The following is a 55873-nucleotide window of genomic DNA, read 5'->3' as shown; positions in this document are numbered from 1 at the left end:
CCCCCGCACCCCGACCATGGGCGGCATGCCACCCACGGTGATGGTGCACGTGAACGCGGCCGACCTGCAGGCCGGCGTCGGGGTCGGTTGGATCGACGGCGTCGAGGGGCCCATCTCGATGCGCACCATCAACCAGATGGTCGACAACGGCGGCTTCCGGCCGGTCTTCTTCGGCGGCACCGGCGCCGTCCTCGCCCTGGGCGACAAGGTCCGTTGCTTCACCCCGATGCAACGCAAGGCGATCACCGCCCGCGACGGCGGCTGCATCATCCCGGGCTGCACCTGCCCACCACAGTGGACCGAGGTGCACCATGTGGTGCCGTGGCAGCACGGCGGCCCCACGAACGTCTCGAACGGGGTGCTGCTGTGCTGGCGCCACCACCACGGCATCGACGACGCCGGCGGCTGGAAAATCCGGATGGTCCTGGGCCTGCCCGAAGTCAAAGCCCCGCACTGGATCGACCCCACCGGCACCTGGCGGAAACCACCCCAGCACCGAGCCCACGACCCGAAGACCCGACGACAAGACGAGTAGCCACGGCACGAGGGTGCCCGAGTCCGGATTCTGGGTCACCGGGCTCGACAGGCTCAACCGACGGTGATTTCTTGCCGGGCACTGCCATCGGGGCGAGCTGCGACGTACTATCACCTTGGGCGTCAGCCGGCGCCCGGTTACGGCTACGGAGGTATCCAGTGGGCATCAACGACGACGACATCACGACATCCGGCGCGGATCCGAACGAAGGCACGGCCGATGGCGGCGCCAACCCGGCGGGCCATGACGGCGGTGCCGACGGAACCGCGGACGCCGGAGAAGGCACCGCGGACGGCGGCGCCAACCCGGCGGGCCACGACGGTGGGGCCGACGGCTCCGCCTCGAGCGAGGGCATCGCGGACGGCGGCGCCAATCCAGAAGGTCACGACGGCGGCGCCGACGGAACCGCCTGATGACGAGCGAGGGGCGCGGGGCGAGCGATCGTCCCGCGCTCGCGCGCTTGCTCCCGGTATCGCCGGATGTCTTCGCCACCGACTACTGGGACCGCCGGCCGCTCTTCACCCGCGCCGCCGCACTGCCGGGCAGGTTCGATGACCTCTTCTCGGCAGACGCCGTCGACGAGCTGGTCGCCCACCGGGGCCTGCGCACCCCGTTTGTGCGCATGGCGCGGGAGGGCACAGTGCTCGACCCCGGCCGGTTCACCGCACCGGGCGGCCTGGGTGCCGAGGTCGCCGATCAGGTCAGCGCCGACAAGGTGCTCGACGAGTTCACCGACGGAGCCACCCTGGTGCTCCAGGGGCTGCATCGCACCTGGCCTCCGCTGGCCGAATTCACCCGGCGGCTGGCGAGCGACCTCGGGCACCCTGTCCAGGTGAACGCCTACGTCACCCCGGCCTCCGAGCGCGGGTTCGATGCGCACTACGACGTGCACGATGTCTTCGTTCTTCAGATCACGGGGGAGAAGCGCTGGCTCATCCACCCGCCGGTGCACTCGCGACCACTCCGCGACCAGCCGTGGACCGATCATCGCCGTGTCGTGGAGCTGCAGGCCCAGAACGATCCGGCCATCGACGAGGTCTTCCGGCCCAACGACGTGCTCTATTTGCCCCGGGGCTGGATCCACTCGGCGACGGCGCTGCGCGGCACCTCGATCCACCTGACCATCGGCGTCGCCGCCCTCACCCGCCACGACGTGCTGCGCGAGGCGGTCGCGCACGCGGCGGCCGCCGAGAGCCTGCGCGCCGCCCTTCCCCTGGGCATCGACCTCACGGATGCCCAGGCCGTCGGCGCCCTGCTGGCCGACACCGTCGACGACTTCGCCCGGTTCACCGGCGCGGACCCGGCCCCGGCGGACCCCACGCCGGCCCAGGCGGTGTCCCGGCGACTGGCCCGCCGCGTGCGAGCCTCCACCCGAGCCGAGCCGATCGCACCCCTGGCGACCACAGCGGCAGCAACAGCCCTGCACGAGGCCACCACCGTGAGTCTGCGACAGGGGCTCGGCGCCCGGTCCCGGCCGGGCCCGAACCCCGGTGAGGTGTCCCTCGCACTGCCGGACAAGACGGTGACGCTCCCGGCGGAGGCCGCCGACGCCCTGACGCAGATCCTCACCGGGCAGACCGTGCAGGCCGGCGGCCTGGACGGACTGGATGCGGCGTCCTCGCTCGTGGTGGCCCGCCGCCTGGTGCGCGAGGGTGTCCTGGTGGTGCGATGAGCCTCCCCTCCGCCCCCGGCTGGTTGCCGTGCAGCGATCGCTCGCTGGAGCGCGGCGATCCGCTCCCCGGCACGGCCGGCTACGGCGAACGCTGGTTCCTCGTCGAGGTCGACGGGGCCTGGGGCGCACACGCGTTCCTGCAGTCGCCGCTTGACCCCGCACTCGCCCGGGCCCTGGTGACCCGCGTCGAATCCGCGGGCATCCGCCCGCTGGCCATCCGTCGCACCGGCCGTAGTGCGCACCAACGGCGAGCCCAGACCGAGTGGCGGTGGGCGGCCGTTGACGCCAGGGTCGGCCACGAACGGGTGCACTGGGGGATGGTGTCCGATCCCGCCGAGCTGTTGCAGGTTCCGTTGGACGGGGCGAGCGGCACGCCGTCGACCGAGCCGCTCATCTGCGTGTGCACCCATGCCCGGCACGACCAGTGCTGCGCCGTGAAGGGGCGGCCGGTGGTCACCGCGCTCGCCCAGGCCTACCCGGCCGCCACCTGGGAATGCTCGCACCTGGGCGGAGACAGGTTCGCGGCCACCCTGATCCTGTTCCCACACGGCCTGTACTACGGCCGGGTGACCGGCGCCGAAGCCCCAGACCTGGTCGACGCCTACCTCGACGGCCGCATCGAACCGCGCTGGTTCCGGGGCCGCAGCTCGCTGCCCAATGTGGTGCAAGCGGCAGCGGCGTTCGCCCGGGCGAACCGGGGCGACGACCGAATCGACGCCTTCGACTACAAGTCCTGGACGGAATCAGGGGGAGTGCACACCGTGAGCTTCAACCACGGCGGAAAACAGCTCGCGGTGCGGCTCGCCGAGAGCCTGTCGGCGCCGCTGCTCAGCACCTGCGCGGCCAGCTCCGCTCAGCCGGTGCGGGAGTTCGAACTGCGCTCGATCACCCCCGGATGACACCCCCCAACTGGAGGTGAATACGGGACCAAGGTCCCGGTTGACGGGCCTTCTCGGAGGGTAGTGTTCCAAATAGAGGGCGAACCACCGGCACCGTGGCAACAGCTGGGACCTCGTGGTCCTGCTCTCAAGGCCCGCACCGTGGGATAAACACCCCCGTCAGCGGGAAAGCCTCGATCCTACAAGGAGAGCACACCATATGACCGTCACAGATGGCATCCGAAGCGACCAGCAGGGTCTTGCAGAAACCGGCCCCGCCGAATTCGTCAGCGGCCCGTGGCAGGACTCGATCAACCTGCGCGACTTCATCCAGCGCAACTACACGCCGTACCTCGGCGACGCGAGCTTCCTCGCCGGCGTCACCGAGCGCACCACCGGCATCTGGGCAAAGCTGTCCGCGATGTTCCCGGTCGAGCGCGAAAAGGGCGTCTACGACATCGACGCGACCACCCCGTCGTCCATCACCGCGCACAAGCCCGGCTACATCGACGAGGCCAACGAGGTCATCGTCGGACTCCAGACGGATGCGCCGCTCAAGCGTGCGATCATGCCGTTCGGCGGCTGGCGCATGGTCGCCACCTCCCTCGAGACCTACGGCTACCCCGTGTCGCCCGAGCTCGAGACGATCTTCACCGACTACCGCAAGACCCACAACACCGCGGTCTTCGACGTCTACCCTCCCGGTGTGCGTCGTGCGCGCAGCAGCCACCTGATCACGGGACTCCCGGATGCCTACGGCCGCGGCCGCATCATCGGTGACTACCGCCGCGTCGCCCTCTACGGCGTCGACGCCCTCATCGCCGGCAAGAAGAACGACCGCGCCGAGCTGGACATGGAGCCCTCGACCGAGGACATCATCCGTGCCCGCGAAGAGAACTCGGAGCAGATCCGGGCCCTCAAGGAACTGGTGCAGATGGCGGCCAGCTATGGTTCCGACATCTCCAAGCCCGCCACCACCGCCAAGGAAGCCGTTCAGTGGCTGTACTTCGCGTACCTCGGTGCGGTCAAGGAGCAGAACGGTGCGGCAATGTCGTTCGGCCGCAACGCGGCCTTCCTCGACGCCTACATCGAGCGCGACCTCAAGGCCGGCACCCTGACCGAATCCGGCGCCCAGGAGCTCATCGACGACCTCGTCATCAAGCTGCGCATCGTCCGGTTCCTCCGCACCCCGGAGTACGACGACATCTTCGCCGGCGACCCCACCTGGGTCACCGAGTCGCTCGCCGGCATCGGTGAAGACGGTCGCCCGCTCGTAACCAAGACCGCGTTCCGCTTCCTGCAGACCCTGTACAACGTGGGCCCCGCACCGGAGCCGAACCTGACCGTGCTCTGGAGCGACAAGCTGCCCGAGGGCTTCAAGCGCTTCTGCGCCCAGGTCTCGATCGACACGTCGGCCATCCAGTACGAGTCCGACGAACTCATCCGCAACGAGATGGGTGACGACGCCGCGATCGCATGTTGCGTCTCGCCGATGCGCGTCGGCAAGCAGATGCAGTTCTTCGGAGCCCGCGTCAACGCCGTCAAGGCGCTGCTGTACTCGATCAACGGCGGCCGCGACGAGGTGTCCGGCAAGCAGATCGCACCGGCCACCCAGCCCAACGCCGACGAGGTCCTCGACTACGACACCGTCTTCCCGGCCTACCTCGAGACCCTCGAGTGGCTCGCCGAGACCTACGTCACCGCGCTGAACTGCATCCACTACATGCACGACAAGTACGCGTACGAGCGCCTCGAGATGGCACTGCACGACAAGGAGATCATCCGCACCCTGGCCTGCGGCATCGCCGGCCTGAGCGTGGTTGCCGACTCGCTGTCCGCCATCAAGTACGCCACGGTCCGCCCGGTGCGCGACGAGACCGGCCTGGTTGTCGACTACACCGTCGAGGGCGACTACCCCGCCTTCGGCAACGACGACGACAGGGTCGACGCCATCGCGATCGACGTCATGGAACGCTTCATGACGATGATCCGCAAGCACCCGACCTACCGCGACGCCATCCACACCCAGTCGATCCTGACGATCACGTCCAACGTGGTCTACGGCAAGGCCACCGGCAACACGCCGGACGGCCGTCGTAAGGGTGAGCCGTTCGCTCCGGGTGCCAACCCGATGAACGGCCGCGACACACACGGCATGCTCGCATCGGCGCTCAGCGTCGCCAAGCTCCCGTACAGTGAAGCGCAGGACGGCATCTCGCTGACCAACACCGTTGTTCCCAGCGGTCTCGGCCACACCAAGGATGAGCAGATCACCAGCCTGGTCGGACTGCTCGACGCGTTCACCTCGGCCAGCGGGTACCACCTGAACGTCAACGTGCTCAACAAAGAGACTCTCGAAGACGCCATGGAGCACCCGGAAAACTACCCGCAGCTGACGATTCGCGTCTCCGGCTACGCGGTGAACTTCGTCCGGCTCACCCGCGAGCAGCAGATGGATGTCATCAGCCGCACGTTCCACTCGCACTAAAAGAACACCCTTAACAGATGACCGGCAACGCTAGGTAGGACGAGACCATGACCGCAATCAACCTCGGCTTCCCTAGCGTTGCCTGTCCTGTTGTCGTCGAGCACGTTGACCTCTCGGTCGACGTGGCCGACGAGATCAGTGCCCTGAACGACGTCGACCGCAAGGCCGAACTGCACACCCTCGAAATGAAGGCAATCCGCGAAGGCACCGTCGCCAGCGTGCATTCCTGGGAGCTCGTGACGGCCGTTGACGGCCCCGGCACCCGCATGACCCTGTTCCTTTCCGGCTGCCTGCTGCGCTGCCAGTACTGCCACAACCCCGACACCTGGAAGATGCGCGACGGCCTGGTCACGCCCATCGAGGACCTCGTCGCCCGCATGACCCGCTACCTGGGGGTCTTCAAGGCCACCAACGGTGGCCTCACCATCTCCGGCGGCGAACCGCTGATGCAGCCCGCGTTCGTGAAACGGATGTTCAAGGAGGCGCACGCCCTGGGCGTGCACACCACCCTGGACACCTCCGGCTACCTCGGCAAGAGCGCCTCCGACGAACTCCTCGACAACGTCGACCTGGTGCTGCTCGACGTCAAGTCGGGCCTGCCGGAGACCTACAAAAAGGTCACCGGCCGCGAACTCGCACCGACGATCGCGTTCGGCGACAGGCTCGCCGAGCGCAACATCCCGGTCTGGGCGCGTTTCGTTCTGGTACCCGGGCTCACAGACGCCGTCGACAACGTCGAAGCCGTCGTCGACATCATCGCGAACTGGCCCAACGTTCAGCGCGTCGAGGTCCTGCCCTTCCACCAGATGGGCGAAGACAAGTGGGACCGCCTGAGCATCCCGTACCCGCTGCATGGCGTGCACCCGCCGGAGAACGATGTGCTCAACAGGGTGCGCGGGCAGTTCGAGGCGCGGGGACTTACGGTCTTCTAGGGCTCCGACATCTGACACACCGACGAATATCGGCCTTACGCATATAAATGTGTGAGGCCGTTTTCGCGCTGATCAGCACCTTAAGTGTTCCGAATTTGAAGCCAGGGACTTTGTACCCTGACTGGGAAAACCGGATGCTGCCAGACTGTGAGTATCTTCAGAATCGCAACGAAAGGCAACATCGTGTCAACAGCAACCGTTCCGGCCACCACCCTGGGAGCCACCAAGGTCAAGGTCCTCAAGCTCATCGGCTGGGCCGGAATTCTCGGCGCCGTCGTCATGATCATCGGTGGAGGTGTGGTCTGGGGCGTTGTCAGCTCGCAGCTCTCCGCCGAAAAGATCACCGTCTCCGAGGACGCCGCGTTCCTCGCCGGCGCCCCGGTCGTCGGACCGTTCTCCGCCTTCGCGCAGGCCGACATCATCAACCACCACGCGCTGGACATGGCCGAGGGCAAGACCTACGCCGAACTCGACAAGGAAGACCCGCTGCGCGCGACGGTCATGAACGCGTCGTTCCTGCGCACCTCGCTCTTCACCTCTGTGGTGTCGTTCGGTGTCTCGGCCTTCGCCATCGGCATGGGCGTCCTGTCCGGCCTGTTCGGCTGGGCCATCCTGACCCTCGCTCCGGCCTGGCCCAAGAAGACCACGGCCACGGGCGTTCGCGCGTAGTCGTCCCCGCTTCACGAACGACCCGGCAGCATGCGCTGCCGGGTCGTTTCGCGGTTAAGGGGCTTCAGTACTCGGTCGCGCCTTCGGTGTCCTCGCCCCAACTCACGATCCGCGGCGGCAGCGGGTACTCGTGGGTGCCGCTCGCGGCCAACACCTCAACGCTCACGACGCGGGGAGCCGTGGTGCCGGCCCGGCTGACGAACCAGCCGCCGACGAGCACCACATCGCTCACCGTCGACGCGACACCCACCCCGGTGACGGTGAACGGCCCGTAGGCCGGGTCGACGAAGAGCACCGAGATGAGGTCGCCGTGCGCCACGGCGGGTGTGCCGGCATCCTGCGCGACGCCCTGGGCCTCGTCTGTCGTGTCATCCTCGCTCGGTTCAAGCGTGCGCAGAGCCTGCAGCGACTTGTGTGGCTTGAGGTTCTGCTCGATGGAGCGACCGCCGACGGTGAGCGTCTTGACCGACGCGGAGATGAATGCGGTGCCGTCGATCGTGAAGGCGCCGTAGCGCTTGGTCAGGAACATCGCGGACACGCCGGTTCCGGATTCCAGGGCGGTGATCGCATCCGTGAGCACCTTGACGTTGCGCCTGCTGGGCACATTGGGCATTGCCGGTCCGGCCATCTTTCCTCCAGAGAACGTGACACGCAACTCTAACGCCGCGCGAAACCCGCGCCGTCCGTGCGGCGGTGCACTGCCCCTGTTCGAGGGGTTCGGCAAGCCCCTAGCGAACCGTTCCCGAGCGGCATTGAGTAGACGACTACTGGCGCGATTGGGCGTGCCTGGTGTGGAGGGGCGGACGTCGGAACCATGGTGAACTCAGAATGGTGAGCAACGGCACCAACGGCATGAACGGAACCGGAGTCACGCCACCGCGATCCTTCGGTGGTGTCGTCGGCGGCCTGATCGGCCTGGTCGCAACGAGCGCCATCGCCGGACTGCTGGTCACCGTGAGCCTGACACCGGTCCTGGCGCTCACCGGTGTGGCGGCGACCAGCACGATCAACGTCTTCGAGACCCTGCCGGACTACCTGGAGATCGAGCCGCTCGCCCAACGCAGCAACATCTACGCCACCGGCACGGATGGAGCGCCGATCCTGCTCGCGACCCTGTACGACCAGAACCGGGTCGAGGTCGGCTGGGACGATATCGGCCAGAACGTGAAGGACGCAGCGATCGCCGGAGAAGACCCCCGGTTCTACGACCACGGCGGCGTCGACCTGCAGGGAACCATGCGCGGTGCGTTGACGACGGCATTCCGGGGCAGCGTGCAGGGCGGGTCGTCGATCACCCAGCAATACGTCAAGAACGTGCTGGTGCAGAAGTGCGAGATGCTGCCCAGCCAGGAAGAGATCTCGGACTGCTACGCGGCGGCCACGGTGACGACGGCGTCACGCAAGCTCAAGGAGATGCGACTGGCGATCGGCGTGGAGAAGAAGTACGCAAAAAACGACATCCTGCGCCAGTACCTCAACATCGCCGGCTTCGGTGGCCGCGTGTACGGCATCGAGGCCGCGGCCGCCTACTACTACGGGAGCACGGCGTCCGGCCTCACGGTGGCACAGGCGGCCAGCCTCGTCGCCATCGTGAACAACCCGGGCAAGTTCAGGCTCGACCGGCCGGCCAGCGAGACCAATGGCGCGGCCAATGGTTACCAGGACAACCGGCAGCGCCGCGACTACATCCTCGGGGAGATGCTCAGATACGGCAAGATCACCCAGGCCGAGTTCGATGAGGCCATGGCGGCCCCCATCGAGCCGATCATCCATGAGCCCAGTACCGGATGCCAGACCGCCGGGGCAAACGCGTACTTCTGTGACTACGTGATCCATGTCCTGGCGAACGACCCCGTTTTCGGCGCCGACGAGGATGCCCGGATCAAGAACATCCGCCGCGGCGGCTTCGACGTGTACACCACCCTCGACCTCGACCTTCAGAACGCGGCGATCTCGACGATGAACGAAAACGTGCCGAAGATCCGCGCCGGCTGGGACGTGGGCGCCGTCATCTCGAGCGTCGAGGTCGGCAGCGGCCGGGTCCTCGCCATGACGCAGAACAAGGACTACAGCCAGGACCCCGAGGTGCAGGCCACCGGGAGCAACTGGAGCAGCGTGAACTACAACACCGACTTTGTCGCCGGGGGGTCCAGCGGGTTCCAGCCCGGCTCCACCTACAAGGTCTTCACCCTCGCGGACTGGCTGAACACCGGCCACAGCCTGGACGAGCGTGTCGACTCCGCGCCCAGATCCGCGTGGGGCACCTTCAACGACAGTTGCCTCGGCCCACAGAATTACGATTCGGAGGGCTGGAGCCCCAAGAACGACGCCAACGAATCCGGTGGCAACTACAGCGCGCTGGAGGCCACCATCGGCTCGATCAACACGGGGTTCATCGCCATGGCCAAGCGGCTCGACCTCTGCGGGATCCGGAAGATGGCCGAGGCCTTCGGAGTGCACCGCGCCGACGGCGAACCGCTGAGCCAGAGCGCGGCGTCCGTGATCGGCACGAACGAGATCGCCCCGCTGAGCATGGCCGTCGCCTTCGCCGGCATCGCCAACAACGGTGCCACCTGCACACCGATCGTGATCGACCGCATGATCGGCGCCGACGGCACCGAGGTGCCGATCCCGATCTCGCGGTGCGAGCAGTCCATGCTGTCGGACGCCAACCATCAGCTGGTGTGGGCTCTCAGCCAGGTGATGGCGAGGGGCACCGCGGTGCAGTCGAACACCAGCACGGTGCCGTGGGTGCCGATGTTCGGCAAGACCGGAACCACCGACGGCGCCAAGGACACCTGGATGAGCGGAGCGAGCAGCAAGGTCGCCACCGTCGTCGGCGTCGTCACCGTCACCGGGAACGCCAATCAGCGCGCAATCAACTTCGAGAGCGGGCCCGCCGCCACCGCGCGGCACCGGATGTGGCCGGCCGTGATGTCGGTGGCGAACGCGAAGTACGGTGGCGATCCGTTCCCCGGGGTGTTCATCACGCCTCCGGCGGTAGCGGAGGACGAAGACGCGGATGCAGATGCGGATGAGGATGTCGGGGGAGACGACACCGGGCAGGACGAACCGGAACCGGACGTTCCCGAGGGGAATGACTAGGCACTCTGCCACAGGTCGAATTCAGTCGTTCCGGAGCCGGCAGCCCGCCGTATCGGCTGCCGGGCCGCCGCGGTGGCCGCCGCCCCCTCGGCGACGGCTGGTTCGGTGTCCAGCAACGCCGCCGCCCTGGCCGCTTTGAGGGCTTTGGCCTGTTCCCTGGCCCGGTCCCTGGCGACTGTGACCAGGTCCCACATGCCCTCACCCGTCACCGAGACCCCGCGGGCGCCGGAGCGGCGGGTGCGACCACGCACCAGCATCAGCTCGGTCTGGAAGACGCCGCCGCCGATGCGCTCCTGGGCGTCGTGGAAGAACACCACGTTGGCCACCGGCCCGGTGCCGTCGTCGAGGCTGACGAACACCACCCGGCGCCCGTCCCGCATCGGCGGAGTGTTCGTGGCCCGGCGCACGCCGGCCAGGAGCACGTCGGTGCCGCCGGGCAGGGTGGCCAGTTGGGCGGCCGGGGTGACGCCGAGCTCGGCGAACAGCGGGTAGTACTTGCGCATCCGGTGGCCGGCGACGGCCAGCCCGGTGTCGAGCAGCTCGAGGTCGGACTGGGTGCGCCCGCGCAGCTGCAGCGAGGTGACGGTGTCGAAGCGCGGACCCTCGTAGTCCAGCACCGGCAACGGCACTTCGAAGGCGAGCTGGTCGTCGGCGATGGTGATGGCGGTGCCCCGCAGCGACTGGATGTGCGCGAGCAGCTCGTGCCGGCGGGTGCGATCGTGATCGATGAAGCTGTCCAACGCGCCGACGCGGGCGAGGGCCTCGAAGGTGCGCCGACGCGGGTGCACCCGGTCCCGAAAGTCCTGCAGTGACGTGAACGGCTGGTGCCGCACGATGCGGGCGCGCTCGGCGTCGCTCGATCCGCTCAGCTCGGGCAGCGGCATCCGGATGCCCTGGCCGGCGCCGACGGACTCCACCCTGTAGTCCAGGGCGCTGTGCTGCACGTCGAGGCCGAGAACCGGCACGCCGAGCACCCGTGCTTCGGCCACGAGCAGGTCTTTGGGCCACATGCCCGGATCGTGGGTGAGCAATCCGGCCAGGAACGCCGCCGGATGATGGGTCTTCAGCCAGGCTGACTGGTAGGTGGGCAGGGCGAACGCCGCTCCGTGCGCCTTGGCGAAGCCGAAGCTGCCGAATCCGGCCAGCACCGTCCAGACCCGGTCGATGGTGCGGGCGTCGAACCCGCGGCCGAGGGCGTTCTCGCGCACGTACGCCTCGATGACGCTCAGCTGCTCCGGCTTGCCCAGGTGCCGGCGCAGCACGTCGGCGTGGCCGAGCCCGCATCCGGTGAGCTCGTCGAAGAGGCGCATCACCTGTTCGTGGAAGATGACCACGCCGTTGGTCTCGCGCAGGATGGGTTCGAAACGGGGATGGATGTAGTCCGGGGCGACCTCGCCGTGCCGGGCCTCGAGGTAGCGCAACGGCATGTTGTTCTGCATCGGGCCGGGGCGGAACAGCGAGATCTCCACGGTGAGGTCGTTGAACACCTCCGGCTGCAGCTTGCCCACCAGCTCCATCTGACCGGGGGACTCGATCTGGAAGATGCCCAGGGTGCGGATGGAGCGGATGAGTTCGAAGGTGGCCGGGTCGTCCAGCGGCACCCGGTCCAGGTCGATGTGCTCGCCGGTGAGCCGATGGTGTTCCTCCACGGCGTGCGCCATGGCCGACTGCATGCGGACGCCGAGGATGTCGAGCTTGATCAGGCCCATCGGGTCCATGTCGTGCTTGTCGAACTGCGACATCGGCAGGCCCATCCCGCTCGCCTGCACCGGGGTGCGATCCAGCAGCGAGGCGTCGGAGAGGATGACACCGCAGGGATGCACCGAGATGTGCCTGGGCAGCCTGTCGAGCCGGGCCGTGAGGTCCACCAGCAGATCGAGCTGCGCCGACTCCCGAACCTCGGCGGCCAGCTCCTCCAGCTCCGGCTTCTCGGCCAGGGCCGCACGGAAATCGCGGGCGTTGAACCGCCACATCTGCTTGGCGATCGTGGCGACCTGGGTGTCCGGCATGCCCAGGGCCAGACCCGCGTCCCGCACGGCGCCGCGACCGCGGTAGGCGTTGGTCATCGACATCAGCGAGACCCTGCTGGCGCCGAAGGTCTCGAAGACCTTCCGGTAGATGTCGTGCCGCCTGGCCGATTCCACATCGAGGTCGATGTCTGGCAGCGTCTGCCGTTCGGGGGAGAGGAAGCGTTCCCAGAGCAGGCCGTTGCCGATCGGTTCCACCGATGAGGTGTGCAGGGCGTAGTTGAGCACCGAACCGACCCCGGAGCCGCGGGCCTGGATGCGGATGCCCATGTCGCGCACGATGTCGGCGACTGTGGCCACCGTGAGGAAATAGCTGGCGAAGCCGAGCGATTCCACCGTCGCCATCTCGTGGGCGAGCCTGTCGTGGGCCGCCGTGAGTCCGCGGCCCCCGGCGTCGGCGTAACGTTCGTCGATGCCGTGGCGGGCGCGGGCCCACAGCTCGGCGAGCGGGTCGCGGGTGACCCCGATCACGCTGGCCTCCGGCATCCGCGGCCGGCCGAGCCCGATGTCGCCGACGGGGTCGAGCGCACAGCGCTCCGCGAGGTCGTGGGTGTCGCGCAGCAGCCGGGCCAGCGCTCCGTCGCTGTGCTGCCCGGCGTCGACCACCATGCGGGCCACCTGCCGCATGGCGGCCGCCGGCTTCAACCAGGCCTGGCCGTTGACCTGCAGGCTCGTGACCTCCTGCAGCTGGGCGAGCGGCGTGAGGTGCCTGGCCGCATCGGCGAGGTCGGCGGTCACCGCCTCATCGGCGGTGCCATAGCGCACCGCGTTGCTGAGCACGGCGGGCAGCCTGGCGTACTCGGCGAGGGCGAGCATGCGCGTGGCCGGTGCGACGCTGCCCGGCATACCCGGTTCGGCGAGATGGCAGACGACCTCGATGGCGAGCGACTGGGGTGGCATGATCCGTTGCCACTGAACAAGGTTCGCCCGGGCTCCCGGGTTGTCCCGGCGCTCGACGGCCTCGCCGACATCGGAGGCCGGGCCGAGCAGCACCGTCAACGAGTTCAGGCCGGCCAGCTCGGCGAGGCGGCCGCGTGGGATGCTCGGCGGGTGGCCGGGCCGGGCCACCGTGGTCTCGTGGGCGCTGGAGACGGCCCGGCAGAGCGCCGCGTAGCCGCGACCGGCACTGCTCTGACCGGTGCTGCTCGGCTCAGTACTGCCGCCGTGCGCCAGCACCACCACCCGGCCGAGTGGTGCCAGGGTGTCGTCGTCGTGCACCTCGAGGTCGGCACCGAGCCCCGGGCGGATGCCGGCGGCCACGCAGGCGCGCACGTGCTTGACGGCCCCGTACAGTCCGTCCCGGTCGGTGACGGCCAGGAAGGTCGCCCCGTCGGCGGCCGCCTGCCCGGCGAGGGCCTCCGGCAGGGTCACGCCATAGTGCGTCGAGTAGGCGCTGGCGACGTGCAGGTGCGGAAAACTCATCGTGGCGTCACCCCCAGTCGAGCGCGAGCACCCAGGTGCCGTCGGCATCGTGGCGCAGGTCGTACCGGTGCTGGTCCTCGCCGCCCTTGGCGGCATCCAGCCGCCACAGTTCGGTATCGATGCGGGTGGGCGTACCGGTGTTCTCCCACCACCGGGTGCGCGTGAAGACGGCCTGGGGCTGCCCGATGACGGTGTGTTCGAATCGGTCCCAGACGAAGGCCCGGGGGTCGCCGTCGGCGGAGAGCTCGACCTGCACCGGGGCATCGATAATCTGGGGCATGGGCTCGCCTTCCACGGGTAACTTCGAACAAATGTTCGACATTTGGAGTGTACGTCACTCCTCGGACAGGCGCCAGCGGCGGGGCCCCGCCACCGGTGCGGCGGCGGGCAGGGGTAGCCCACAGAACCGTGCGGGGGCACTCTGGTGTTCCATGTCGACGAATCCGGAATTCACGCAGATCAATCCGCTCTTCGCCCGGCCCGGTGAAGACTCCCGCGCCCCCCGCCACACGCTGGCGGCCGGTCCGATGGGGCCCGAAACGGCCTACCAGATCATTCACGATGAAATCATGCTCGACGGGAATTCCCGGCTCAACCTGGCGACCTTCGTGGGCACCTGGATGGACGACTATGCCCGCAGGCTCTACGCCGAGTCGTTCGACAAGAACATGATCGACAAGGACGAGTACCCGCAGACCGCGGCCATCGAGGACTACTGCTGGCACATCATCGCCGACCTCTGGCACGCGCCGGAACCGCGGACGACCATCGGCACGTCGACCATCGGGTCGTCCGAAGCCTGCATGCTCGGCGGGTTGGCCTTCAAGCGTCGCTGGCAGCAGGCCCGTCGCGCGGCCGGGCTGCCCACCGACAAACCCAATCTGGTGATGAGCAGCGCCGTGCAGGTCTGCTGGGAGAAGTTCTGCAATTACTGGGAGGTCGAAGCGCGTCTGGTGCCGGTGACCGATGAGCATCCGTGCCTGGACGGGCACGACCTGGCCGACTACGTCGACGAGAACACCATCGGCGTCGTGGCGATCATGGGCGTCACCTACACGGGAATCTACGAGCCGGTACAGGAGATTGCGGCCGCGCTGGACGCGATCCAGGCCGCGACCGGGTTGGACATACCGATCCACGTCGATGCCGCGTCGGGCGGCATGGTCGCGCCGTTCCTGCAGCCCGAGGTGATCTGGGACTTCAGGTTGAAGCGGGTGCACTCGATCAGCACCTCGGCGCACAAGTACGGCCTGGTCTACCCCGGGCTGGGCTGGGTGGTCTGGCGCAGCCGCGACCTGATGCCGGAGGAGCTGATCTTCAACGTGAGCTATCTCGGCGGAGACATGCCGACCCTGGCCCTGAACTTCTCCAGGCCGGGCGCCCAGGTGCTGCTGCAGTACTTCCTGTTTCTGCGGCTCGGCTTCGAGGGCTACCGGCTCGTGCAACAGACCTCACAGAACGTTGCGCTGTACCTGTCCAACGGCATCGCGGAGCACGGCGCCTTCACCCTCGTCAGCGACGGATCCGACATCCCGGTGTTTGCCTGGAGCCTCAAGGCCGGGCACACCGACAAATGGAATCTGTACCACCTGTCCGATCGCCTCCGCGCCAGGGGCTGGCTGGTACCGGCGTATCCGATGCCGGACAACCTGTCCGACCGCACCGTGCAGCGGATCGTGGTGCGAAACGGATTGAGCCTGGACCTCGCCTCGCGGCTGTTGACCGCGATCGATGAGGAGACCGCCTACCTCGACAGGCTGGAGAGTCCGATGCCGGTGGAGAAGCACCATCCGGGCTTCACCCACTGATCTGAGTGCCCGGTTGGAATGACCGGCAATTCTCCCAATTCCGAGCCGGCCGAGCGTAGCATTTGCTTGGGGCGTATTGATCCAAGCGCCCACGTTAGAAGGTACTCATGGCACTCAAAGTGGAGTCTCAAGAAGCAGTGGGGGTTCGGCGGGCGCAGTCCCTGAAACCAGCACCGCTGGAAGCGGAGGCTCTCAGAACGGAGGCTCCCAGAACGGAGTCTCCGCAAACGGAGTCCCGGAAAACCCGGCCACGCGCACCGGGATCTCACGACATGAGGCCCCAGACGACTGCGTCCCCGGAGGCGGAGGTCATCAAGGCCCCGAGCCCGGTTGCGCTGGTGACCGGAGCCGGCTCGCCGATGGGGCGTGCGGTCGTCCTCAAGCTCCTGGAGAACGGCTATGCGGTCGCCGGGATCGACGACAAACCGACCGACCTGGTCGGCGAAAAGCACCTGGTGCTGGTGGGCGACATGAGCACCGAGCAGGACTCCCGGTTGGCGGTCTCGCAGACCATCGACACCTTCGGCAGGCTTGACGCCGCCGTGCTCCTGGCGGATCTCGGCGGATCCAGCACCGTGCACATGCCCGGAACCGTGGCCGAGGGGGAGCACCTCCTCGCCCGCAACCTGAGCAGCATCGCCCTGGGCATCCAGGCCGCGGTCGAGGGGCTGTCGATCGACGGGCACCGGAGCATCGTGGCGACGGCATCCGTAGCGGGGCTGCTCGCCGATCCGGGAAACTGGGCCTATCACGCGTCGAAGATCGCCATGATCGACCTCGTGCGTTCCTCCGCGCTGACCTACGCGGCGAGGGGAATCAGGGTGAACAATGTGGCATCCGGTCTGGTGCGGGCGGACGACCCGAATGAGAACCCGGCCGCCCAGACCTTCGGTCGGGACTTCTCCCGTCGGATCCCGCTCTTCAGGCTGGCCCAACCGTCGGAGATCGCGGCCGTGATAGCCTTCCTGATCTCTCCGGCTGCGTCGTATGTGACGGGCACCACGCTCGCCGTCGACGGCGGGTTGACGGCATCCGCCGGGCTTGTGTTCTGATCCTGGGTTCCCGTCGACCAACCTGCGAATGCCCTGACCAAATACCCGCGACCCCCGGAGTGAAAGATCCGCATGGCAGACTGACGCTCCGGGGCAAACCCTTTCGGGATCGGCTCCGAAGTACCAGCGCGGAGCCCGCTCCGCCAGAGCACAGGCGGACGCATCCGCCGCGAGGGAGACACCGTGGGGACTCACACGACGCTGGACGAGTTGCGCCAGGCCGACAGCATTCTGGCCGGCATCCGATGCGCAGACGACCTGACCATCGCCGCCAGCCGGGACGGCGGCAACCGAGCCGTTCGCCTGCTCACCCAGGCCGCGCTCGACCCAGCCGACCAGCTCACCGCCATTGCGGCCGTTCACTCGCTAGCCCAGGTGTTCGACGAGTCCGCCGACGAGGTGCTGGTGTCGCTGCTCGAGCACGACTCGGCCTTCCTGCGCGAGCACGCCGCCTGGGCGTTCGGCACCAGGCTCCCGCGTTTCGACGCCATCGCCGGACTGCTGCGCATGGTCGTCGCCGGCGGATTCTCGGGCATGATCGCGCAGCGCACCCTCGAGCAGTGGGCGGCATCGGCCCCCGAACACGTGGCGCTGGCCACCGAAGGCGTCATGCTCGGCGTCGCCGACCCGGCCGCCCGCGCCCGCCTCGTCGAAACCCTCGGCCTGATCTCCGGGCGCATCCCGGAGCGGATGCTGCGACGCATCGCCGGGGACGCCGGCGAAGGCCTCGACCCCCGGGCGGCGGCCGTGGCCGCCCTCGGTGACCGACCGGCCACCGAGGCCGCCATCACCCTGGTGAGTGATCTCGCCCGCGGGGATGACGACCTGGCCGACGTGGCCAGGCTCGCCCTGCTCGATCTGACGGTGCCCGCCTACCCGCGTGCGCCGTGGAGCCGAGGCCAGACCGTGGCCCAGCTGTTCCTGCACGCCGACATCGATCGCGAGCTCAGCCAGGTGGGGTCCGGGGACAACGGCGGCATCGCCACCCTGTTGGTGCGGCTGGGCGACGCCCTGGTGGCCGGTGACGACGGCTCAATGGATGCTCTCGCGCCGGCCGTCGACCGGGTCCTCACGCTGTCACGCGGCGGACCCGACGCCGCCCTGGCCTGCCTGCCTGAGGTCAGCTCCACCCTCTCCGGACACGCCTTCGCAACGGTGCCGTTCCTGGGTGCCCCGATCTCCTCCGCCGACTCCTGGCCCCGCCGGGTGGCCGTGCAGCGCGGCATCCGCCGGATTCTGCGCGCCGCGGGCACCGTCGACGTCATGCACCTGCGGATGGCCGATGTCGGTACCCTCGCGGCATCGTCGGTCGCCCGCGAGCTCGAGATTCCCATCGTTTTCACCGTTGCTCCCGACCCGCACAGCGTCATCAACGCCATGGACGCCTCCGGAGCCCTCACCCGGGCCAACTTCGGCGCCGTCGACGAGGTCGAACACTTCTGGTTTCGGGCCCGGCTCGTTCAGCGGATCGCGGCAGACGCCGCGCACACCGTGCTCTTTCCCCGCCCCGAGCTGGAGAGGGACATGCGCGACCTCGTCGGTATCGACATCACCGCGCACCCCGAGCGCCACTCGGTCGTCGCGGAGGGCATCGACCTGACGGTGATCGAACGCTCCGTGGAGGCCGCCCTGCAGGCCGACCCCGCCGACTTCACCGACCTCGACGCCCTGCTTGAGACCCTGCCGGCATCCCGGCGGAACCTGCCGCTCGCGGTGACGGTGGGCCGGCTGCACAGGGTGAAGGGCATGGCAACGCTCGTGCACGCCTGGGCCGACGACGCCGCCCTGCGGGAGCGTTGCAATCTGCTGATCGTCGGGGGAGACCTCCTCACCCCGTCGGTCGACGAACGCGGCCAGCTCGATCTGATCGGCACCGCGGTCCCGCTGGATTCCGCCGCCGAACACGGCCTGCTACTGGCCGGACACCGCGCCAACGATGCGGTTGCCCGGTGGCTGGCCGCCGCCCGGCACGGCCGTCCGGGCCTGGCCGCAGCACGCGGCGTGTACGTCTGCGCGAGCATGAAGGAAGAATTCGGCATCGCCCTGCTCGAGGCCATGGCGACCGGGCTCACCGTGGTGGCCCCCGACGCCGGCGGCCCGGCGACCTACGTCGAAGACGGCACCACAGGCTTCCTGGTGAACACGGCGGATGCCCGCAGCCTCGGCGGCGGGATCATTGCGGCCCTCGACCTGGCCTCCGGCCCGTTCGGCGACGAGTTCGCCCAACGCGCCGCCGACATGGTCACCTCCACCTTCGCCATCCAGGCCATGGCCGGCACCCTCGGTGGCGTCTACGCCTCCGTCGCCGAGGCCCAGGAAGCGCTCAACTGGGCGTTGAGCACCTCATGACCCTCCTGATCATCAGCCCGGACTACGCCTCCCACCTGTTCCCGCTCGCGACCCTCGGCACCGCCTGGCAGGCCGCCGGCGAGCGGGTCGTCGTCGCCAGCGGACCGGCCACGGCCGGTATCGTCGCCGACTTCGGCTTCGAACGGGTGAACCTGCAGCTCGGCCGCGGGTCCAACCCCGGCACCATTCGCGCCGAGGACCAACCCACCGGCGAAGACGACGCCCTGCGCGGCTTCTTCGACGCCACCAGGGTCGGTCTCGTCGAGACGCTGAGGTTTCAGGCCGACGCGCGCAGCACCGACCTGCTCTGGAACCCCGTGGTCGTGGCCCGCGAGGTGCAGCGCATCGTCGCCGAGATCCGGCCCGACCAGGTGATCGTCGACCACCTCGCCTTCAGCGCACGCCTGGCCCTGATCAGCGCCGGGGTGCGGCACGCCGACGTGGTGCTGGGGCATCCGACTGCCCTGCCCGTCGGTGACGAGGTCTACGGCTACCCGGGCGCCTGGCCCGCCGCCTTCACGCCCGACCCGCTCGAGCTGGTGCAGCTGCGGCTGCTCTGCGAGCGGGTGCGGGATGACTTCACCCTGCAATGGAACGACGCGTTGCTGCAGCTGGACCCGACCGCGCCGCCCAGCGGCGACGCGTTCACCGAGACCGGCGACGTATTGTTGCTCAACTACCCGGCCGAGCTGCACCCGGCGGCGCGCACCGCGCTGCTGCCCGAGCACGCCTTTCTCGGCTCGGCGGTGCGCACCGAGGCCCACGACCCCCAGGTGGCCCACTGGCTGGCCGCCGCCGACGAGCGCCCCATCGTCTACGTGAGCTTCGGCAGTTTCCTGTCGGTGCGCGGCGACGTGCTCGCCCGGGTGGCCGAGGCGCTGCGGGGCCTCGACGTGCGGGTGGCGATCGCAGCCGGGTCCACCGACGCCGCCGAGCTCGGGCCCATCCCGGAGTCCTGGCTGGTGCGGTCGTTCCTGCCGCAGGTGACGGTGCTGGGCCACGCGGCCCTGGCCGTCACCCACGGCGGTAACAACTCGGTCACCGAGGCCATGACGGCCGGGGTTCCGCTGCTGGTGCTGCCGTTCTCGACGGACCAGTTCGCCGGTGCCGCGGCACTCGACGAGGTCGGCTTCGGGATCTCCCTGGACCCCAACACCGCGGGTGCGGATGAGCTGCGGCAGGCCGCCGCGACGCTGCTCGGGCTGAGCGACGAGCCGCGGCACCGGCTGCGGGCGCTGAGCGCGTCACTCGCCGACGGCGCGGGACCGCAGCGGGCCTACGCGGCGCTGCAGGAGGAGCCCAGCGACGCCCGACCGGCGGCCTGACCGGCTTTTTTACGCGGCGGTGCTTTACGCGTCGATCGCGTAAACGAGTGACTCCTGCACCATGCCTAGCCAGTTGTAGATGTCGTTGACCACGTGAGACTGCTCGTCGTCGAGCTGTGGAGTGCCGTGCGGGTCGATCTGCAGGCGGTCCGCCAAGACGAGGCGGAGGTCCGTGAGAGTGCGGAGCCACGACTGCACCTGCGGCTCGGTGAGCACGATCGGCACCGGCAGCGGGTCGTGCGCCGGAGCATCCGTGGAGTAGTCCGCTGAGGCATCCGCCCGCTCATCGTCGCCGAGCGCGGCGAGCACCGTGGTGGCGTTGGAGAGCTTGCCCTCGAGCAGTCCGTCGGCCGTGAAGCGCCGGAACTCGTCAGCGGCCTCCGGATCGTTCGGATAGGCGTCGGGCAGCAGCCGCCGGATCGCGGGTTGGGCGAGCATGGCGGCGTCGTCGGCGTCGACGGAGCCGAGCATCTGCAGCAGCTGGGACGTGACGTTGCGCAGCAGATCGACCTCGATGGGTTCGAACATCGCCGAGACCGTGCCGGAGTCTTCACGGCGGAATTCCATCACGCTTCGGCCGTCATTCTTCGGCCCGGTCCAGGGTGGCCCAAAGCCCGTAGCCGTGCATCGCCTCGACGTGCCGTTCCATCGACTCCCGGTCGCCCGTCGCCACGATCGCGCGGCCGTTGTTGTGCACCTGCAACATGAGGCGCTCGGCCTCCGCCGGGGTCACCCCGAAGTAGCTGCGGAACACGTAGGCGACATAGGACATCAGGTTCACCGGGTCGTCCCACACCACGGTCACCCAGGGGCGGTCGAGGGAGACCGACTCTCGGACTCGGGTGGATTTCTCGATCTGGGGCACCGGTTAAGCCTCACACGCCCGGGCCGATCCTGCCACCACCGGCTGGGAAGCGGCGCATGGCAAGATGGGGAGCTCGTGAGACACCAGCACCCTGAGAGACCAGCATGAGCCGCCGCAAGCCCTATCGATACCGTTCCTCCAGCCGGAAGGGCCCCCGCTCACTTCTCCTGTTGGTGGTGGTTGTCGCCATCGTGTGGGGCATCGGATACTTCTCCGCCGGCCAGGGCGATGTCCCGCCGACCGCCCAGCTCCCCGCCTCGCCGAGCGCCGTCCCGGCCGTCCCGGTCCCGGCATCCGGGCTCAGCAGCGCAGAGGCGCTCGCGCTGGTCGCCGCACTGCCGGATGCCGTCTACACCGACAACGGCAGCTACGCCGGAAACCGCGAGGAGCTGTTCGGCGACGCCTGGGCCTTCGACTTCGACCAGAACGGCTGCGATACCCGCAACGACATCCTCACCAGAGACCTCACCGGCACCGAGATCGATGCGGCAACCTGTCGGGTGTACACGGGCATCCTCGCCGACCCGTACACGGGCGAGACCATCGATTTTGTGCGCGGGCAGGACACCTCGGCCGACGTGCAGATCGACCACCTGCTGCCGCTGAAGGCCGTGTACGCCACCGGGGGAGAGGCCTGGCCGGCCGAGAAGCGTGAGGCGCTGGCCAACGATCCGGTCAACCTGCTGGCGGTGAAGGGCACCGAGAACTCGTCCAAGTCCGATTCGCTGCCGAGCGACTGGCTGCCGGGCTTCTACCCCGATGTCTCTGACCGGCACGACCTGGGCCAGCGTGTGGCCTGGGACGACCTGCCCGAGGACACCAGCCTGCAGTGCTGGTACGTCGACAAGCTGGTGCCGGTCTTCGTGGCCTACGACCTCGGGCTCACCCCGGAGGATCGCGCGGCGATGACGGCCGTGCTCGTCACCTGCGACGCCTGACCTGACCCGCAATTCGCTTGCCTCTGGTGCCCCGCCCGGGGCGGGGGCAGACTGCCGGTATGCCAGCGAGGTCGCCCCGGGGCTCAGCGCCCCCCACCACCGGCAACCCATGATTCCGGCCCTGCACCTGATCATGATCGTGGCGGCGGCGTCGAGCCTGTGCTGCGTGCTGGGCAACCGGCGGACCCGGTCGGTCACGGCCGTGGGCGGGACGGTGCTCATGGCCGCGGCCATGGCCGACCTGGCCCTCGGGGTGGTCGGCCTGGCGCCGCTGCTCTGGACGCTGATCCTGGCCGGCTGGGCTCTGGTGGCCGCCGGTGCCGCGCGGTGGCGGCAGGGCCGGGCAGCAGTTGTGCACGTCGACGCCCTGCATCTGCTGCACCAGCTCGGGCTGGTGGTGGTGGCCGGGCAGATCGCCCTGTGCTCCGCCATGGCGGGTGGAGCCGGTTCGTCGACGGGTGCGCGTGCCGGCCTGACGCATCCGCATGCGATGACGGTCTTCGTCGCCGTGGTGTGCGTCGCCGGGGCGCTGTTCGTGCTCGCCGCCGCCGTTATGGTCCTGGCCGGCCAGCGCAGCCGGCCGGAGCGCGGCAACCTGCTGAGCATGTCGGTCATGACGGCCGCGATGGCCCTGATGCCCTTCGGCTGACCGCGGGACTCGGTGCCAAGCGCACGTTGACCTGTTCGGAGCCCAGTCGTTCCGCGGCGGGACGGGCGTGGTGGGGGGACTAGGGCTGGGGCACCGGGGCGTGGTGCGGGCGGCCCGCGGCGTGGCCGATGGCGGTCACGGTGAGGGTGATGACGGCGGTGAGGGCGATGCCCCAGCCGATGTGCACCATGAGCAGCAGGGCGCCGACGCCGGCTCCGGCCAGGATCAGCACGATCGCGGCCAGCCGGCGGAACCAGGGCTGGTTCTTGGCGCCGCCGAAGCGGGAATCCGCCGCGAAGCCCGTGATGGTGGAGGTGACGACGACGGTGGTGACGTCTTTCACGGCGATGTGCCTGGCCACGGCGGCCTGCAGGCCCATCACGGCGGCCAGGAGTCCGGTGACGATCAGGTCGAACGGCGCAGGAGGCGTGCCGTCGACCGCGAACAGGACGATCGCCAGGGCAGCCATGACCAGGCCGACCGCGCCGAACAGCACCGTCGACTCCGTGGTCCAACCCGACTTCACCCTGCGCAGCACCCGGCCGCCGATCGCGGCACCGACCATGAAGGTGAACAGGGCGATCAGCGGGCCCACCACGGGCAGGTCGTCGGCGCCGGCGATGGCCATACCGAGGATGACGACGTTGCCGGTCATGTTGCCGGTGAACACCTTGTCGAGGCCGAGGTAACCCACCGCATCCGCCACACCAGTGGAGAACGTGAGGGCCAGCATCAGGCCGAGGTGCAGGTGGTCGGGCTTGCTGCGCAGACGGTGGATGACGGGGGTGGAGGGCACTGGCGGTCCTATCGGCTTGGAATTGTCACGGTAGTGGCTGGTCGTCCCGGTCGCAAAACTGGCGCTACTCTCGACCAACGGGGAAGCGCCGGCGGCGCAGAGCCGGCTCCCGACCCACAACGGAAAAGGCGCATCCATGCCATTCGACGTCATGCCATTCGACATCCTGCAGCCCGGCACCGGGCCCATCCGCGCCGCGCAGTATCTGCCCGCCACCCCGGCCACCGTGCTCTGGGGCCGGCTGCCCTGTGCCACGGATGCGCCGGCGCTCGTGATCGACGCCGGCACCGAGGTCACCATCGACACGATCAGCCACGAGGGCGTGCTCGAAGACCAGGGCCGCGACCCGGTGGCCTTCTTCGCCGGCCACGGTGTCGACCGGGCCGCGGTGCTCGACGACGCGGTGCTGCTGGCCGCCTCGAACCCGTCCCGGGACCCCGGCGTGGACGGCCCGCACCTGGTCACCGGGCCGATCCATGTGCGGGGCGCCCGGCCGGGCGACCTGCTCAAAATGACCGTGCTCGAGGCCACCCCCCGGGTGCCGTACGGCGTGATCTCCAACCGGCACGGCCGCGGCGCCCTGCCCGGGGAGTACCCGCTCGGCGAGGGCAATGTGAGCGTCTTCGCCGCCCTCGAAGACACCGAGACCGGCCGGGTCGGCACCCTGCCGCTGGTGCCTGGCGGGGCGCGGAGTGTGCACTTCCCGCTCCGGCCGTTCCTGGGCATCATGGGCGTCGCCGTCGCCGGTGAGAGTCGCCCGCACTCGGTTCCGCCCGGCGCGCACGGCGGCAACATCGACATCAACCTGCTCACCGTGGGCTCGGCCCTCTACCTGCCGGTGCAGGTGGACGGCGCGCTGGCCTACGTGGGCGACCCGCACTTCGCCCAGGGCGACGGCGAGGTGGCGCTCACGGCCATGGAAGCGTCGCTGCGGGTGACCATCCGCTTCGACGTGGTTAGCCGGGCCGACGCGATCGCGGCCTTCGGCGAACTGGCCGGCCCTCTCGCCGAGACGACCGAATTCCTGGTGCCGACCGGAATGGACGCCGACCTCGACGAGGCCGTGCGCAAATGTGTGCGCGCCGCCATCGACCTGCTCGCCGCGCGCTACGGCATGGACCGTACCCTCGCGTACGCGTACCTGAGCGCCGCGACCGACTTCAACATCTCGCAGGTGGTCGACCTCGTCGCCGGCGTGCACGCCCGCATCCGGGTGGCGGACTTCGATGCCTGAGCCGCTGATTGTCCCGACCCCCACCACCCTCACCGGCGAACTGCCCGACGGGCTGCTGGCCGCCTTCGCCGGCTACGAAGATGCCCTCGCTCACAACGACCTGACCGCGCTCGACGCCTTCTTCGCGCCCGGCGAGAACACCCTGCGCGGCGACGCCACCGGCCTGCTGGTGGGCCACGACGCGATCAGCGGCTTCCGCGGCGCCCGCACCGGCACCGTCGCCCGGGGCATCCGCGCCCTGCACGTGCGCGTGATCGACCCCGGGCACGCCCTGATTCTGTCGGTGAACGCCCCGGATGCCGGCGGCGCCGGGCTGGTGACCCAGCTCTGGTCACGGAGCGCCGCGGGCGCCTGGCAGGTGGAGGTGGCCCAGGTGGCCGCGCCACCGGCCGCGATCAATCCCACGGTGTGGCGCCTGGTAGGCACCCCGCTGGTGGCCGCCCCCGACGACGCCTCGGACGCCCTGGCCGGCGAGACCATCGCCGTGAAAGACCTCTACGACATTGCCGGCTTCACCGTGGGCGCCGGCAACCCGGTTTATCTGCGCGAAGCCGTTCCCGCCACCGACACCGCCCCGGCTGTCGCGGCGCTGCTCGGCGCCGGCGCGAGCGTGCGCGGCATCGCCCAAACCGACGAGTTCGCGTACAGCATCGCCGGCGACAACGAGCACTACGGCACCCCGCCCAACGTGCGGGTGCCCGGCGCCCTGCCCGGCGGCTCGTCGAGCGGACCGGCCGCTGCCGTGGCGCTGGGGCAGGCGGGCATCGGCCTGGCCACCGACACCGCGGGATCGATCCGGGTGCCCGCCTCGTACCAGGGACTCTGGGGGCTCCGCAGCACGCACGGCGCCGTCGACCGGTCCGGACTGCTGCCGCTGGCGCCCTCGTTCGACACCGTCGGCTGGCTCACCCGCACCGCCGGCGTGCTCCGGGCCGCGGCCGCGGCATCCCTCGACCCCTCGCGTCAGATCAGCGCTGCCCAGGTAGACGCCCCGGCCCGCTTCGCAGTGTCCAGGGCGCTGCTCTTCGCCGCGGACGACGACGTGCAGGACGTGTTCGTGGCCGGCCTCGACAGGCTCACCCGGGCCGGACTGTTGCCCGCACCCGACCTCGTCGACGTGGGCGACCTCGCCGAGGCGCTGCGCATCTTCCGCACCGTGCAGGCCATCGAGGCCTGGCGGGCCAACGGGGAGTGGGTGCGCACGCATCCGGGCGCCCTCGGCACCGCCGTCGCCAGCCGCTTCGAGGCCGCCTCCCGCATCGACCCGACCCACGAGGCCGAGGCGCGCACCGCCCTGGCCGCCGCCCGGGCGCGGTTGGACGCGGTGCTGGACGGACGCATCCTGCTGCTGCCCTCGGCGTCGTCGACCGCCCCGTCCCGGCACGCGAACCCCGCCGAGATCGATGCGACGCGCACGAATACCCTCACCCTGACCTGCCTGGCCGGGATCGGCGGCTATCCGGCGCTCTCGGTGCCTGGGTTCGAGGTTCCACTGTCCAAGACGCAGGGAGCGCCCGTGGGGCTCTGCCTGATGGGCCGGCGCCACACCGACCTCGCCCTGATCGACATCGGGGCGGAGCTTGCCGCCGGAATGCAGGAGTGAACCGCACGAAACACGACTGAAACACCTGTTGCGTAAACTGGGCATCTGAAACAGATGGTTCAGAATTGCCGAAGGGTGAAACACTCATTTCCAGTCTGCCGATCAATCCGCCGTCCCGCCTGCTGATGGGCCCCGGCCCGGTGAACGCCGACCCCCGGGTGCTGCGCGCCATGTCCGCCCAGCTTGTCGGCCAGTACGACCCGTCCATGACGGCGTACATGAACGAGACCATGGAGCTCTACCGCGGCGTCTTCAAGACCACGAACGAGCAGACCCTGCTCATCGACGGCACCTCCCGCGCCGGCATCGAGGCGGCGCTGGTCTCCCTGATCAGCCCCGGCGACCGGGTGCTCGTGCCCATCTTCGGCCGGTTCGGCCACCTGCTGCGCGAGATCGCCGAACGCGCCGGCGCCGAGGTGCACGTGCGGGAGATCGAGTGGGGCACCGTGTTCACCCCCGCCCAGATCGAGCAGGCCATCCGCGAGACCAAGCCGGCACTGCTGGCGATCGTGCACGGCGACACGTCCACCACCGTGGCCCAGCCGCTCGACGAACTCGGCGACATCTGTGCCAGGCACGGCGTGCTGTTCTACACCGACGTGACCGCGTCGCTGGCCGGCAACACCTTCGAGGCGGATGCCTGGGGCCTGGACGCCGTCACCGCCGGCCTGCAGAAATGCCTGGGCGGCCCCTCCGGCTCGGCGCCGGCCACCTTCTCGCCCCGTGCTGTCGAGGTGATCAATGCCCGCAAGAGCATCGAAGCGGGCATCCGCGAGGCCGGCGACGCCGTGAGCGCCCACCCGATCCGCTCCAACTACTTCGACCTGTCGATGATCTTCGACTACTGGGGCCCCAAACGGCTCAACCACCACACCGAGGCCACCACCATGCTCTACGGCGCCCGGGAGTGCGCCCGGTTGCTGGTGGACGAGGGCATGGAGCTGGCCGTGGAACGGCATCGGCTGCACGGCGCCGCCATGCTCGCCGGCGTGCAGGGCCTGGGCCTGGCCGTCTTCGGCGATCTGGACCACCGGATGAACAACGTCGTGGCCGTGCACATCCCCGACGGAGTGACCGGTGACGCAGTGCGCGGAGAGCTGCTGAACGACTTCGGCATCGAAATCGGCACCTCGTTCGGTCCGCTGCGCGGCTTGGTCTGGCGCATCGGCACCATGGGCTACAACGCTCGCAAGGACACCGTGCTCACCACCCTCGCCGCGCTCGAACAGGTGCTGCGCCGCTCCGGCGCGAGCGTGACCGGCGGGGGCGGCGTGGGCGCCGCCTACGAGGTCTACCAGGATGCCGCGGGCTCATGACGCCGCCGGCTGACGACACCATGCGGAACGACGGCGCACGCACCGCCGCTGTCGTGCTGGAACGCTGCGACGAGCTCGCCCGCCACTCCAGCCTGCCCGACGGCCTGATCGAACGGGTCTACCTCTCGCCCGAGCACGCGGCGGTGAACGCCCTCGCCGCCGGCTGGATGCAGGGCGCCGGCATGGACACCTGGCAGGACGCCGCCGGCAACCAGTGCGGCCGCCTCGAAGGCGCCACCCCCGGCCTGCCCGCGCTGCTGCTGGGCTCGCACCTGGACACCGTGCCCTCGGCCGGCCGGTACGACGGCATCCTCGGGGTGCTCACCGCCATCGCCGTGGTCGAGCGCATCACGACCAGCGGCCGCAGCCTGCCGTTCGCCCTGGAGGTCGTGGCCTTCGGCGACGAGGAGGGCACCAGGTTCGGCACCGCGCTGCTCGGCAGCCGCGCGCTGGCCGGCACCTGGCTGGATGCCTGGTGGGAGCTGACCGACGAGGCGGGCATCACCCTGCACGAAGCGTTCGTGGCCTTCGGCCTCGACCCGGCTGCCGTCACGGCCGCCGCCCGCACCTCCAACGACTTCGTCGGCTACCTCGAGACGCACATCGAACAGGGTCCGGTGCTCGAGGAGAACGACCTGCCCCTGGGCATCGTCTCCTCGATCGCCGGGGCGCGGCGCTTCCAGATCACCATCACCGGCAAGGCCGGTCACTCCGGCACCCCGTGGACCCACCGCCGCGATGCCCTCGCCGGGGCCAGCGAGGCCATCGTCGCCATCGAGCGGCTCGCCCGCGACGCCGACCTGATCGCCACGGTCGGGCACCTCGAAGTGTTCCCCGACGCCGTCAACGTGATCGCCGGCCGGGCCGAGTTCAGCCTCGACCTGCGCGGCCGGTTCGATGCGGACCGCGACAGCGTCTGGCAGCAGATCGAGACCCTGCTCGACGAGATCTGCGCCACGCGCGGCCTGCACGTCGCGGTGCACCAGACGCACGCGGCACCGGCGGCGCACTGCAGCGACCGGTTGCGCGGCGTGATCGCCGCGGGCATCCGTGCCGCCGACCTTCGTGCCGCCGACGGCGCCGACGACGCGCCGGCGCCGCTGGAGCTGCTCTCGATGGCCGGACACGACGCGATGGCCGTGGCGCACCTCACCGAGATCGGCATGCTCTTCGTGCGCTGCGCCGGGGGAGTGAGCCACCACCCCGACGAGTCGGTCACCGAGGCCGATGTGGCCCGGGCGCTGGATGCCTTCGAGGCCGCGGTGCTCGCCCTGGCCGATGGCCACCAGGCAGGCTCGCAGGACCCGGCATGACCCTGAACATCGGGCAGCGCATCGACGGCCGGTACGGCGAGCTCTCCCCGCAGGAGCAGCGTGCCGCCGACTTCATCCTCGACCACCTGAGCGACCTCGCCGTCTACAACGCGTCGGAGCTGGCCCGGCTCAGCGGCGTGTCGAAGGCCACGGTGTCCAGGTTGTTCCGCCGGCTCGGCTTCCAGGACTCGGCCGAGGTGCGCGAGCACGCCAGGGCCCTGCGCAGCCTGGGCGCACCGCTCGGCGGCCCCGGCGCATCCGCCGGCACGCCCTCACGGCTGGCCGCGCACGCCGAAGCCGAACAGGACAACCTGCGCCGGCTGCTGGTCACCCTCTCCGACGGGCGGCTGGATGCCGCGGCCCGGCTGGTGCGATCGGCCCAGAACGTCGTGATCGTGGGGCTGCGCAACAGTTACCCGCTGGCGCTGCACCTGCGCCAGCAGCTTGTTCAGGCACGCGACCAGGTGCGCCTGGCACCGCTGCCGGGCCAGTCGCTCGGCGAAGAGCTGGCCGGCCTCGGCCCGCGCGACGTGGTGGTGCTGATGGGCTTCCGCCGGCGGGTCTCCGGCTTCGGGGACATCGTCGCGGCCATCCGGAGCCGCGAGGTGCCGCTGGTGCTGATCGCCGATTCCTCGGCCCGCAAGTACTCCGACCAGGCCACCCACTGGCTCGAATGCCCGGTGGACTCGGTGTCGGCATTCGACAGCTACGCCGCGGCCATGAGCCTGGTCAACCTGCTCGCCACCGGAGCGATGGGCGCGCAGGTGCGCGAGAGCCGCACCCGGATCGCGGCGATCACCAGCGTGTACGAGGACCTCGACGAGCTCGAAGCGCCGTGGTGAGCGCCCCCGGTTCCGCAGTGGGTGTGGACTATTCCGTGCTCGGCTCGTCGACGTCCAGGCCCGAGCCCAGATCGTCGCAGGCCACCGCGGTCACGTCGTGCGCCACCAGGTACGGTCGTGCACCGGTGTCGCCGGCCAGGCTCGCTCGCAGCGGCGCCCAGTGCTCGCGGCCGATGACCACCGGATGTCCGGGCCGGCCGCCGAAGTGCGCCTGCCGAAGGGTGTGCGGGGCCGCTCCGTCGACCAGCCGCCGCACGATGGCGGCATCGAGGTCGGGCACATCCACCGGAACCAGGGCCACGGCGGTGACGGTGGTGTACTCGCGCCCCTGCAGCCCCGCGAGGCCGGCGTCGAGGGACGCCGACAGTCCCTCCGCCCAATTCTCGGCGTGCACCACCCGCAGCCGGTCCGGCCTGTCGAACCCGGCCGCGGCCGCGCGCAGCAGGCTCTCGGCCTGGGCGCCGCCCGCGCCGAGCACCACCAGCACGGGATCGCAACCGCCGGCCTCCAGGGCCAGGCCGGCGTGCACCAGCCAGGGCTCGCCGGATCCGTCCACGACCAACGCCTTCGGCGTGCCGTACCGGTTGCCCGCGCCGGCGGCCAGGACCAGGCCGGCCACCCGGGGAGCATCAGCGGAGTGCATGCCTGTCATCGTACGGGCCGCGGTCCGGGCTGTTACGTCTATCCGGAGGACCCCATGACCACGATTCCCGTCGGCGACGACCTGCGCACCGCACTCCTGGCCTGCCTGGCCGTTCCGCGCTGGGCCGACGAGGTGGCCGCCAGGGCGCCCTTCGCCTCGGTCGCCGACCTCACCGAGGCGGCCAGGGCCGCCGCGACGCCGCTGCCCCGGAGCGAGATCGACCAAGCCATGGCCGAGCATCCGCGCATCGGCGAGAAACCGCGCGGCACCTCGCAGGCCGCGGGCTTCTCCCGCGCCGAACAGGCCGCGGTGGATGCCGACGACGCCGACCTCGCGGCGGCCATCGCCGACGGCAACCGGGTCTACGAGGAGCGCTTCGACAGGGTGTTCCTCATCCGCGCCGCGGGCCGCAGCCGCCGGGAGATCCTCACCGAGCTGCAGCGCCGGCTCACCCTCGACGAGACCACCGAGGCCGCCATCGTCGGCTCGGAGCTGCGCGACATCGCCCTGCTCCGGTTAGGGGTTCTCGCCCGGCAGTGGCAGGATGACTCGGTGCAGGAAACCGAAGCCACCGACTCACCAGCCCCGCGGGACACCCGGGGATGAGCGCGCGCAGCCACATCACCACGCACGTGCTCGACGCCGTGTCCGGCAGCCCCGCGGCCTCCGTGGGCGTGGTCCTGGAGCAGCAGCTCGACGGCGGTTGGCGCGAACTCGCCACGGCGCAGACGGATGCCGACGGCCGGGTCGCCGACCTCGGCCCCGAGGCCGTATCCGCGGGCCGCTACCGCATCACCTTCGAGACCGGCAGCTACTTCTCGGCCCGCGGCCAGAGCACGTTCTACCCCTACGTCACCATCATCTTCGAGCTGGACGACGAGTCAGCGCACTATCACGTGCCGCTGCTGCTCAGCCCGTTCGCCTACTCCACGTATCGGGGCAGCTGAGCCGTCCGGCTGCGACCCTCGAGCTTCTTCATCAGCACGGAGGCCGGCAGAAGCGCGAGGCCAAGCGGAATCACGACGTTTCGCAGCGGACTGACGACGATGTTGAGAGCGTCCAGGGCGATGCTCGGGCGCCCCTGCGCGACGAGCGTGCCCATCCAGCTTTCCAACGAGGCGCCCACCAGGAGGCCGAGCAGGGTGAGGACGATGCCCGTCCAGAACACCCCGGCGGCAGTGACGCGGTCGGCGGGCCGCGCGGCACTTTCCGGGCCGCGCTCGATGAGTCGTGCGACGAAGAATGTCGCGATCAGCATCGCGCCGAGGGGGACGAGCAAGGTCAGGGCGAGGTAGACGGAGTCGAACAGCCAGCTGTCGGCCAGGTCTTGGAGCGAGTCCTGATCCACGAGCCGGAAGGTGATGTCGCGGACGAGTTGGAGGAGGACGCTGGCGGCCACCAGGCCGATACCGATCCAGAGGATGGCGCGGGCGGAGAGATTCGCGGGCATGGTGTCCTATCTGTGAGTGCAACAGCAGGTCAGCGGCAATATCACTGGTTGTGCTGCCCAACCTAGCGGTGTCCGGCAGCACAGGTGCAGGATTTCTCATCAACTTTGGTTGACCGAGCGAGTGATATCAACTAAAGTTGATGCATGTTCGAGACCAGCGAGATTCCCACCCCGGACCACCCGGACGAAGCCTTCGCGGCCGTTGTCGCCTTGCGCCGGCTGTCGGCTCGGCTGGAGCGTTCGGCGGTGGACCATGCCCTCGAGCAGGGCTGGACCTGGAACCAGATCGGCCAGGCGCTCGGCATGACGGCGCAGGCGGCGCACAAGCGGCTCTCGCCGCAGCGTCGCGCGCCCCTGGACTAGTACGGCAACGACGACGCGCACCACCGACAACGCGCACCACCGACAACGAAGGGCTTCTGACATGGGAATTCGACAGGCGATCGCAGACATCCGGATCATGAACGCGCTGTTCACGGCGGCCGAACAGGAGGCCGCGGCACTGGGCGACGAGGTGCCGGGGGCCGAGCATCTGCTGTTGGCGGTGCTGGCGTTGCCCGATGACTCCGCACGACGCGCGTTCGCCACCTTCGATGTGACGGCGGCGGATGTGCGGACCGCCATCACCCAGACGCACACGCTGGCCCTCCGGTCGGTGGGAATCGAGGCAGAGGCCGAGCCAACCCAGCCGTCGCCACCAACAGGGCCGGCGCCCACCCGCACGGGCCCGTACCGGAGTACCGGCAGCCTGCAGGAGGTCTTCCAGCGAGCCGTCGCCCTGTCGAAGGAGGGCGCGGGCCGAGGCCACGAACTCCGCTCGGCCCACGTCGTGTGGGCGGCCGCCGAGGCCGAGCACGGCACCGTGAGCCGGGCCCTGCGCCAGTTGGGGGTCGACGGGAGTGACCTGCAGCGGGCCGCCCGGCAGGCCATCGCCGCCGGTTAGGTGCCGCCGCCGGTTAGGTTTCGAGCGCCGCCACCAGGGTGGCATCCTGCGGGTCGATGGCCCGCACACTGTTGACGCGGCGGTCCACCAGACGGGTGCGCATGGTGGCGGCCACCGAGGTGGACGTTCGATCCAACAGGTCGATCATGGCCGCGCGGTTCTTCGCCGATTCGGTGGGGTTCGCCTCGGTGATCGACTGCGGGTTCAGCCAGGTCGGCCAGGTGTCGGGTTCGAGGAAGGCCGGCATCCGGTCATGCACCTCGCCGGACGCATCCCTGGCCTCCCGGGTGATCACGGCGAAGACGCGGGACCATTCGCCGTCGGCATCCTTGGCTGCCCAGCTGACCCCGGCCGCCGCGAGCAGGCCGTCACCGTGGATGAAGTGCGGCTGCTTGGCGCCCTTCTCGCCGGTCCACTCGTAGTAGCCGAGCATGGGAACGATGCAGCGGGCGTTGGAGAACGCGCCGACCCAGAAGCGTTGGTCGAGTTTTTCCAGCCTGGCGTTGATGATCGGCCCGCGGCGCGGCGCCCCGGCCGGTTGCGGCCAGTCCCAGGTGGCCAGCGTCACCTCCCGGGTGGGGGAGTCGGCGCCCTCCGGCTGCCACTCGCGCACGATGGGGGCCGGGTCGGTCGGCGCGATGCTGTAGCTGGGCCGCCAGTCCCCGGCACGGCCGCCGGCCGCGACGAAGTCCCGGATCAGGTCGTCGACGTCTTCGTTCATTGCAAATCTGCCGCACATGAAGGTGAGATTACTCCCGTGCGGGCGACCGAGCCACGCGGATGCCGTGATCGCGAAACCCCGCCGGACGGTGACGACAGATTCAGCTGCCGGTTCAGTCCTCAGCCGTGACCCGTGACGAAAACCGCACGAGGTAGCCATCCGGGTCCTGCACCAGGAACTGGGCGACGCCGGCCCGGGTCTCGCCGGTGTCGTACCACTTGGTTTCGGCGGCCATGAAGAGCGGCCACTCGGCCGCGGCGAGGTTCTCGAGCAGCGGTGCGATGTCCGGCACCATGATCTGGAAGTTGATGCCGCGGCCCAGCGGGCGCTCCAGGGCGCCGGGGATCCAGTTGCGTCCGACGCCGACCTGCTCGAGCATCAGGTGCGCGGTGCCGGCGTGCAGGTAGGCGAAGCCGTCGTCTGGCCGGTCGTAGAGCACCTCGAAGCCGCAGAGCCCGACCCAGAAGCCCAGGCTGGCAGGGAGATCCTCGATCAGGAGCTCGGGCACGAGATCCGGGAAGAACACCGGCTCCGGCCGCGAGGGTGTGTCGGCGTCCGGTGCTGTCATGGGTCCAGTATGGCGGCGAGCCGACCGGTATCCGCGCCCGTAGGGTGTCCGCTCCGCCACAATCGACTCATGACCGAAGAAACCGGCCCATCGATCAGCGTGCAGAGCGCCGAACCGCACGATCTGGCCGCAGTCGCCGAGCTGCGCTGGCAGTGGGTGCTCGAGAACGAGGGAACACCCGTTCTGAGCCACGACGACTTCCTGGCGCACTTCGCCGAGTGGGCGGCGGAGAACGGCGCGTCGCACCACTGCACCATCGCGCGGCGCGGGGAGACGGTCATCGGCATGGCCTGGCTGGCCACGGTTCCTCGGGTGCCGAGTTCGCGCGCGCCGGTGCGTGCCTCCGGTGACGTGCAGAGCGTGTACGTCGTCCCCGCCGAACGGAACTCCGGCACCGGCGGACGGATCCTCGCGGCCGTCCTGGCGCGCGCCTTCGAGGCGGGCCTCGAGCGGGTCACCGTGCAGTCGACTCCCGGTGCCGTCACCGCGTACGAGCGGGCCGGGTTCGCCGCATCCGCACGGCTGCTCCAGGCCACCTGGACACCCTGACCCGGGCAACTGTTGGCCGCGCCGAACGGTTCCCCTCGGCACCTGTGCTGGCTACGGTGTGCTCATGAGCGCACCGACGAAGTGGGCACCGCCGCCAGCCGTTCCCGCCGACGGCTGGAACAACAATCAGATCGCGATCCAGGCCCGCACCGTTTTCCTGTGGGCACTCGGGGTAGTGGTCGGCTCCTGGGTATTCGCCGTCGGGCTGTCCTCGACGCAGAGTCTGGGAGTGTTCGTGTCCTGGCTGGGGTTTCTGGTGGCGATGGCGCTGGCCATCTGGGCGATCGCCCTGGGCGCCATCGGCGCCGGCCGGGCGGTGAGGCTCGGCGGGTATCGCCGCGGTCCCGCGCTGACGGGCCTACTCGGCGGGATCGGCGTGCTGCTGCTGGCCCCGATCGTGGTGCTGCTCGGTTCGCTGATGCTCCTGGGCTGAGAGGCACGTGCCTCCGGATGCTCCCTAGGGCGCCGTCACCCGGCGACCGCGCACGTAGACGCCCGTGATGGCCGGCTGGCGCAGGGCCATCAGCAGGGCGAAGAGGGTCTGGTCGGTGGCCATCGCCTCGTCGTCGGCGCGGATGCCGTTGGCCAGCACCGCCGCGAGCGGCTCCCACCTGTCGGGCTCGATGAGCAGAAAGTCGGCATCCTTGCCCACGTCGAGGTTGCCGTAGCGCTCCTCCATGTCCAGCGCACGCGCGCCGGCCAGGGTAGCGGTGAAGAGCAGCTCGGCGGGGCTGATCGACAGGCCGGCGTCGCCCGGTTCGGACAGGTGCACCTTGAAGCAGTCGTTGAGCACCCGGCTCATCAGCCACTCGTCGCCGGCGCCGATGTCGGAACCCAGCGCCACGTTCACGCCGAAGCCGGTGGTGCGGGTCCACGGCATGGTGCCGGAGCCGAGGAACTGCTGCGAGGTGGGGCAGTGCGCGATCGACGAACCGGTCTCGGCCAGGCGGACCAGCTCGACGTCCTCGCAGTGCACCGCGTGCGCGAGGATGCTGCGCCGGCCGAGCAGGCTCGACCCGCCCACCGCTGAGCCGGGCAGGAACTTGCCGTCGTAGGTGTCCAGGTAGTTCTCGACCTGGTAGATCGACTTCACCACGTCGATCTCGCCGGTCTCGGGGCGGTTGTTCTCGTTGAGGTGGCTGTGGAAATAGACGCCCCGATCGCGCACGCCGTCGTAGAGCTCACCGAGCGCCGCGAGGGTGTGCGGTGTCACCGACAGGCTGAACCTGGGCACCACGGCCACCTGGAGCAGCGCCGTGCGGGGGTCTCCGGTGTCGCGGGCGTGCCAGCGGGAGATCTCGTCGCCGACCAGGTCAAGCGCCATGGCCTCCGAAGTGATCAGGGCGCCGGCCGAGTCGGGGCCGACGGTCTGGATGCCGCGCCCGCTGACCAGCCGCAGCCCGGCCCGCTCCGATTCGGCGAACAGCGCGTCCTGGGCGTGCGGGAATGCCGAGCCGAACACCAGGGCGCTCGTGGTGCCGGCCGCGGTGCGCCGCCGGGTGAAGTCGCGGGCAATGGCGGCGGCGAACTCGTCGTTCTGCAGCCGGGTCTCGGCGGGGAAGACGCAGTTGTCCAGCCACTCGAGCAGCTGGCCGCCGCCGTAGGCATCCGTGGAATAGGTCTGCGGAAAGTGCACGTGGGTGTCGACGAAGCCGGGCAGGATGAAGCCGCCGTGGGTATCGGTGACCGGCAGGGCCGCGAAGTCCGCGGGCAGGTCGGCGGCACGGCCGACCCAGGCGATGGTTCCGTCAACGGCGGTGACCAGCGCGCCCTGCGGCAGCGACACCAGGTGCGCCGGCGCCTCGGCGAGGGTGGGAGAGCCGGCCACGTGGAAGACGTGGCCGAGGTAGACCTGCCCCAACGACCCGGCGGCCAGGTTCGACACGCTCAGACCAGCCCGGTGTAGGAGTCCCACGCGGGGCCGGCATCCGTGGCGTCGTCGTGCATGACGGTGGCCTGGATGAGCCCGTATGGCCGGTCGGCCGCGTGGTAGACCTCGTTGTTGTTCTCCACGCCGAACGGCGACAGGTCGTAGAGGAAGTGGTGCTTGTTGGGCGCGGAGAGGCGGATCTCGGCGATGTTCGGGTACGCCTGGAGCACGGCCTCGCCCATCTTGTACAGGGTCTGCTGCAGCGCGAGGGAGTGCACCACGGCGAACTGCGTCTTCAGCAGCGCGGAGATTCCGGCGTAGGTGGCCTCCCAGTCCACCTCGGTGTGGTCGGTGAACCGCCAGCCGGCTGTGAGGGAGGTGGCCATCACCCTGTCGGTGGTGGGCTGAAGCAGTGTGTACGGGTCCTGCATGAACCCGGAGAACTCCGAGCCGGTGGACTTGAGCAGGGTCAGGTCTTTCAGGCCGCCGACCACCCAGATCCGCTGCTGGTCATCGGTGCCCTCGACCGAGATCGCCGCGGTGCGCACCTCCTGGCCGCGTCGAACCCAGGTGTGGTCGTGCTCGGTGCCGTCCACGACGACGCGCTCCCAGGCGAACTCCTCGATCTCCACCCTGGAGCCCGCCACGGAGGCGATGTGGTCGACGAAGTGGCAGGCCAGGTCGAGGCCGTAGCTCTCGATCGAGAGCAGGCCCTTCTCCTTGGCGAAGGAGTACGCGGTCTGCTTCTGGGTGTCGGTGGGCAGCACCTGCAGCTGGTCGCCGGCGAGGTGCGCGTCGGCGAAGTCGCCGTGCAGGGCTGTGGAGACACTGATGTCGTGGATCTCGTGGCGGGGCGTGTCGCGGTAGATGCGCACGACACGGTTCTCCGCCTTGCCATAGCGGTTGGGTCCGAGAACTATCGACATGGGGTGCTCCTTCTGGTTCGTACCTGATGCTGTGTTCGAAAAAGTTCGGGTCAACGGGCGCTCAGCAGTCGACCGGCAGGGGGCCGGCCGGATGCGTCGTCGTCGGCCGCGTAGATCACGTTTCCGGCCAGCCAGGTGGTGTGCACCCGGCCGAACAGGGTGGCGCCGTCGAAGGCGCTCACCCGGTTCTTGTGCCGCAGGGTGTCGACGTTCACGGTGAAGGACTCCTCGGGCGCAAAGGCCACCAGGTCAGCGGCGGCGCCGACCCTGATCCGCCCGGCCGGCAGGCCCACGAAGTCGGCCGTGGCGCGGCTCATCCAGCGCAGCACCTGCTCGAGCGGGAGGCCGCGGGCCCTGGCGGCCGTCCACACGGCGGGCAGGCTCAGCTGCAGGCCGGAAATGCCGCCCCAGGCCAGGCCGAAGTCGCCGCCGTGGCCGAGCTTGAGTTCCCGGGTGGCGGGGGAGTGATCGGAGGCGATGAGGTCGATGACACCGTCGGCCAGGCCCTGCCAGAGCAGGTCGCGGTTGCCCTCGCCGCGGATCGGCGGGCAGCACTTGAACGCCGTGGCGCCGTCGGCGATGCTCTCGGCGGCGAAGCTCAGGTAGTGCGGGCAGGTCTCCACGGTGATCGGCAGGCCCTCGGCGCGCGCCGCGGCCAGCCGCGGCAGAACCTGCGCTGAGGAGAGGTGCAGGATGTGGGCGCGCACGCCGGTGCGCCGCACCACGTCGATCACCCGGGCGATCGCGGCGTCCTCGGCTGCATCCGGCCGGCTGGCGACGAAGTCCAGGTAGCCGGTGCCGCCGGCGTTCTCGGAGCTTTCCAGCACGGCGGGGTCTTCGGCGTGCACCACGAGCAGGCCGCCGAACCCGGCGATCTCGGTGGCCGCGGCCTCGAGTTGTACCGGGGAGAGGTGCGGGAACTCGTCGACGCCGGAGGGGGAGAGAAAAGCCTTGAAGCCGAAGACCCCCGCGTCGTGCAGCGGCTGAAGGGAGCCGAGGTTGCCGGGAATGGCGCCGCCCCAGAAGCCCACGTTGACCGTGGCCTGGGGCGCGGCGGCGGCGCGCTTGAGCTCGAGCGCGGGCACGGTCGTGGTCGGCGGGATGCTGTTCAGCGGCATGTCGACGATCGTGGTCACCCCGCCGGCCGCGGCGGCGCGGGTGGCGCTGCCAAAGCCCTCCCAGTCGGTGCGGCCGGGTTCGTTGACGTGCACGTGGGTGTCGACGATGCCCGGCTGCAGCACCTGGCCGGCCGGGAGGGCCAGGTCGATGCGGGCCTGAAGCGGCGCTTCCACCGGGGCGATCATTCGGATGAGACCGCGCGTGATCGCGACGGCGGCCGGGGTGAAACCGTGCTCGGCGAGCACACGGGCCGAGCGGATGACCAGGTCGTACATCGGGTTCTCCTCCTCGGTTTCGGTGCCGTTCGGTGGCTCACCGCTCACACTAGTGAAGTCGTTCGGGCCTCGTTCCGGGGTTGTGAAATCTGTCGGACACACGACGTCCCTGGTGATGAAACACCGATGGCGCGAACCGGTCAGGCGGCCGGGTAGCCTGCGACGTAGGCGTCGATGGATGCGAGATGGGCCTGCTTCTCGGCGTCGGGCAGCCAGGACGCCTGGAAGGAATTCTTCGCCAACAGCACCAGCTCATCGGTGTCGAGCCCGGCCTTCTCGGCCAGCGCCAGGTAGTTGTCGGCCACGTAGGCGCCGAAGTAGGCGGGGTCGTCGGAGTTGACGGTGACCAGGACACCGAAGTGCAGCAGGGCAACCATCTCGACGGCCTTCATGTCTGCCGTGACGAAGCTGTTCGACACCGGGCAGCAGGTGAGCCCGAGTCCGCGCTCCCGCACCAGCGTGACCAGCTCCGGGTTTTCCACGATGTTGGTGCCGTGGTCGATGCGGTCCACCTGGATCTCGTCGAGCACCTGGCGGATGTTCTCGATGCTGCCGACCTGGTCGATGTCGCAGTGCATGGTGAGTTTGAGGCCGTTCGCCCGGGCCAGTGCGAAGACCTCGGCGAACTTCGCCGGCGGGTTGCCACGCTCGTCGGAGTCGAGGCCGACGCCGATGAACCTGTCTACGAAGGGCAGAGCGGAGCGCAGGGTCTCCATTGCGCTCTCGGCGGAGAAGTCGCGCAGGAAGCAGAGGATCAGCTCGGCGGAGACGCCAAGACCGGCGGCATCCACGGCGGCCCGGTGGTAGCCGACGATGACGGTTTCGATGGGGATGCCCCGCGAGGTGTGCGCCTGCGGGTCGAAGAACGCCTCGACGCGGCGCACTCCGTCGGCGGCGGCGCGGCGGAAATACGCGGTGGCGAGGTCGTAGAAGTCGGCCTCGGTGACGAGCACGTCCATCGCCGGGTAGTAGACACCGAGGAAGCTCGCGAGCGAGTCGAACTCGTAGGTGGCGCGAACCTCCGCCACCGTGCTCTGGCCGATGTCCACGCCGTTGCGACGGGCCAGCTCGAGCTTGAGCTCGGGTTCGAGGGTGCCTTCGAGGTGCAGGTGCAGTTCGGCCTTGGGCAGGCCGGCGAGGAAGGCGATGGTCGGTACGATAGCGGAAGACATCGGGGTTCCTTTCTGGGTGAACCCCGTGACGCTATCACGCCAGGGTTCCGGGGCCACTCGGGGAGGAATCCCGCGTACCAGCCCGGCTTTTTCGACGTAATGAGCCGGAAACGATTCGGTCGTCGTGGCGTCACACACAGCAATTAGTGTTCGAGTCATCCGAACATGTGTTGCAGCGGACGCGGTGTGTTGAAACACCGCAATCACCGCAGCAGCACAGCAGCACAGCAGGTCAGCAACACAGCAGCACAGCAGCACGTCCCGTTCAGCACCATGGCATTCCGCCCCAGCACGCCGTTGAGTTCCACGGCAATCCCCGAGCACCATCGAGAGGACCGCGTCATGACGCAAGCCCCACTTTCCCCGTTCACCCGTCGCTCCGCCAAGCGCGTCGGCACCGGCGTCGCCGTGGCCGCCGCACTCACCCTGTTGCTCTCCTCCTGCGCCGGCGATGCCGGCTCTTCCGCGGAAGGCTCCGGCGACGCCGCCTCGTTCGGCGATGCGAGCATCCAGCTCTCCTGGATCAAGAACGCCGAGTTCATGGGCGAGTTCGTGGCCGAGGATGCCGGCTACTTCGCCGAAGCCGGCTTCGATTCCGTCGACCTGATCCCCGGCCCGGCATCGGCCGAGGCCGGCGTCATCTCCGGCAACGTCGACCTCGGTGTCGGCAACGCCATCTCCACGGGCACCGTCATCGCCGAGGAAGGCGCACCGCTGAAGATCATCGGCGCGACCTACCAGAAGAACCCGTTCACCATCCTCTCGCTGGCCGGCGTCGGCAACATCGCCACCCTCGACGACCTCAAGGGCAAGACCATCGGCGTTCAGGCGAGCAACCAGAGCCTGTGGGACGCCTTCCTCAAGGTCAATGAGATCGACCCGTCCACCATCACCGTCGTCCCGGTCGAATACGACCCGACCCCGCTGTTCAACGGCGAGCTCGACGGCTGGTTCGCGTACCTCACCAACGAGTCGATCGACGCCGAGCTGGCCGGTCTCGACCCGGTGAACCTGCCGCTGGCCGACAACGGCCTGCCGTTCGTCGCCGAGACGTTCACGGCGTCCGAGGATGCGATCGCCAATGACCGCGACATGCTCAAGGCCCTGCTGGTCGCCGAGATCAAGGGCTGGACGGACGCGATCAACGATCCCGCTGCCGCCGCGACCCTGACCGTCGACACGTACGGCAAGGACCTCGGACTGACGATGGAGAAGGAGACCCGCCAGGCGGAGATCCAGTCCACCGACCTCGTCGTCAGCGACGACACCAAGGCCAACGGCCTCTTCACCATCAGCGACAAACTGCAGAAGGAATCCGTCGCCACGCTCAAGGCCGCCGGTATCGACATCGACGCCGACGCACTGTTCGACATGAGCCTGCTGGCCGAGGTGTACGAGGAGAACCCGGACCTCATCGCCTACGGCAAGTAACCGTTCGCAGCACGGGTCACGCCGCGGCACCCGTCTCACCCGAGGCGGGTGCCGTCGGCGATACTGAACTATCGGCACCCGATGACGCCCAGTAAGGAATGTACGACGTGAGCACGATCGACACCGCTCTCCCCGCCACCGCTTCGGAAACCGGCCAGCACGGTACCGGCTTGCACGGTACCGGCTTGCACATTGAAGCGCTGCACAAGACCTTCTCGGTCGGTCGCACCGAGGTTGTCGCCCTCGACAACGCGAACCTGCACACCGACAAGGGCAGCTTCCTCTCGCTGCTGGGCCCCTCCGGCTGCGGCAAGTCCACCATCCTGCGGATCCTGGCCGGCCTCGAGAACCCCACCAGCGGCACCACCCGGGTGGACGGCAAGAGCCCCGCCGAACTCCGCAGCGGCCACGAACTCGGCATCGCCTTCCAGGACTCCGCCCTGCTGCCCTGGCGGAGCGTGCGCAACAACATCAAACTTCCGTTCGAGGTCGCAAGGATGCCTGTCGACGAGGACTACGTCACCGAACTCATCCAACTCGTCGGACTCACCGGCTTCGAGAAGGCCAAGCCGGCCCAGCTGTCCGGCGGGATGCGCCAGCGCGTCTCGATCGCCCGGTCGCTCGTGCTCAAGCCCTCGGTGCTGCTGCTCGACGAACCGTTCGGCGCCCTCGACGATATGACCCGCCAGCGCCTCAACATCGAGCTGCTGCGCATCTGGACCGAGAAGCCCGCGACGACCCTGATGGTCACCCACGGCATCTCCGAGGCCATCTTCCTCAGCGACCAGGTGGCCGTGATGAGTCCCCGGCCCGGGCGCGTCAAGGAGGTCATCGAAATCGACCTGCCCCGCCCGCGCCTGCCCGAGATGATGCGCACCCCCGAGTTCCACGCCCTGCACGACCGGGCGTCAGAACTGCTCTTCGGCGCCGACACCCCGGCCGCCGCCGGGGCGCACTGATGCCGGTCACCCGCGGCCTGCCCGGCTGGGCGACCGGGCTGCTCGGCATCGTCGGCGTGGTGGCCCTGTGGTGGATCAGCGCCCTCACGATCTTCCAGAACTCCGGCTCGGTGCCCGGCGGCGCCATTCCTACCCCGGCCGAAGTCCTCGGTCAGTTCGCCGGCGACGGCATCGGCTTCTACCTGCCGCACATCACCATGACCCTCAGCGAAGCGTTCAGCGGGTTCCTCTGGGGCAACGGCCTGGCGCTGCTGCTGGCGGGCCTGGTCCTGGTGCTGCCGCGCATCGAGAAGATCGCGCTGCAGATCGCAGTGATCACCTACTGCGTGCCCATCGTGGCCATCGGCCCGATCGCCTACACCGTGATCGGCCCGCCGCGCGGCGACCCGTCCGGCACCGCGATCTTCCTGGCCGCCATGTCGGTGTTCTTCACCACCGTGGTCGGCTCGCTGGTGGGGCTCAAGGCCGCGGACACGGCCAGCCTCGACCTCATCACCGTGTACGGCGGCACCAGGTTCACCCAACTGCGCAAGGTGCGGCTGCTATACGGTCTGCCCAGCGTGCTGAACGCCCTGCAGATCGCGGCCCCGGCCGCCCTGCTCGGCGCGATCCTCGGTGAGTACCTCGGCGGCGCAGAGCGCGGTCTAGGCCTGGCCATGCTCGCCGCCGGCAACGCCGCGAACGTGGAACGGGTCTGGAGCCTCGCCCTCGTCGCGGGCCTGCTGGCCGGCGTCGGCTACCTGCTGTTCGCTCTGATCTCCCGTTTCGCCACCCCCTGGACCACCGGACGGAGCAGCTCGTGAGCGCGCAAACGAACGTCGCCGAGGCCATCGCCGTTCAGGCCGGTGTCCTCACCACGAGCAGCGGGGCGCAGGCGCGCGGCGCCGGCGCCTACGTCGGCCGGGCGTTGGCCACGGGCCTGCTGACCCTCGTGATCGTCCTCGCCGCCTGGCAGGGCCTGATCCTGGTGCTGGGGATCTCACCGTTCATCGCGAAGGGCCCGTTGGATGTTGTCAACTGGCTGTTCACGGTGCCGGACGCCGCCGAGAACCGGGCGCTGATCCTCAGCAACCTCGGCGTCACCCTCACGGACGCGTTCCTCGGCTTCGTCGCGGGGCTGCTGCTCGCCCTGGTGCTGGCCACCCTGTTCACCCTGTCGAAGGGCATCGAGCACGCCCTGATGCCCATCGCCCTGCTGCTGCGCAGTGTGCCGCTGGTGGCCTTCGTTCCGGTGCTGATCCTCATCACCGGCCGGGGACCGAGCATCGCCGTGGTCACCGGAGCCATCGTGGTGCTCTTCCCGGCCCTGGTGAACATCGCCTTCGGCCTCCGTTCGGCGTCCCCGCAGATCAGCGACGTCATCGCCGTCTACGGCGGCAGCCCGTTCACGGCGCTCCGCAAGGTGGCGTTGCCCAGCTCGCTGCCGTCGTTCTTCGCCGCCATCAAGATCTCCATCCCCGGCGCCATCACCGGCGCCCTGCTGGCCGAGTGGCTCGCGACCGGCCAGGGCCTCGGCTACGGCATCGTCGTCGCGGTCTCGCAGGTGAAGAACTTCGAGGTCTGGTCGTCCGTGGTGGTCATCACCATCGTCTCGATGGTGCTCTACGGAGTTGCGCAGTTCGCCGAAAACCTGGTGCTGCGGCGGATGGGCATGGACCAGAACGCGAGCACCTAGCCGTGCTCGAAATCGCCGCATCGGTCCTCGACGCCCTCGCAGAGGGGCGCCGGGTGGCCGTCGCGACGGTGACCCGGGTGCTCGGCAGTGCGCCGCGCACCCTCGGCACGGCCATGGCCGTCACCGACGCCGGCGCGGTGATCGGCAGCATCTCCGGCGGCTGCGTCGAGGGGGCGATCTACGACAGCGCCCAGGAGGTGCTCGAGACCGGGCGCGGACGCCTCACCGAATTCGGGGTGAGCGACGACGACGCCTTCGCCGTGGGCCTGAGCTGCGGCGGCACCGTCGAGGTGTTCCTGGCCGAGATCGCCCCGGTGGGGCGCAACGCCCTGGCCGCCGACGTTCGCGCCCAGCTGGAGCGCGCTGCGGCCGGCCAGACCGCCGGGCTCGCGCTGGTGGTCGCGGGACGGGGCGCCGGCCTGATCCTGGCGCCGGAGGGCGCAGCCGATCCTGAGATTTCCGCCGGCCTCGACGCCGACGCGCTGCGCCGCATCCGGGCCGAGCTGCGCGCCGGCGTGAACGGCGGCGAGAGCACCCTGGGCTCGGTCGACTGCGACGGCGTGACCAGCCGGGTGCTCTACCTCGTCGCCGCGACCCCGCCGCGTTGCCTGATCTTCGGCGCCGTGGACTTCGCCAGCGCCCTCTCGGCCGCCGCGACCCTGCTCGGCTACCGGGTCACCGTCTGCGACGCCCGAGCCGTGTTCGCCACCCCCGAACGCTTCCCGACCGCGGCGGAGGTGGTGGTCGAGTGGCCGAGCGACTACCTGGCCCGCACCGAGACCGACGCCCGCACCGTGGTGTGCGTGCTCACCCACGACGAGAAGTTCGACCTGCCGCTGCTGACCACGGCCCTGAGCCTCGACGTCGGCTACGTGGGTGCCATGGGGTCCCGGCGCACCCACGAGCGACGGATGCTGCGGCTGCGCCAGGCCGGTGTGCCCGCCGACGCCCTCGATCGGCTGCACTCGCCGATCGGCCTGGACCTCGGCGCGAGCAGCCCAGAGGAGACCGCGGTGTCGATCCTCGCCGAGGTCCTCGCGGCCCGCTCCGGAGCATCCGGCCAGCCGCTCCGGAACCGTCAGGGTCCGATCCATCCCTCGGCCTGACGGTATCAAATGCCCTCCCGGCTGACCGGGATATTTTCTCCAGCCCTCACCCCATTCGGGGGACGAAACGGGTGCGCCCGCGCATTAGCGTGCTCATCGAGTCCACTGAATGGGAGGAATCACTATGACCACCACACGGCAGGCAACGGGCACCACGACCGGTGCCGAAACCATGGACAACTACGGCACCTCGGGCTGGACCGGCTGGATCGTCTTCGCCGGCGTCATGATGTTGATGATGGGCGCGTTCCACGTCATCCAGGGCCTGGTCGCGCTGTTCCAGGACACGTACTACCTTGTCGGCCAGGAAGGACTGGTGGTGCAGGTCGACTACACGACCTGGGGTTGGGTACACACGATCCTCGGTGCCGTGGTGATCCTGGCCGGCGTCGCCCTGCTCGCGGGGCAGATGTGGGCACGCATCGTCGCGATCATCCTGGCGTTCGGCAGCGCCCTGGTGAACATCGCCTTCCTGGGCGCCTACCCGCTCTGGTCGCTCACGATGATCGCCATCGACGTTCTGGTGATCTACGCGGTGACCATGCACGGCAAGGAAATGAAGCCGATGACGACGAGTCGAGCGACCAGCGTCGAGGAATGACGGACCGGCCGCCCGACGATGGCGCTAGAGAACCGCTGACGGCGGCCGATCTGACCTAAGCCTCCTGCACCTCGACGGAGCCGAAGGGACCTACCCCGTCGGCCCCGTCTACCAGACGCCACAGCCGGTCGCGCGACATCGGCAGTTCGTACGAGCGGATGCCGAGCGCATCGCGCACGGCGTTGGCCAACGCCGGCGCCACCGGGTTGTACGGCGACTCGCTCATCGACTTGGCTCCGTACGGACCCAGGTCGTCGGCCGTGTTCGCGAAGTACACCTCGGTGACCGGCAGGTCAGCCAGTTGCGGCACGTGATAGTTGCGCAGCACCCGGGTCTGAACGGTTCCGGCGCCGTCGAGGATGAGCTCCTCGTACAACGCGCTGCCGATGGCCTGCGCCACCCCGCCCTCGATCTGGCCGCGGCACTGTTCGGGGTTCATCACGAAGCCGGCATCCGCGGTCTGGATCGATTGCAGCATCCGCACCTCGCCGGTGGCGGTGTTCACGGCCACCCGGAACGCGTGAACGTTGAACGCCAGTGAGCGGCGTGCGCCGTCTTCACGGCCAGTGCCGGTGACAGCCTCGCCGGCGAGGTCGGCCAGCGGCACGAACACCGCGCCGGCGCGCAGCCCGTCGGCCGCCAGGTCGAAGTCCCCGGCGGGCCGGCCGGTGAGCCGGGCCGCCTTCTCGCGCAGCAGCCCGGCCAGCTCGATGGCGGCGCCGTGCACGGCCTTGCCGGCCACCACCACGCCGGCCGACCCGAAGGCACCGGTGTCGTAGCCGGCGGCGTCGGTGTCGGACTGGAGGATCTCGATGCGGTCAGGGTCGGTGTTCAGCACCGTCGCCGCGATCTGGGTGTGCACCGTGGTGGTGCCGTTGCCGAACTCGGCGGTGCCCACCCGCACCCGGTAGCGGCCGTCCCTCTCCAGGGTGATGGTCGCCTGGGAGAAGTGGCCGCGCGGCGGGGTCGTCGCGATCATCGACGACGCCATGCCCTCTCCCATCCGCCACGAGGCGCCGGCCGGTGCGGCCGCCCCGTTGCCGCGGGCCAGGGCCGCCTGGGCCAGGTCGAGGCACTGGTCCAGTCCGTAGCTGGCGAAGCCGATGTCGTCACCCTCCTCGTGGGTCACCACGAGCGGGTCGCCGGGTCGCACCGAGTTGATCCGGCGGATGTCGAAGGGGTTCAGGCCCAGCTCGGCGGCGAGTTCGTCGAGGGCGCACTCGACGCCGTAGATGACCTGGCCCAGGCCGTAGCCGCGGAAGGCGCCCGACGGCGGGTTGTTCGTGTACACGGCCTGCGCATCCACCCGTTTGTTGGGCACGTTGTACAGCGCCACCGACTCACTGGTGCCGTGGAACATGACGCCGGGGGCGTGGTTGCCGTAGGAACCGGTGTCGGAGAGCACGTCGATCTTCAGGGCGGTGAGCCGGCCGTCGCTGGTGGCGCCGAGGGTGACGCCGATGCGCATCGGGTGCCGGGTCGGCGAGGCGGCGAGCTCGTCGGTGCGAGTGAACTCGTACTGCACGGGGCGCCCGGTTGTCAGCACCGCGAGGGTGACGATGTCTTCGGTGAGGATCTCCTGCTTGCCGCCGAATCCGCCGCCGACGCGGGCGGTGAACACACGCACGGCGTCGAGGTCGAGGTCAAAGATGCGGCTGATTTCCTTCTGCACCAGGAACGGCACCTGGGAGCTGGTGCGCAGCACGAGCCGCTCGTCCTCCAGCCAGCCGATGGTGGCGTGGGTCTCCAGTTGGGTGTGCGCCACCCGCTGGGTCTGCCAGGTGCCGGTGACCACGGTGTCGGCGGCAGCGAGGCCAGCGGCGACGTCGCCGTACTCGCCGTGCAGCTCGGCGACGAGGTTGCGGGACGGGTCGGCCAGGCGGCTCGCCGTGGCGTCCTTCTCGCCGTGCACGAGCGGGGCGCCGGGTCGGAGCGCCTCGGCGGGGTCGAAGACCGCGGGCAGCAGCTCGTACTCCACCTCGAGCAGCCGGCAGGCGTGCTCGGCGATGGCCACGGAGTCGGCGACCACCGCGGCCACCCGCTGGCCGCGGTGCCGCATCACGGAGTCCAGGACCAGGCTGTCGTCGGGGTCGTCGAGCCGGCTCTCGTGCCGGGCCGAGGAATACAGTGTGGTGGGGGAGTCGGCGGAACTGAGCACGGCGTGCACCCCGGGCAGGGCGCGGGCGGCGGCGGAGTCGACAGAGAGCACCCTGGCGTGGGCGTGAGGGCTCCGCAGCACGGCGAGGTGCAGCAGGCCAGGCACCGCCACGTCGAGGGTGTACGGCTCCTGGCCGCTCACCACCCGGGCGGCGGCGGGGGCGCGGAGCGAGCCGCCGACGCGGCCGTCGGTGGCCGTGGTGCGCGCTGTGGTTCGGGGCTTGGTGGGGCGCACCGGGCCCAGGCCGGTCTGCTCGTGGTCGTGCCCACAGCTGCCGTCGGCCGGGGTGTGCCTGTCACGGATGGCGTCGTCGATGGCCCGGTAGCCCGTGCAACGGCACAGGTTGCCCTTGAGCAGGCGGGGCAGGTCGTCGAGCTGGTGCTCCTGGATGGTCGACGCCGTCACGATCATGCCGGGTGTGCAGAAGCCGCACTGGAAGCCGGCCGCGTCGATGAAGCGCTGCTGGATCGGGGCCAGGTTCTGCGGGCTGCCGATGCCCGTGGCGGTGGTGACCTCGCGACCCTCGGCCCGGAAGGCCGGGTAGATGCAGGAGTGCACCGGGGTGCCGTCCACGAGCACCGAGCAGGCGCCGCAGTCGCCGGTGTCGCAGCCCTTCTTGACCTCGAAGTGTTCCTGTTCGCGCAGGAAGGTGCGCAGGGCCTGGCCGGCCGCGGCCGGTGCGTCGACCTGGCTGCCGTTCACGGTCAGCTTCATGCGCGGCTCCCGTCGCCGGTGGTGATCGGGTCGGCGGGCGCGGCCAGTTCCTGGCGGATCTCCTCGCCGAGCAGCCCGCTCATGGCCCGGCGCCAGTCGGCGGCGCCGTGCGCGTCCGTGAACCAGGCGTCGATGCCGGCGATGTCGGCGGCCAGGGCGGCCGGGTCGGGTAGCTCGGGGTAACGCAGTTGCACCGGGCGCACGGTGCCGCCCGTCACGGTGAGCACGAAGGCGCCGTCGGTGTCGAGGCGGCCGATGAGTACGGCGCCGGAGCGGCCGAGCGGGGACAGGGCGATCTTGCGGTATCCGGTGCGGGCGGCCAGCGAGACGGCGGGAATGTGGATGGAGCGCAGCACGTCGCCGGGCTCGAGCACATTGGTGGTGTTGCCGGTGACGAAGGCCAAGGCGGGCAGCCGCACGTCGATGCCGTCGGCGCGCCAGATCAGCACCTCGGCGTCGAGGGCGACGGTGAGGCAGATCATCGGGCCCGCGGGCAGCGAGGTGCACAGGTTGCCGCCGACGGTGGCCACGTTCCAGACCTTGAACGAGCCGAACAGGGCCGTGCAGGCCTGGTGGAAAACCGGGTGGGCGACCCAGCCGGGCTCGGCGGGCATCCGCGACAGTTCGGCGAGGGTGCAGGTGGCGGCGATCTCGAGACCCCCGGCGTTGGCGGTCAGCGACGGCCAGCCCATGGTCTGCAGGTCGACGAGGCCGGTGAGGTGGATGCGCGGGTCGGCGAAGAGTTCGGAGCCGCCGGCCAGCGGCACCACGGTCTCACCGAGGGCGGCCAGGTCGGCGCGGGTGCGGGCCGGGGTGATGGTCGCAACGGTGCTCAGGTCCATCCGGTCTCCCAAGGTCGTGGATGCGCCGCATCCGGGTGCCGCCGGGCCTGCGGGCCCGTCGAGGGGCGCCCTCGCGGGCGCCGACATCCCTAGTCAAGCGCAGCATTGTGTCGGTAATGTAAACCGGCCGGGCGTCCCCCAGCCGATCCCCAGTTTTGCGGCGTGATCTGGGCCCAACTCGTGCCAAACAACTGGTGCCCGTGCGGATGTCTGCACCCGGTGTGCCGGGACCTATTGTCCGTTCGGGGACCAATCGGGCGGTGGGCGCGGTCAGCCGAGCGCGGCGACCCACTCGGTGCTGCCGTCGGTGAAGCCCTGTTCCTTCCAGATGGGCACGCGGGCCTTGATCTCGTCGACCAGGGCGGCGCAGGCCGCGAAGGCCTCGGCCCGGTGCGCGGACGCCACGGCGCAGGCCAGTGCCACGTCGCCGATGCCCAGGTCGCCCACCCGGTGCGCGGCGGCGATCCGGCAGCCCGGGTGCGCCAGGGCCACCTCGCGCGCGACCTCCTCGAGCACGGTCTGGGCGCTCGGATGGGCGCTGTAGCGCAGCCAGGTCACGCCGCGGTCCTCGTCGTGGTTGCGCACCACGCCCGCGAACGACACGACGGCGCCGGCCGTGGCGTCGCCCACGGCATCCGTGCACTCGTCGACGGTGATCGGGGTGTCGTCGACGCGCGCGAACAGCACCCGGCCCGGGGTCTCGGGGGCGGCTGTGGCGTTGTGCGGGGTGGGCTCAGTGGCCATGTCGGAGGTCCTTGGGGAGTGTGCCCTTGCGGGGCGTGGCCGTGGTTGGTGTGGTCTCGTGCGCTGCGGCCGGGTGGGTGTCGGCGGCGGGTGCTGCCGTGTGGTCGGCTCCGCGCACCTGGTCGATGAGGTGGTCGAGCACCTCGGTGAGCACGGCCAGTCCGTCGCGGACGCCGCCGGTGGAGCCGGGCAGGTTGATCACGACGGTGCGGCCACGGGCGATGCCGGCGTAGCCGCGCGAGAGCACGGCGAGCGGTGTGGCGGCCGTACCGCGCCGCCGCAGCTCCTCCATGATGCCGGGCAGCTGGCGATCGAGCAGCGGCAGGGTCTGCTCCGGGGTCTGGTCGGTGGGGCTCACACCGGTGCCGCCCGTTGTGATGACCAGGTCGAGGCCGGCCTCGATGGCCGCGGCCAGGGCATCGCCGACGGGGTCGCCGTCGGCGACGACGGCCCGGTCCAGGACGAGCCAGCCATGCGCGCGAAGCCAGGCGTCGATGACGGGTCCGGTGCGGTCGGTGTACACGCCGGTCGCCGCGCGGGTCGACGCCACGATCACCTGTCCGGTGCGCCCGTCGGCCCGTGCGACGCCTGGTGCGCTCGTCGGCTTCGCGGCGGCGCTCACTCGGTGCTCCAGTCGCCGCTCTTGCCGCCGGACTTCGCCAGCACCTTGATGTCGGTGATCACCGCGTGCTTGTCCACGGCCTTGATCATGTCGTACAGGGTGAGCGCCGCCACCGACGCCGCCGTCAGCGCCTCCATCTCGACACCGGTCACACCGGTGGTCTTCACCGTCGCGCTGATGAGCACCCGATCGTCGCCGGGCACGAAGTCGATGGTGGCACCGCTGAGCGGCAGCGGGTGGCAGAGCGGGATCAACGCCGAGGTCTGCTTGGCGCCCATGATGCCGGCCACCCTGGCCACGGCGAGGGCCTCGCCCTTGGGCAGTTCGCCGGCGACGAGCAGGGCGATCACGTCGGGCCGGGTGATCAGCGTGGCCGTGGCCGTGGCGCGTCGTTTGGTGACGGGCTTGTCGGTCACGTCCACCATGAGGGCGGCGCCGTCGGCGCGCACATGGCTGAGCTGGGCGGGCCGGTCCGGATGGTTCTGGTTGTGCGTGGTCTCAGTCATCGATACTCCAATAGTCCACGGGTTCGCCCGCGGCGACACTGCCGACCCCGACGGGCAGGTGCACGAGCACCGTCGCGGTGGCATAGGCGTGCAGGAGGTGCGAACTGGCACCGCCCACCAGGTCGAGGGCGCCGTCGGGGCGCAGGATGCCGCGCCGCAGCTGGTGCTTCCCGGCCGGGGATTCCACCGGTGCGGCAAGGGGGGCGCTCCGCAGCTCCCGGTCGGGCCCCGGCAGACCGGCCAGGCGGCGGAGCACCGGGCGCAGGAACACCTCGAACGAGATCAGGGCACTCACCGGGTTGCCGGGGAAGGTGATCACGGGAACGGGTGTGCTCGGCACGGTGTTCACAGGCACGGTGTTCATGGGCACGGTGATCGCGCCGAGCCCCTGCGGTCCGCCAGGCTGCATGGCGACGTGTTGGAAGGTCACACCGAGCGGGCCGAGCGCATCGCGCACCACCTCCCGGGCGCCGGCGCTGACCCCGCCGACGGTGACCACGAGGTCCACCTCCGGGGCGTCGGCGAGGAGGGCGAGGAGGTCTGCGGCATCGTCGGAGCGGCAGGGCCGGGCGGTCACGGTGCAGCCGGCATCCCGCAGGGCCTGGCCGAGGATGACGCTGTTGGAGTCGTAGATCTGGCCGGCGGCCAGGCTCTGGCCGGGGTCGCGGATCTCGTGGCCGGTCGCGATGAGCAGCACCCGGATGCGCCGGAGCACCGGAACCGAGGTCAGCCCGGTACCCGCGAGGACCCCGTACTGGGCCGGGCCGAGCCGGGTGCCCGCGTCGAGGAGCCGGTCGCCGGGGTGCACGTCGCTGCCGGTCGGGCGCACGAACGCGCCGACCGGAGCGGGGGCACAAAACGAGACGCTCTGACCCAGCGGAGCGGTGCCGTCGGGCTCCTGCGGCTGGAACCGGGGCGGATCGGCCTGCTCGATCGGCACCACGGCATCCGCGCCCGCCGGGATCGGCGCACCCGTCATGATCGGGGCGGCGGTGCCCGGTCGCAGCTGGCCGGCGGGGTCGCCCGCGGCGATCCGGCCCGCCACGGCGAGGATCGCGGGCGTGCGCTCCGAGGCCGTCACCAGGTCCTCGGTGCGCACGGCGTAACCGTCCATCTGCGAGTTGTCGAAGGGCGGCAGCGCCACGGGGGAGTCGACGGCGATCGCGAGGGTCCTGGCCCGGTAGCTGTCGGGATCACCGGTCAGCCGGGCACTCGAGAGGGGGAGGACCTCGGTGGCGCGGTCCCGGAACAGCGGTGCGAGAAGCGAGACCACGGCCTCCCGGTGCTGGTCGATCGTGCGCGCGCTCATGCCACCATCTTGCCGCAGTTCGCCGCCGCGGAACCGTGCACGCCGCGGCTCGAGCGGTGGCCGGTGCCGGCCGGTTGCTTGAACGGGGCTCGGCCCGGGCGTATCGTGCCTCGAATACCCGGTGCCGCAGGTCGGGCGCTCACACGGAAGGGCAACTCATGGGACACCTCGTGGTGCAGCAGTTCGTGACCCTCGACGGCTTCGCGGCCAACCTCGATAACGAGTTCACGGCCTACGAACTTCTCGACGGCCGCACGGACGAGTTCGACCGCAGCCAGGTGGCGTGGCTCGACGGCGTCGACGCGATGGTGCTCGGCGCCAACACGTATCGCATGTTCGTGGGCTACTGGCCCACACCGGAGGCGGCGGACGAGGTCATCACCGGCCCGCTCAATGCGCTGCGCCGCCACGTGTTCTCCCGCACCCTCAGCCACGCTCCGTGGGGCGACCTGCCCGCGGCGACCCTGGAGTCCGGCGACGCCGTCGAGGCCATCCGCCGGATCAAGGCCGAGAACGCGGGAATTGTCGTGCTGTGGGGCAGCCTGAGCCTGAGCCGGGCGTTCTTCGCCGCCGGCGAGGTAGACGAGGTGCGCCTCGTGGTGATGCCCGTCGTGATCGGCGCCGGCCGCGGGGTGTTCCCGGCCGACACCGACCCGGCCGTTCTCGACCTGCGCGGTGCGCGGTCCTTCGACGACGGCCTCGTGGAGCTGCACTACGCCCTGCGCGCCGCGCCGGAGTGGTGACCCGTCGTAGGCTGGATGAACCGGGTCGGCACGTGCGGCCCGCCCACCGACGAAGGGTTCATCACCATGCAGGTGCAGGTGCGCTATTACGCCGCGGCCAAGGCGGCGACGGGAGTGGCTGAGGAGACCCGCGACCTGCCGGCCGGGGCCACCATCGGCGCGTTCCTGACGGATCTGGGCAGTAGCTCGCCCGCCGTTTTCGCCCGCTGCTCCTTCATCGTGAACGGAACGGCCACCACCGATCGGGCCCGCGTGTTGAACGAGGGCGACAGGCTCGACGTTCTGCCGCCGTTCGCCGGCGGCTGACGCGGACCGGCACGCTACGGCGTCACGACGGCGAAGGTCGGATCCGGGCTGTCCAGCAGCGCGAACAGCCGCGGCAGCACACCGGTGTCCCCGGTCATGTCCACCCCGCTGAACGAGCCGCCGGCCACGGCCTGGGCCAGCCGGGCGTGGGTGATCCGCACATTGAGGTCCGCCGGACGGGGCTTGTCGATCGGAAAGTGGATCAGGGCACCGTGGCTGAGCTCCAGCCTGTAGAGCTCCCGCGTGTCCGTGATCACCCAGTTGATCGCGAAGCTCTCGTTCCACGACCTGGGCCCCACCAGCCGGATCGCCAGGGTGTCGAAGAGCTGGGTGACGGTGAGCGCGCCGAGCAGGCCGCCGGCGCTGAGGTTGTTGCGGCCCACGCCGTACCGCAGCTCGGTCGCCCCGGTGAGGAAGACGTTGCGCCAGGTGGCGTTCTCCGCGCCGAAGCCCAGCCGCTCCAGGCCCGTCGCCAGCAGCTCCCGGGCCGCACCGTCACCGGGGTCGGCGAAGACGGCGTGACTGGCCAGCTCCACGGCGAACCGCAGGTCGCCGGCATCCAGGTAACGCCTGGCGTGCTCGAGCGTGGCCGCGACCCCGCCCATCACGTCGACGTACCGGGTGGCCGCGGCGGTCGGCGGATGCTGCCACAGGTGCGCGGGGTTGCCGTCGTACCAGCCCAGGTAGCGCTGGAAGATCGCCTTGACGTTGTGGCTCACCGAGCCGTAGTAGCCGTGGGTGTGCCACTTCTTTGCCAGTGACGGCGGCATCTCGAAGTCCTCGGCGATCTCGCTGCCGGTCTGGCCCTGGTTCATCAGGCGCACGGTCTGGTCGTGCAGGTAGGCGTAGAGGTCGCGTTGCTCGGTGAGGAAGTCGACAATGGCGTCGGTTCCCCAGGTCGGCCAGTGGTGCGAGGCGAATTCCACATCGGACCGGTGGCCGAACAGCTCGGTGGCCTCACTCAGGTAGCGGGACCACATGCGGGGATCGCGCACCTGCGCGCCGCGCAGGGTGAGCAGGTTGTGCATCGTGTGGGTGGCGTTCTCGGCCATGCACAGGGCGCGCTGCGCCGGGAAGTACAGGTTCATCTCCGACGGGCACTCGGTGCCGGGGGTGAGCTGGAAGATGATCCGCACGCCGTCGAGCACCTCTTCCTGGCCCGTCGCCGTGATGTCGAGGGTGGGCGCGATCAGGCCGATGCTGCCCGTCGACCCGCCGGCGCCCAGGCCGATGCCGACCCGGCCGGCCGCGTTCCGGGCCAGCGGATGACCGTCGTAGTAGTACCCGCGGCGGAACATCGCGGTTCCGGCGTAGACGTTCTCCGACACCGCGTTGTCGAGGAAATGCTCGGGGGCGACGATGGGGATGCCGGTGTCGGGTTCGACCACGCCGAGCACGCCGCCGAAATGGTCGGCGTGCGCGTGGGTGTAGACGATCGCCGACACCGGGCGGTCGCCGCGATGGCTGCGGTACAGCGCCAGCGCGGCCGCCGCGGTCTCCGCCGAGATCAGCGGGTCGATCACGATGACGCCGTGCTCGCCCTCGACGAGTGTCATGTTCGAGAGGTCGAAGCCGCGCACCTGATAGATACCCTCCGTCACCTGGTAGAGGCCGTGCCTGGCGGTCAGGGCGCTCTGGCGCCAGAGACCGTCGTGCACGTTCTCCGACCCCGCACCGGCGAGGAAGGCCAGGGACTCCATCTCCCAGACCACCCGCCCGTCGGCGGCCTGGATGATCAGGGGATCGAGGGTGCCCAGGAAACCGCGGTCGACGTCCTCGTCGCTGCCCTGCGGGCCCGTCGCCGTGCTCCCGGTCGGATGCTTGTCATCGCCCATCATGACCACCTCTCTGTCGCCGTGTTGTGGTGCCGCGCACGGGGCCCGGTGGGCACACCATAACCGGGGCATCACCCGGCAACCACCCCGCGTGTACGCGCGGCGCGGCGCGGCCGGAGGCGGGATCACATCAGTAGCGCTGCTTCTCCGGTTCGATCCGGCGCACCCAGTCGTCGACGCCGCCCGCGAGGTGGCTCACCGTCGACCAACCGTTGTCGCGCAGCACCTCGCGGGCGTACTCGGAGCGGGTGCCGTGGTGGCAGTACAG

At 69.9% G+C, this 55873-nt stretch carries 55 protein-coding genes (2 of these 55 only partly in view); 33 read left to right on the top strand and 22 right to left on the bottom strand.

From position 1 onward, the window contains the following. From CXY76_RS12265 to CXY76_RS12235, 7 genes are all read left to right on the top strand, one after another. Positions 1–535, top strand: the end of a protein-coding gene (locus CXY76_RS12265; RefSeq protein ID WP_104164829.1) for an HNH endonuclease signature motif containing protein. Its footprint begins 1268 nt before the window's first position; the window shows 535 of its 1803 coding nt (coding positions 1269–1803); its start codon lies off the left edge, out of view; its stop codon occupies positions 533–535. Between the two features lie 158 nt (positions 536–693). After that, on the top strand, positions 694–948 hold the full coding sequence (locus CXY76_RS12260; protein ID WP_104164827.1) for a BatC protein: 255 nt from the start codon (positions 694–696) through the stop codon (positions 946–948). Further along, on the top strand, positions 948–2207 hold the full coding sequence (locus CXY76_RS12255) for a cupin domain-containing protein (protein WP_104164825.1): 1260 nt from the start codon (positions 948–950) through the stop codon (positions 2205–2207). Before CXY76_RS12260 ends, CXY76_RS12255 begins: the two co-directional genes overlap by 1 nt. Beyond that, positions 2204–3106 carry a sucrase ferredoxin gene (locus CXY76_RS12250; RefSeq protein WP_104164823.1) on the top strand — a complete coding sequence of 301 codons (903 nt, stop codon included), beginning with the start codon at positions 2204–2206 and terminating at the stop codon, positions 3104–3106. Before CXY76_RS12255 ends, CXY76_RS12250 begins: the two co-directional genes overlap by 4 nt. Positions 3107–3305: 199 nt before the next feature. After that, on the top strand, positions 3306–5573 hold the full coding sequence (gene pflB, locus CXY76_RS12245; protein ID WP_104164821.1) for a formate C-acetyltransferase: 2268 nt from the start codon (positions 3306–3308) through the stop codon (positions 5571–5573). 47 nt (positions 5574–5620) lie between these two features. Next, positions 5621–6505: a pyruvate formate-lyase-activating protein gene (pflA, locus tag CXY76_RS12240; RefSeq protein WP_104164819.1), complete on the top strand. Its 885-nt coding sequence runs from the start codon at positions 5621–5623 to the stop codon at positions 6503–6505. 183 nt (positions 6506–6688) lie between these two features. Beyond that, positions 6689–7174, top strand: coding sequence for an aromatic ring-opening dioxygenase LigA (locus CXY76_RS12235; RefSeq protein WP_088457954.1), 486 nt, complete (start codon positions 6689–6691; stop codon positions 7172–7174). A gap of 64 nt (positions 7175–7238) precedes the next feature. Here CXY76_RS12235 and CXY76_RS12230 read toward each other — a convergent pair whose 3' ends face one another. Next, a complete protein-coding gene (locus tag CXY76_RS12230) occupies positions 7239–7802 on the bottom strand; it encodes a hypothetical protein (protein WP_146073445.1) in 564 nt (187 codons plus the stop codon). Between the two features lie 200 nt (positions 7803–8002). Here CXY76_RS12230 and CXY76_RS12225 point away from each other — a divergent pair, with 200 nt between their 5' ends. Further along, positions 8003–10279, top strand: coding sequence for a transglycosylase domain-containing protein (locus tag CXY76_RS12225; protein ID WP_104164816.1), 2277 nt, complete (start codon positions 8003–8005; stop codon positions 10277–10279). On the opposite strand, the gene CXY76_RS12220 is transcribed toward CXY76_RS12225, so the two are convergent. Continuing rightward, the gene (locus CXY76_RS12220) at positions 10276–13728 is read right to left on the bottom strand and encodes a DNA polymerase III subunit alpha (protein WP_104164814.1); all 3453 of its coding nucleotides are present in this window, start codon (positions 13726–13728) and stop codon (positions 10276–10278) included. The two genes, CXY76_RS12225 and CXY76_RS12220, sit on opposite strands and share 4 nt — an antisense overlap. A gap of 7 nt (positions 13729–13735) precedes the next feature. Beyond that, a complete protein-coding gene (locus CXY76_RS12215; RefSeq protein ID WP_104164812.1) occupies positions 13736–14008 on the bottom strand; it encodes a hypothetical protein in 273 nt (90 codons plus the stop codon). A gap of 151 nt (positions 14009–14159) precedes the next feature. On the opposite strand from CXY76_RS12215, the gene CXY76_RS12210 reads away from it, so the two are divergent. The 4 genes from CXY76_RS12210 to CXY76_RS12195 all read left to right on the top strand — a co-directional run bounded on the left by CXY76_RS12210 (position 14160) and on the right by CXY76_RS12195 (position 20262). Then, on the top strand, positions 14160–15536 hold the full coding sequence (locus CXY76_RS12210; RefSeq protein ID WP_104164810.1) for a glutamate decarboxylase: 1377 nt from the start codon (positions 14160–14162) through the stop codon (positions 15534–15536). A 272-nt stretch (positions 15537–15808) separates the two neighbouring features. Then, entirely contained in the window at positions 15809–16588 is a 780-nt protein-coding gene (locus CXY76_RS12205; RefSeq protein WP_158253893.1) for an SDR family NAD(P)-dependent oxidoreductase, read from the top strand. 183 nt (positions 16589–16771) lie between these two features. Beyond that, positions 16772–18937 (top strand): glycosyltransferase, encoded by a 2166-nt coding sequence (locus CXY76_RS12200; protein WP_104164806.1) that lies wholly within the window; start codon positions 16772–16774, stop codon positions 18935–18937. Continuing rightward, positions 18934–20262, top strand: coding sequence for a glycosyltransferase (locus CXY76_RS12195; protein ID WP_104164804.1), 1329 nt, complete (start codon positions 18934–18936; stop codon positions 20260–20262). The genes CXY76_RS12200 and CXY76_RS12195 overlap by 4 nt, the downstream gene beginning before the upstream one ends. Before the next feature lie 24 nt (positions 20263–20286). Here CXY76_RS12195 and CXY76_RS12190 read toward each other — a convergent pair whose 3' ends face one another. Together CXY76_RS12190 and clpS are read right to left on the bottom strand one after the other, a co-directional pair. Continuing rightward, positions 20287–20829, bottom strand: coding sequence for a DUF2017 family protein (locus CXY76_RS12190; RefSeq protein ID WP_104164802.1), 543 nt, complete (start codon positions 20827–20829; stop codon positions 20287–20289). Positions 20830–20842: 13 nt separating this feature from the next. Then, positions 20843–21127 carry an ATP-dependent Clp protease adapter ClpS gene (gene clpS / locus CXY76_RS12185; RefSeq protein ID WP_233199766.1) on the bottom strand — a complete coding sequence of 95 codons (285 nt, stop codon included), beginning with the start codon at positions 21125–21127 and terminating at the stop codon, positions 20843–20845. A 104-nt stretch (positions 21128–21231) separates the two neighbouring features. Here clpS and CXY76_RS12180 point away from each other — a divergent pair, with 104 nt between their 5' ends. Beyond that, positions 21232–22065, top strand: a complete 834-nt coding sequence (locus CXY76_RS12180; RefSeq protein ID WP_104164800.1) for an HNH endonuclease family protein — start codon at positions 21232–21234, stop codon at positions 22063–22065. Between the two features lie 109 nt (positions 22066–22174). Next, positions 22175–22714, top strand: a complete 540-nt coding sequence (locus CXY76_RS12175; RefSeq protein WP_104164798.1) for a hypothetical protein — start codon at positions 22175–22177, stop codon at positions 22712–22714. Between the two features lie 79 nt (positions 22715–22793). Here the strand turns inward: CXY76_RS12175 and CXY76_RS12170 are convergent, their stop codons facing one another. Continuing rightward, the gene (locus CXY76_RS12170; RefSeq protein WP_369826138.1) at positions 22794–23510 is read right to left on the bottom strand and encodes a YoaK family protein; all 717 of its coding nucleotides are present in this window, start codon (positions 23508–23510) and stop codon (positions 22794–22796) included. 136 nt (positions 23511–23646) lie between these two features. Here CXY76_RS12170 and CXY76_RS12165 point away from each other — a divergent pair, with 136 nt between their 5' ends. From CXY76_RS12165 to CXY76_RS12145, 5 genes are all read left to right on the top strand, one after another. After that, complete coding sequence (locus CXY76_RS12165; protein WP_233199764.1) at positions 23647–24744, top strand: acetamidase/formamidase family protein; 1098 nt, start codon at positions 23647–23649, stop codon at positions 24742–24744. After that, complete coding sequence (locus CXY76_RS12160) at positions 24737–26347, top strand: AtzH-like domain-containing protein (protein WP_199190287.1); 1611 nt, start codon at positions 24737–24739, stop codon at positions 26345–26347. The genes CXY76_RS12165 and CXY76_RS12160 overlap by 8 nt, the downstream gene beginning before the upstream one ends. Positions 26348–26472: 125 nt before the next feature. Next, the gene (locus tag CXY76_RS12155; protein WP_104165014.1) at positions 26473–27663 is read left to right on the top strand and encodes an alanine--glyoxylate aminotransferase family protein; all 1191 of its coding nucleotides are present in this window, start codon (positions 26473–26475) and stop codon (positions 27661–27663) included. Further along, a complete protein-coding gene (locus tag CXY76_RS12150) occupies positions 27660–28976 on the top strand; it encodes an allantoate amidohydrolase (protein ID WP_104164796.1) in 1317 nt (438 codons plus the stop codon). Before CXY76_RS12155 ends, CXY76_RS12150 begins: the two co-directional genes overlap by 4 nt. Next, positions 28973–29818, top strand: coding sequence for a MurR/RpiR family transcriptional regulator (locus tag CXY76_RS12145; RefSeq protein WP_104164794.1), 846 nt, complete (start codon positions 28973–28975; stop codon positions 29816–29818). The genes CXY76_RS12150 and CXY76_RS12145 overlap by 4 nt, the downstream gene beginning before the upstream one ends. 28 nt (positions 29819–29846) lie before the next feature. Here the strand turns inward: CXY76_RS12145 and CXY76_RS12140 are convergent, their stop codons facing one another. After that, positions 29847–30461, bottom strand: coding sequence for an NTP transferase domain-containing protein (locus CXY76_RS12140; protein WP_104164792.1), 615 nt, complete (start codon positions 30459–30461; stop codon positions 29847–29849). 54 nt (positions 30462–30515) lie between these two features. Here CXY76_RS12140 and uraD point away from each other — a divergent pair, with 54 nt between their 5' ends. Together uraD and uraH are read left to right on the top strand one after the other, a co-directional pair. Further along, the gene (gene uraD / locus CXY76_RS12135) at positions 30516–31067 is read left to right on the top strand and encodes a 2-oxo-4-hydroxy-4-carboxy-5-ureidoimidazoline decarboxylase (RefSeq protein WP_104164790.1); all 552 of its coding nucleotides are present in this window, start codon (positions 30516–30518) and stop codon (positions 31065–31067) included. Continuing rightward, positions 31064–31408, top strand: coding sequence for a hydroxyisourate hydrolase (gene uraH / locus CXY76_RS12130; protein WP_104164788.1), 345 nt, complete (start codon positions 31064–31066; stop codon positions 31406–31408). The genes uraD and uraH overlap by 4 nt, the downstream gene beginning before the upstream one ends. Here the strand turns inward: uraH and CXY76_RS12125 are convergent. After that, positions 31384–31911 carry a hypothetical protein gene (locus CXY76_RS12125; protein WP_104164787.1) on the bottom strand — a complete coding sequence of 176 codons (528 nt, stop codon included), beginning with the start codon at positions 31909–31911 and terminating at the stop codon, positions 31384–31386. The two genes, uraH and CXY76_RS12125, sit on opposite strands and share 25 nt — an antisense overlap. 144 nt (positions 31912–32055) lie before the next feature. Here CXY76_RS12125 and CXY76_RS12120 point away from each other — a divergent pair, with 144 nt between their 5' ends. Then, positions 32056–32274, top strand: coding sequence for a hypothetical protein (locus CXY76_RS12120; protein WP_103431620.1), 219 nt, complete (start codon positions 32056–32058; stop codon positions 32272–32274). 61 nt (positions 32275–32335) lie between these two features. Continuing rightward, positions 32336–32854, top strand: coding sequence for a Clp protease N-terminal domain-containing protein (locus CXY76_RS12115; protein WP_104164785.1), 519 nt, complete (start codon positions 32336–32338; stop codon positions 32852–32854). Between the two features lie 13 nt (positions 32855–32867). On the opposite strand, the gene CXY76_RS12110 is transcribed toward CXY76_RS12115, so the two are convergent. After that, positions 32868–33593: an SOS response-associated peptidase gene (locus CXY76_RS12110; protein ID WP_158253892.1), complete on the bottom strand. Its 726-nt coding sequence runs from the start codon at positions 33591–33593 to the stop codon at positions 32868–32870. A 94-nt stretch (positions 33594–33687) separates the two neighbouring features. Next, positions 33688–34143: a VOC family protein gene (locus CXY76_RS12105; RefSeq protein ID WP_199190286.1), complete on the bottom strand. Its 456-nt coding sequence runs from the start codon at positions 34141–34143 to the stop codon at positions 33688–33690. 69 nt (positions 34144–34212) lie between these two features. On the opposite strand from CXY76_RS12105, the gene CXY76_RS12100 reads away from it, so the two are divergent. After that, on the top strand, positions 34213–34692 hold the full coding sequence (locus CXY76_RS12100) for a GNAT family N-acetyltransferase (protein ID WP_104164780.1): 480 nt from the start codon (positions 34213–34215) through the stop codon (positions 34690–34692). A 64-nt stretch (positions 34693–34756) separates the two neighbouring features. Further along, positions 34757–35125, top strand: coding sequence for a hypothetical protein (locus tag CXY76_RS12095; protein ID WP_104164777.1), 369 nt, complete (start codon positions 34757–34759; stop codon positions 35123–35125). 24 nt (positions 35126–35149) lie between these two features. Here the strand turns inward: CXY76_RS12095 and CXY76_RS12090 are convergent, their stop codons facing one another. The 4 genes from CXY76_RS12090 to add form a co-directional block, all read right to left on the bottom strand. Beyond that, positions 35150–36577 (bottom strand): amidohydrolase family protein, encoded by a 1428-nt coding sequence (locus CXY76_RS12090; RefSeq protein WP_233199762.1) that lies wholly within the window; start codon positions 36575–36577, stop codon positions 35150–35152. 2 nt (positions 36578–36579) lie between these two features. Then, a complete protein-coding gene (gene pucL, locus CXY76_RS12085) occupies positions 36580–37488 on the bottom strand; it encodes a factor-independent urate hydroxylase (RefSeq protein ID WP_104164775.1) in 909 nt (302 codons plus the stop codon). Positions 37489–37538: 50 nt separating this feature from the next. Further along, positions 37539–38882 carry an allantoinase AllB gene (gene allB, locus CXY76_RS12080; RefSeq protein WP_104165007.1) on the bottom strand — a complete coding sequence of 448 codons (1344 nt, stop codon included), beginning with the start codon at positions 38880–38882 and terminating at the stop codon, positions 37539–37541. Between the two features lie 140 nt (positions 38883–39022). After that, the gene (gene add / locus CXY76_RS12075; protein WP_104164773.1) at positions 39023–40054 is read right to left on the bottom strand and encodes an adenosine deaminase; all 1032 of its coding nucleotides are present in this window, start codon (positions 40052–40054) and stop codon (positions 39023–39025) included. Between the two features lie 342 nt (positions 40055–40396). Between add and CXY76_RS12070 the strand changes: the two genes are divergently transcribed. The 6 genes from CXY76_RS12070 (at position 40397) to CXY76_RS12045 (ending at position 45826) form a co-directional block, all read left to right on the top strand. Next, a complete protein-coding gene (locus CXY76_RS12070; RefSeq protein WP_104164771.1) occupies positions 40397–41485 on the top strand; it encodes an ABC transporter substrate-binding protein in 1089 nt (362 codons plus the stop codon). A 116-nt stretch (positions 41486–41601) separates the two neighbouring features. Beyond that, positions 41602–42444, top strand: a complete 843-nt coding sequence (locus CXY76_RS12065) for an ABC transporter ATP-binding protein (protein ID WP_233199794.1) — start codon at positions 41602–41604, stop codon at positions 42442–42444. After that, complete coding sequence (locus CXY76_RS12060) at positions 42444–43247, top strand: ABC transporter permease (RefSeq protein WP_104164767.1); 804 nt, start codon at positions 42444–42446, stop codon at positions 43245–43247. Before CXY76_RS12065 ends, CXY76_RS12060 begins: the two co-directional genes overlap by 1 nt. Then, positions 43244–44119: an ABC transporter permease gene (locus CXY76_RS12055; RefSeq protein WP_233199758.1), complete on the top strand. Its 876-nt coding sequence runs from the start codon at positions 43244–43246 to the stop codon at positions 44117–44119. The genes CXY76_RS12060 and CXY76_RS12055 overlap by 4 nt, the downstream gene beginning before the upstream one ends. A gap of 2 nt (positions 44120–44121) precedes the next feature. Further along, positions 44122–45225, top strand: a complete 1104-nt coding sequence (locus tag CXY76_RS12050; RefSeq protein WP_104164765.1) for an XdhC family protein — start codon at positions 44122–44124, stop codon at positions 45223–45225. Positions 45226–45349: 124 nt separating this feature from the next. Then, the gene (locus CXY76_RS12045; protein ID WP_104164762.1) at positions 45350–45826 is read left to right on the top strand and encodes a hypothetical protein; all 477 of its coding nucleotides are present in this window, start codon (positions 45350–45352) and stop codon (positions 45824–45826) included. 55 nt (positions 45827–45881) lie between these two features. Here CXY76_RS12045 and CXY76_RS12040 read toward each other — a convergent pair whose 3' ends face one another. The 6 genes from CXY76_RS12040 to glp all read right to left on the bottom strand — a co-directional run bounded on the left by CXY76_RS12040 (position 45882) and on the right by glp (position 52721). After that, a complete protein-coding gene (locus tag CXY76_RS12040; RefSeq protein WP_104164760.1) occupies positions 45882–48698 on the bottom strand; it encodes a molybdopterin cofactor-binding domain-containing protein in 2817 nt (938 codons plus the stop codon). Further along, positions 48695–49540, bottom strand: a complete 846-nt coding sequence (locus CXY76_RS12035) for an FAD binding domain-containing protein (protein ID WP_104164758.1) — start codon at positions 49538–49540, stop codon at positions 48695–48697. The genes CXY76_RS12040 and CXY76_RS12035 overlap by 4 nt, the downstream gene beginning before the upstream one ends. A gap of 270 nt (positions 49541–49810) precedes the next feature. After that, a complete protein-coding gene (locus CXY76_RS12030; RefSeq protein WP_199190285.1) occupies positions 49811–50284 on the bottom strand; it encodes a molybdenum cofactor biosynthesis protein MoaE in 474 nt (157 codons plus the stop codon). Further along, positions 50274–50906 carry a MogA/MoaB family molybdenum cofactor biosynthesis protein gene (locus tag CXY76_RS12025; protein WP_104164756.1) on the bottom strand — a complete coding sequence of 211 codons (633 nt, stop codon included), beginning with the start codon at positions 50904–50906 and terminating at the stop codon, positions 50274–50276. Before CXY76_RS12025 ends, CXY76_RS12030 begins: the two co-directional genes overlap by 11 nt. Further along, on the bottom strand, positions 50903–51412 hold the full coding sequence (moaC, locus tag CXY76_RS12020) for a cyclic pyranopterin monophosphate synthase MoaC (RefSeq protein ID WP_104164754.1): 510 nt from the start codon (positions 51410–51412) through the stop codon (positions 50903–50905). Before moaC ends, CXY76_RS12025 begins: the two co-directional genes overlap by 4 nt. After that, positions 51405–52721, bottom strand: coding sequence for a gephyrin-like molybdotransferase Glp (gene glp, locus CXY76_RS12015; RefSeq protein ID WP_104164752.1), 1317 nt, complete (start codon positions 52719–52721; stop codon positions 51405–51407). The genes moaC and glp overlap by 8 nt, the downstream gene beginning before the upstream one ends. A gap of 158 nt (positions 52722–52879) precedes the next feature. Here glp and CXY76_RS12010 point away from each other — a divergent pair, with 158 nt between their 5' ends. After that, positions 52880–53464, top strand: a complete 585-nt coding sequence (locus CXY76_RS12010; protein ID WP_104164750.1) for a dihydrofolate reductase family protein — start codon at positions 52880–52882, stop codon at positions 53462–53464. 15 nt (positions 53465–53479) lie between these two features. Then, positions 53480–53770, top strand: a complete 291-nt coding sequence (locus CXY76_RS12005; protein WP_233199756.1) for a MoaD/ThiS family protein — start codon at positions 53480–53482, stop codon at positions 53768–53770. Positions 53771–53784: 14 nt separating this feature from the next. On the opposite strand, the gene CXY76_RS12000 is transcribed toward CXY76_RS12005, so the two are convergent. Further along, positions 53785–55608: an alkyl/aryl-sulfatase gene (locus CXY76_RS12000; protein ID WP_233199754.1), complete on the bottom strand. Its 1824-nt coding sequence runs from the start codon at positions 55606–55608 to the stop codon at positions 53785–53787. Positions 55609–55735: 127 nt separating this feature from the next. Beyond that, positions 55736–55873 carry the end of a ThiF family adenylyltransferase gene (locus CXY76_RS11995; protein ID WP_104164748.1) on the bottom strand. The gene runs 1143 nt beyond the window's last position, so only the last 138 of its 1281 coding nucleotides appear in the window; the start codon falls outside the window, past its right edge; the stop codon is at positions 55736–55738.

It is taken from the genome of Cryobacterium sp. N22 (assembly GCF_002929555.1).
In the GTDB taxonomy this organism is placed as follows: domain Bacteria; phylum Actinomycetota; class Actinomycetes; order Actinomycetales; family Microbacteriaceae; genus Cryobacterium.
The sequence above is the reverse complement of the archived record's forward strand: the minus strand, read 5'-3'. Positions and strand labels throughout refer to the sequence as shown.

Bases quoted from the DNA above. Each gene is read 5' to 3' on its own strand.
- uraH (WP_104164788.1), top strand. From the start codon at position 31,064: ATGAGCGCGCGCAGCCACATCACCACGCACGTGCTCGACGCCGTGTCC.
- CXY76_RS12125 (WP_104164787.1), bottom strand. From the start codon at position 31,911: ATGCCCGCGAATCTCTCCGCCCGCGCCATCCTCTGGATCGGTATCGGC.
- CXY76_RS12195 (WP_104164804.1), top strand. From the start codon at position 18,934: ATGACCCTCCTGATCATCAGCCCGGACTACGCCTCCCACCTGTTCCCG.
- CXY76_RS12110 (WP_158253892.1), bottom strand. From the start codon at position 33,593: ATGTGCGGCAGATTTGCAATGAACGAAGACGTCGACGACCTGATCCGG.
- CXY76_RS12070 (WP_104164771.1), top strand. From the start codon at position 40,397: ATGACGCAAGCCCCACTTTCCCCGTTCACCCGTCGCTCCGCCAAGCGC.
- CXY76_RS12175 (WP_104164798.1), top strand. From the start codon at position 22,175: ATGATTCCGGCCCTGCACCTGATCATGATCGTGGCGGCGGCGTCGAGC.
- CXY76_RS12030 (WP_199190285.1), bottom strand. From the start codon at position 50,284: ATGGCCACTGAGCCCACCCCGCACAACGCCACAGCCGCCCCCGAGACC.
- CXY76_RS12255 (WP_104164825.1), top strand. From the start codon at position 948: ATGACGAGCGAGGGGCGCGGGGCGAGCGATCGTCCCGCGCTCGCGCGC.
- CXY76_RS12010 (WP_104164750.1), top strand. From the start codon at position 52,880: ATGGGACACCTCGTGGTGCAGCAGTTCGTGACCCTCGACGGCTTCGCG.
- pucL (WP_104164775.1), bottom strand. From the start codon at position 37,488: ATGTCGATAGTTCTCGGACCCAACCGCTATGGCAAGGCGGAGAACCGT.
- CXY76_RS12210 (WP_104164810.1), top strand. From the start codon at position 14,160: ATGTCGACGAATCCGGAATTCACGCAGATCAATCCGCTCTTCGCCCGG.
- moaC (WP_104164754.1), bottom strand. From the start codon at position 51,412: ATGACTGAGACCACGCACAACCAGAACCATCCGGACCGGCCCGCCCAG.
- CXY76_RS12035 (WP_104164758.1), bottom strand. From the start codon at position 49,540: ATGGACCTGAGCACCGTTGCGACCATCACCCCGGCCCGCACCCGCGCC.
- CXY76_RS12100 (WP_104164780.1), top strand. From the start codon at position 34,213: ATGACCGAAGAAACCGGCCCATCGATCAGCGTGCAGAGCGCCGAACCG.
- CXY76_RS12060 (WP_104164767.1), top strand. From the start codon at position 42,444: ATGCCGGTCACCCGCGGCCTGCCCGGCTGGGCGACCGGGCTGCTCGGC.
- CXY76_RS12205 (WP_158253893.1), top strand. From the start codon at position 15,809: ATGAGGCCCCAGACGACTGCGTCCCCGGAGGCGGAGGTCATCAAGGCC.
- CXY76_RS12140 (WP_104164792.1), bottom strand. From the start codon at position 30,461: ATGCACTCCGCTGATGCTCCCCGGGTGGCCGGCCTGGTCCTGGCCGCC.
- CXY76_RS12040 (WP_104164760.1), bottom strand. From the start codon at position 48,698: ATGAAGCTGACCGTGAACGGCAGCCAGGTCGACGCACCGGCCGCGGCC.
- CXY76_RS12120 (WP_103431620.1), top strand. From the start codon at position 32,056: ATGTTCGAGACCAGCGAGATTCCCACCCCGGACCACCCGGACGAAGCC.
- CXY76_RS12220 (WP_104164814.1), bottom strand. From the start codon at position 13,728: ATGAGTTTTCCGCACCTGCACGTCGCCAGCGCCTACTCGACGCACTAT.
- CXY76_RS12230 (WP_146073445.1), bottom strand. From the start codon at position 7,802: ATGGCCGGACCGGCAATGCCCAATGTGCCCAGCAGGCGCAACGTCAAG.
- CXY76_RS12145 (WP_104164794.1), top strand. From the start codon at position 28,973: ATGACCCTGAACATCGGGCAGCGCATCGACGGCCGGTACGGCGAGCTC.
- glp (WP_104164752.1), bottom strand. From the start codon at position 52,721: ATGAGCGCGCGCACGATCGACCAGCACCGGGAGGCCGTGGTCTCGCTT.
- CXY76_RS12095 (WP_104164777.1), top strand. From the start codon at position 34,757: ATGAGCGCACCGACGAAGTGGGCACCGCCGCCAGCCGTTCCCGCCGAC.
- CXY76_RS12165 (WP_233199764.1), top strand. From the start codon at position 23,647: ATGCCATTCGACGTCATGCCATTCGACATCCTGCAGCCCGGCACCGGG.
- CXY76_RS12190 (WP_104164802.1), bottom strand. From the start codon at position 20,829: ATGGAATTCCGCCGTGAAGACTCCGGCACGGTCTCGGCGATGTTCGAA.
- CXY76_RS12215 (WP_104164812.1), bottom strand. From the start codon at position 14,008: ATGCCCCAGATTATCGATGCCCCGGTGCAGGTCGAGCTCTCCGCCGAC.
- allB (WP_104165007.1), bottom strand. From the start codon at position 38,882: ATGTACGACCTGGTCATCCGCTCGGCCCGTGTGCTCGCCGAGCACGGT.
- CXY76_RS12000 (WP_233199754.1), bottom strand. From the start codon at position 55,608: ATGATGGGCGATGACAAGCATCCGACCGGGAGCACGGCGACGGGCCCG.
- CXY76_RS12150 (WP_104164796.1), top strand. From the start codon at position 27,660: ATGACGCCGCCGGCTGACGACACCATGCGGAACGACGGCGCACGCACC.
- CXY76_RS12250 (WP_104164823.1), top strand. From the start codon at position 2,204: ATGAGCCTCCCCTCCGCCCCCGGCTGGTTGCCGTGCAGCGATCGCTCG.
- CXY76_RS12160 (WP_199190287.1), top strand. From the start codon at position 24,737: ATGCCTGAGCCGCTGATTGTCCCGACCCCCACCACCCTCACCGGCGAA.
- add (WP_104164773.1), bottom strand. From the start codon at position 40,054: ATGTCTTCCGCTATCGTACCGACCATCGCCTTCCTCGCCGGCCTGCCC.
- CXY76_RS12155 (WP_104165014.1), top strand. From the start codon at position 26,473: ATGGGCCCCGGCCCGGTGAACGCCGACCCCCGGGTGCTGCGCGCCATG.
- CXY76_RS12005 (WP_233199756.1), top strand. From the start codon at position 53,480: ATGAACCGGGTCGGCACGTGCGGCCCGCCCACCGACGAAGGGTTCATC.
- CXY76_RS12225 (WP_104164816.1), top strand. From the start codon at position 8,003: ATGGTGAGCAACGGCACCAACGGCATGAACGGAACCGGAGTCACGCCA.
- pflB (WP_104164821.1), top strand. From the start codon at position 3,306: ATGACCGTCACAGATGGCATCCGAAGCGACCAGCAGGGTCTTGCAGAA.
- CXY76_RS12105 (WP_199190286.1), bottom strand. From the start codon at position 34,143: ATGACAGCACCGGACGCCGACACACCCTCGCGGCCGGAGCCGGTGTTC.
- uraD (WP_104164790.1), top strand. From the start codon at position 30,516: ATGACCACGATTCCCGTCGGCGACGACCTGCGCACCGCACTCCTGGCC.
- pflA (WP_104164819.1), top strand. From the start codon at position 5,621: ATGACCGCAATCAACCTCGGCTTCCCTAGCGTTGCCTGTCCTGTTGTC.
- CXY76_RS12180 (WP_104164800.1), top strand. From the start codon at position 21,232: ATGAGCCGCCGCAAGCCCTATCGATACCGTTCCTCCAGCCGGAAGGGC.
- CXY76_RS12115 (WP_104164785.1), top strand. From the start codon at position 32,336: ATGGGAATTCGACAGGCGATCGCAGACATCCGGATCATGAACGCGCTG.
- CXY76_RS12045 (WP_104164762.1), top strand. From the start codon at position 45,350: ATGACCACCACACGGCAGGCAACGGGCACCACGACCGGTGCCGAAACC.